This window comes from Paenarthrobacter sp. NPDC091711 (assembly GCF_044756605.1).
Lineage (GTDB): Bacteria > Actinomycetota > Actinomycetes > Actinomycetales > Micrococcaceae > Arthrobacter.
On record NZ_JBIVTF010000014.1, the window covers coordinates 1 to 56487 of the forward strand.

Here is a 56487-nt window from a genome sequence, read left to right on the forward strand (position 1 = left end):
TGACCGCGGGGAAAGCGAAACCGCCAGCCTTCGCACGGTCGATCATCTCGGAATAAATCTCTGGGGTTGCAATGGGCATGGTGACTCCTATGCTGGTGCTTCGTCGAAGCACATGATGTGTGGGCGGATGAATGACGGGAAGCGGCCGGGTTACCCTCCCCCGGCCGGATGCCCTACCAGTCCGAAGACCGGCCGCGATGCGCCCCGGAACTAGTCGGAGAGGACCCCGGTGGTTTCGTAGGTGGCGATCTTACCGATCCTGCGCTCATGACGTTCAGCATTGGTGAACGGCTCGGCAAGAAAGGCCTTAATGAGCTCGGTGGCCTCCTCCACAGTGTGCTGACGTCCGCCAACTGCCACCACGTTTGCGTCATTGTGTTGGCGAGCCAGTACCGCTGCGTCCAGGTTCCACGCCAATGCGGCACGGACACCGGGTACCTTGTTTGCGGCGATTTGCTCGCCGTTGCCCGAGCCACCCAGCACAATTCCCAAAGCGTCCACGCCTGCGGCTTGGTCCTTGACGACGGCGGTGGCGGCCTTGATGCAAAAGGCCGGATAGTCGTCTTCCGGGTCATAGGAGGAGGGCCCGTGATCCACCATCTCGTAGCCCCTTGCCGCCAGCTCGGTGATGAGATGTGAACTGAGTTCCATGCCTGCATGGTCTGTTGCGATGTGAACGCGCATGTGGGTGGTCCTTTAGGCTTTCTGGAGCTCGTCGTCGATGGTCCGCTGCGCGAAGGCAAGTTGCCCGTTGGTCCGCAAGGACTCAATCGCCTCGGCAGGTGATGGCTTGCCGTAGACGGCAGAGCCGGCCACGAAGACGTTGGCCCCGGCTTCCGCTGCGCGGACGATGGTTTCCTCGGTGATGCCGCCGTCAACCTGGATGGCAACGTTCACGCCGGAGCCCTCGACTGCTTCGCGGGCGCGCCGGATCTTGGGCAGGACGACGCCCAAAAAGGCCTGGCCTCCAAAGCCCGGCTCCACTGTCATGAGCAGCAGCATGTCCAACTCCGGCAGCATGTCCAAGTAAGGCTCCACCGGCGTAGCCGGGCGCAAGGCCATGCCGGCTTTCGAGCCCCGTGCACGGAGTTCACGGGCGAGCTTGATGGGTGCCATGGCCGCCTCCACATGGAAGGTCACCGAGTCCAGGCCGGCGTCAGCATACAGCGGAGCCCAACGATCGGCCTCCGCAATCATCAGGTGCGCGTCCAGCGGTACCGGGCTGACCTTTTGCAGCCGCTCCACCACCGGCAACCCGAGGGTCAGGTTCGGCACGAAGTGGTTATCCATGACGTCGACGTGCACGGCATCCGCATTGCTGATGCGCGCCAGCTCTTGTTCGAGGTTGACGAAGTCGGCGGAGAGAATGCTGGGGTTGATACAACATGTCAGAGGTGAAGTGGACATGATGCCTGCCTTTCAGTATCGGTCAAAGCTTGCAGTTGAGGGCGTGGAGAGGACGTCCGGGGCTGAGGCAGCCTAGCGGGCAGCGGCGAGGGCGCCTTCGACGTCGGCCAGTAGTTCCTTCCAGCTGGTCACGAACTTCTCCAATCCTTCGGACTCGAGGACCGAGACCACCAACGCGTAGGAGATGCCCTGTGCCTTGATGGCGTTCAGGACCTGGTGGGCTTCTTCGTAGGTGCCGGTGATGGTGTCGACGGTGACTACTCCGTGATCAAACGTGGCATCCAGTGTCTTTTCCGGCATGGTGTTCACCAGGCCGGGGGCTGCGAGTCCGGTGACGTAGAGGGTGTCCGGAAGAGCCGGGTCTTTCACGCCGGTTGATGCCCACAGGGGGCGCTGCGGGCGAGCTCCGGCGGCGGCCAGGACGGACCAACGCTCAGTGGAGAAGAGCTCTTCGTAGACCTGGTAGGCCAGGCGTGCGTTCGCTACGCCTGCCTTGCCCTTGAGTGCCTTGGCATCAGCGGTGCCGATGGCGTCAAGGCGCTTGTCGATCTCGGTATCCACGCGTGAGACGAAGAACGAAGCCACGGAGGGATCTTGGAGAGGTCGTGGCCGTTGTCCTTGGCCAGTTTCAGTCCGGTTTGGAACGCGTTGATAACAGCCCGGTAGCGCTCAAGAGAGAAGATCAGCGTCACGTTGACGCTGATGCCCTCAGCCAAGGTTGCCGTGATGGCGGCCAGGCCTTCCAAGGTTGCCGGAATCTTGATGTGGACATTGTCCTTGTCAACCTTTTTGTAGAGACGCTTGGCCTCAGCAATGGTGCCCTCGGTGTCCCATGCCAAGCGAGGGTCCACCTCAATGGAGACACGGCCGTCCACGCCGTTCGTGGCGGCGGCGATGGGTGCGAAGAGATCGCAGGCATCGGCCACGTCCGTGGTGGTGATTTCAAGGATCGTCTCTTCAACGCTGGCACCGGCTGCCGCGAGCTCCGCGATCTTTGCCTCGTAGTCCTTACCGGAAGTGATGGCGGCCTGGAAGATGGACGGGTTGGTGGTGACACCAACAACGTTCTTTTCATCAATGAGCTTCTGCAGGCTTCCGCTGGAAAGCCGTTCGCGGGAAAGGTCATCCAACCAAATGGAAACGCCTGCGGCGGAGAGCTGTGCGGTGGGTGTTGCGTTGGTCATGGCTTATGTTCTTCCTTCGAAAGTGGAGGGCTGCGGCGGCGGGTGTTGTGGGACGCCTCAAGGTGTCCCACAACACCCGCCGCACTGCAGTTTTGGAGGTGTTAGCTGCTTGCAGCGGCCAGGGATTCCATGGCAGCTGCGGTCACGGCTTCGGCGGTGATGCCGAATTCGTTGAACAGGCGCTTGTAGTCGGCCGAGGCGCCGAAGTGCTCCAGGGAGATGGAGCGGCCGGCATCGCCAACAAATTCACGCCAGCCCAGGGCCAGGCCTGCTTCAACTGAGACACGGGCCTTCACTGATGCCGGAAGTACGGACTCGCGGTAGGCCTCGTCCTGCTTGTTGAACCACTCAACACAGGGCATGGATACAACGCGGGCTGCGATGCCTTCAGCCTGGAGGGCTTCGCGGGCCTGCACTGCGAGCTGGACCTCGGAACCGGTGCCGATCAGGATGACCTGCGCGTCAACGGTTTCGCCGTCCTTGGAGGCTTCTGCCAGCACGTAACCACCCTTGGCCACACCGGCCGGTGAGGCAAAGACGTCTCCGGAGGCTGTGCCCTCGCCGCGGGCGAACGTGGGAACATTCTGGCGGGTCAGGACAATGCCGGCGGGATTCTGGTGGTTCTCCAGGATGGTCTTCCACGCGATACCAACCTCGTTCGCGTCACCGGGGCGGACCACGTCCAAGCCCGGAATGGCGCGGAGCGAGGCGAGCTGCTCCACCGGCTGGTGGGTGGGTCCGTCTTCGCCCAGGCCGATGGAGTCGTGAGACCACACATAGATGGACGGGACACCCATCAGGGCACCCAGACGAATGGCCGGTTTCTGGTAGTCACTGAAGATCAGGAACGTACCGGAGAACGCGCGGGTGCGGCCGTGCAGGGAAATACCGTTCACGATGGATGCCGCGGCGTGCTCACGGATACCGAAGTGCAGCACCCGGCCGTACGGGTTGCCCTTCCAGGCGTCCGTGGAACGCGAGGTCGGGATGAACGACGGCGAACCTTCAATGGTGGTGTTGTTGGACTCGGCGAGGTCGGCCGAACCGCCCCAGAGCTCGGGAAGAACCGGGCCGATCGCGTTCAGGACCTTACCGGAAGCTGCACGGGTGGAAACGTCCTTCCCGGCTTCGAAAACAGGAAGAAGGGACTCGAGGTCCGCAGGAAGCTGCTTGGCTTCAATGCGCTCCAGCAAGGCGGCGCCCTCCGGGTTGGCGGACTGCCAGGCGCCGAATGCTTCGTCCCACTGCCCGCGGGCCACCGCACCGCGGTCCAGGACCTTGCGGGCATGGGCCAGAACTTCCCCGTCAACATCGAAGGACTTGGCCGGATCGAAACCGAGCACAGTCTTCACCGCAGCAACTTCCTCGGCGCCCAGTGCAGAGCCATGGATCTTGCCGGTGTTCTGCTTCTTCGGTGCCGGGTAGCCGATGATGGTCCGCAACGAAATGATGGACGGCTTGTTCGTCTCTGCCTTGGCTGCAAGCAGCGCTGAGTAGAGCTCCTGCAGGTCCTCTACGTAGTTGCCGGTTTTGGTCCAGTCAACGCGCTGGGTGTGCCAGCCGTACGCTTGGTAGCGCTTGAGGACGTCTTCGGTAAAGGCGATGTCGGTGTCGTCCTCGATGGAGATGTGGTTCTCGTCGTAGATCACCACGAGGTTGCCCAGTTCCTGGTGGCCCGCCAGTGACGATGCCTCAGACGTGACGCCCTCCTGGATGTCGCCGTCGGAAGCGATCACCCAGATGGTGTGGTCGAACGGCGACTCGCCGGCGGGAGCATCGGCGTCGAACAGGCCGCGTTGGCGGCGCTGCGAGTAGGCGAACCCCACCGACGACGCGAGCCCCTGGCCCAGCGGGCCGGTGGTGATTTCCACACCGGCAGTGTGCTTGTACTCGGGGTGGCCCGGAGTCAAAGCACCCCAGGTACGCAGCGCCTCGAGGTCCTTCAGCTCCAGCCCGTACCCGGAGAGGAACAACTGGATATATAGGGTCAGCGAGGAGTGGCCCGGGGAGAGGATGAAGCGGTCGCGGCCGATCCACTCGGGATCACGGGGGTCGTGGCGCATCAGCTTCTGGAACAGCAGGTACGCTGCCGGGGCGAGGCTCATTGCAGTGCCGGGGTGACCGTTGCCCACCTTCTCCACGGCGTCAGCGGCCAACACGCGAGCGGTGTCCACGGCGCGCTGGTCCTCGAACGTCCAGTCGAGTGTTGCGGGTGCAGTATCTGCGTTGCTGAAGGTCAGCGCCGCACTTGCTGTCGGATTCACGAGTTATCCCCTTTGATATGGTGGCCGGCCGAAATGGCCGCATCCATGCTTTGTGGTTGATTCCCATGCTCCCGAAATAAACAGTTCGGCGAAACACTGTTTTCTGACAGTTTTTGACTACACTTTAGGACAGGGAATTCACCCGGTTGGTTTCGCATCGTCGCGCAGCCACACTCACGAGCCCAGCAAGGAAGCTGCTATGCCCCCTTCAGACCACCCTTGGCCGCTGTTGCGTTCTGTGGCAGCACTGGCCGACGCGCCCTTGTCCCACATCGCTGAAAGGCTGCGTGAGGCCACGCTCCCCTCACTCGGGAGCAGCGCACTGGTGATCTTCACCGAAGACTGCACGGGGCGGCCGCAGAAGAAAGCCGGTTCCGAGGACATCATTTCCAAGGTCTCCATCGCTGAGCTGGACGCGCTCCGTGCTGCCCTCCCGGACGACGGCCCTTGGTTCGGTGACGCTGAGCTTGCGGGACAGTCCCGGCAGGCGATGGCACTCAAGCATCCCGCCAGCAATGCACTCCTGGTGATTACCGACCCCTTTCCCGCCGATCCAGGAGACACCGGGCTGGACCTGGTGAGCTATCTCTGGGACATCACCGCCCGGCGGATCCAGGAGAAAGTGGCGGACGCGCCGCCGTCGTACTTGTTGGAATCCCGCGCGGCATCAGCCGAACGCATCCGCGTGACGGCCGAACTGACCGATCTGCACTCCACCACCCTGGAAACCCTCCTGGCCGCCCTGCGCTCATCCTCCATGGACGACGCCACGGCGCGCACCACCGTCACCGACCTCGCCGCCAGAGCACTGGTGGGCCTCCGTACCCACAGCGACCGCACCACGGATTTGGTGAAAGAACCGGTGGTCAAAGCCTTCGAACGCCTGCGCGAAGACCTGCGCCCACTTACGAGCTTCAGCGGCATCGAGGTCCAGTTCATCGAACCTCCCTTGAACGGCAGGGCCCTCCCCGGAGAAGTTGCCCACGCAGCACGGGCAATCGTCCGCGGGCTGGTCCTGGTCATGATGGAACAGCCGGATGTCACGCGGATCCGGACGCACTGGGACTGCGACGGCGAAAACCTGTTGATCAACGTCCGTGACGACGGCGGCGGCGCGCTCACCACCGAGGATCCGAGCATCAGCCGTTTGGACCGCAGGGTCCAAGCACTCACCGGACAGCTCCGCATGGACGTCATGTCCGGCTGGGGTGCGGATGTCTTCGTTTCGCTTCCCTTGGACCTTCCGGCACGTCCAGCCGGCGATGTCGCAGGATGGAACCTCGCTGCCCGCGAACTCGAAGTGCTGCAGCACCTGGCCACCGGGCACCGGAACCGCACCATAGCGTCGTCGATGGGTATCAGCGAGAACACGGTCAAGTTCCATGTCCGGAACCTTTTCAAAAAGCTCGACGTCGGCTCCCGGACCGAAGCGATCGCCTTGGCCCACAGCCACGGTCTGCGGCAGTCGTAGTTTGTTGAACAGCCCTCAACTACTCGAAAGAGTAGGTGCATGGGTGGGGATGAGGGCTTACCGCACCTCGGCAAGACTGTCATCCACCTGGCTGAGTGCGCATACCAAGGCATCTACGTCCACACCGCCACCACTGTGGAGGCGCTCGTGCCGGACGCGGGACATGTCGAAGCCGCGAACCGTTTCGCCGAAGACCTCGTCTGGGTCGAGCCGGCGGAGTTCTTCGGCGAGGCAGTCTTTGAGGCTTCTGCGGGCGAGGGTGATGCGTTGTGCGGGCTGCCCGGGTTGGGTCAGTTCTGCCACTGTATGACCAGGCCTGGACAGCCTGATGGCGCCGGAAGCAGTCATGAGCCTGACCCCGCGGATGCCACTACCGGGCAGGTCCGCCAGGATAGTGACCGGCGCTCGGAGGGCGCGGCCGAGCCAGGTTGCCAGCAGCAAGGTGCTGGGGGAATCCGAAGCGCCTTCCACAGTGATCCCGGTGATCGCGGCCGGATCCACGTGATCCATTGCAGCGGCGAGTTGCATGCGCCAGTTGGTTAGTCGGGTCCAGGCGAGGTCGGTGTCGCCTGCTTTGTAGGTGGCCCGGATGTTTTCCAGCGCGAGGCGGGGGTCCGATTCGTTGGCCGAATCGGTGATGCGGCGGTGCGCGATCCGTCCGATGGAGGTTTCACAGGCGCTTTCCGGGGCGCCGTGCGGCCACCACGCCACGATCGGCGCGTCGGGCAGGAGCAGGGCCGCGACCAGGGACTCGCTTTCGTGGGCCATGTGCCCGTGACCGCGCAGGACGATGACCTCCGAGGCGCCGGCGTCCCCGCCCACCCGGATCTGGGCGTCCAGACGGTCCGGGCCTTCCACCCCGGCGTCGGCCAGGACAATGATCCGGCAGGGGTGTTCCCGGCTGGCTTCATTGGCTGCTTCGATGGCTTCTTCTTCCTGCCCGGACTTCGTCACCACCACCAGAGTCAACACACGCCCCAGCGCGATCACACCGCCTTGCTCACGCAGGGACATGATCTTCTTGGAGATCTTGGAAGTAGTGGTATCGGGAAGATCTACGATCATGGCCTTCTCCAGGTTCGTCCGTCACGGGCCAGCAAGGCATCGGCCGAAGCCGGCCCCCGACTGCCCGGGGATGCGGGGGTTGCGAGTTAATCGGAGGGTCACGAGCGGAGCTGTTCGCGGGTCTCCCCAAACGGAACAGAGTCACTCAAGCTGAGCGTGTACCGGCCAGGCTCATGCCGGGTCATCAAAATGCCTGCAACCCGCTGCGACGTTTGCCGAAGCATTGCCTCAGCTTCATCCAGTAACTCATCTATACGGTGTGGTTCTGTCACCGTGACTTCCACGTTCTCACCTGCCAGACAAAGCACTGCGACCAGCCTTTCCCAGATTTTCACGGTTCGAAAAGATGGCGCCCCGCGGGCGTTGCCTGCGGGACGCCACGGTCTGTGGAAAGAACTAGACGATGGCGTTGCGGAGGGCCTTCGCTGCCAGCGCAGGATCCTCAGCACCATAAATAGCGCCACCAGCAACAGCCACATCAGCACCAGCGTTCTGAACATCACCAATCGTGGCAAGCTTCACACCACCGGCAACAGAGAACGGAACACGAGCCTCAGCACCGGCACGAAGCAAACCATTCAGATCAAAGCCCGGCTTCGCCTGCTCATCCAAACCAGCGTGCATCTCCACGAACTTCGCACCCAGGGCACGAACCTCCTTGGCCCGGGAAACCTTATCCGCAACACCAATCAGATCAACCACAACACCCTTGTTATGAGCCTTCGCAGCCTTCACCGCACCAGCAATGGTCGAATCATCAGCAGCACCAAGCACAGTCACCAAGTCAGCACCGGCCTTGAACGCAATATCAGCCTCAAGCTCCCCGGCATCCATGGTCTTCAAATCAGCAAAAACAATCTTGTCCGGGTGAGCATCCTTCACCGCAGTAATCACCGAAAGACCCTCAGCCTTGATCAACGGAGTACCCAACTCAATGATGTCAACATACTCAGCAACCTGACCCGCCAACTCAAGAGCAGCCTCGGTAGTGAGCAAATCAATAGCAACCTGAAGTTTCATGATTTTTTTCCTTCTGTTATTTACTTCAATGGGGTGTAAAAATCTGGGTTTGGTACTTAGAGGACGGCGTGTTTACTCAAGATTGGCGTGGCGCAGCCAAAGCTTTTCCGCCGGCTGCGCATCGCTTTCCCAAAGGGACTGGAAGATGGCCTCGGTGGCAAGGAACAGTGCTTGCTCAAAAAGCGATCCCGCGTACTGCTTGGAGACGGCCGAACCATGGTCGGTCTTCTGTGCAGCCGGAATGATGACCAGAGCGTCGGCGAGCCCGGCAAGTGGCGAATCAGCGTTGGTGGTGAATACCGCGATGCGGGCACCGGCCTTGGCTGCTGTCTCTGCTGACTTGACGACGCCAGATGTGGTTCCGGAGCCCGAAGCCACCAGGAGCAGATCGCCCGATGCGATCGCAGGCGTGGTGGTATCACCCGCGATGTGGACTGTGAGACCCAAGTGCATCAATCGCATGCCGGCCATGCGCAGGACCAAACCGCTTCGACCCGCACCCGCAACAAAAATGCGGCCCGGGTGGCTGATATGACTCGCGAGGCGGGCCATCTGCTGTTCATCAAGCTTCGCTGCGGTGCCCGTGATCTCGTCCCTAACGAGGGACAGATTGCGGACAATATCAGATGCTTTGGTGTACGCGGCAGTCGTCGCGCTTGCTGTCGTATTCACGATTTGTCCCCTTCGGTTTCAGTCCTCGTCCTGCAGTGGTCGAGGAGGTCTTTCGCTTGAGAACCATGTTTCCGAATCAAAAGGGGTGGGGTAACACTGTTTTCTGACGGTTCTTCCTACACTTAAGGAGTGGTCCGCACCTCCCGTCGGTAGTATTGAAGCCACTTCCAGTCCAACTTTCGGAGCGCAGACTCGTGGCATCGCCGTCCCCTTTTCAGTCGCAGATTTACCGCTCTTTGCCGGAAATTGAGCGCGCCGAGGCAATTGTCGACAGAATCTCCACCGCGATCTCCCTCGGCCTGCTGAAGGTGGGCGAACGCCTGCCTGCTGAAGCGGCACTCTCGGAAATGTTCGGAGTTGGTGGCGCTACTCTTCGCGAAGCCTTGACGGAGCTGCGGGACCGGGGCATCGTGGAGACGCGCAGGGGCCGGAGCGGCGGTTCTTTCGTCGTCAAGCAGCCGCAAACGCAAGCGGACGCCATGCGGGATTGGTTCCTTTCGACGTCGATCTCCGAGATCCGAGACATCGGAGACGAACACGCAGCCATAGCCGCCGCAACCATCCGGCTGGCTTGCGAGCGCGCAGATGCCCACGACTTCGAGCGCCTCCAGGATCTGGCACGTTCCTTGGTGCTCGCGCACTCCCCTGAGCACCGTGCATCAGCCGACAGCCGTTTCCACGTCGAGCTGGCTATGGCAGCACAATCTCCCAGACTCGCCAATGCCGAGATCAGGCTGCAGCAGGAGACGGTCCAGCAGTTGTGGACGCCCCTTGCTGTGGCATTTGACCCCGAAACAGCAACCGCTGAACACTTGGAGCTGGTTCAGGCGGTTGCTCAAGATCAACCCGAGAAGGCCCAGGCGTTGGTGCTTGGACACATCAGGCGGAACATTTTCCACCTGATTGATACGAAGCTGACGGTCGGGTACGCCTTATCAAAGCAGGATGCCTCATGAAGCACGACTACGAAGTGGTACACGCTGCAGAAAGTGGACGAGTCATCACAGCTGTGACTTAGCCGGCCGCAGTGAAGGATAGAGCCACGGTGAAGCTGACCTCGGGGGCGGCAGAAGGGGTGACCTCGGGGTGCATTGCCCACCAGGCGGCACACGCTGCCCGCCAGCTATCGAGGTGGTCCTCGCGTCCGCTGACCGTCACCGTGGTGACGGTGGCGGTGGCGACGGCCTCACCGCACGAGTAGGAGACGCCGTCGGGTCTTATGGTGGGGTACTCCTGGTACAGCTCCGCGAGCGAGCCAATCAGAAAGTCCGGCCTCTGGTCAACGTGCGCCGCCAGGGCAGAATGCACGGAGTCCACGCCTGTCAGGACGAGCGCGGTATCCATATTTGCCCGGTTTCCGCCGAGAATGTCCGTGTCCAGCCGGTCACCCACCACAAGGGGTCGGACAAGCCCTGAATGGCGGGCCGCAGTTCCAAAAAGGGCGGGCCCGGGCTTTCCTGCAACTGATGGCGTCTTCGAGGTGGCTGCTGCCACCGCGGCTACGAAAGTTCCGTTCCCTGGCGCGAAACCGCGCTCTTGGGGAAGTGACATGTCGGTGTTCGTGGCAACCCATACTGCGCCCGCAGCCACGGCGTAGGCGGCTTCTGCCAGGTCATACCACCCCAGTTCGGGCGAGAAACCTTGGATGACGGCGTCTATGACGGCATCCGGTTGGTGGTGGGCCGAGCGGTACACCACCAGCCCCTGTGCCCTCACGGCGTCCGCAAGGGAATCGCTCCCCACCACCAGCACTGCTGAGCCTTCAGCAACCTGACCGGCCAGGAGTTCCGCACCGGCCAGCGCTGAACTGAACACCTGTTCCGCAGTGGCTGGTGCGCCCAACTCACGTAGGTGGGCAGCAACTTGTTCGGATGAACGGGACGCATTGTTGGTCACGTATGCCAAACGCTTGCCTTCCTTGCCAAGCCTCTCCAACGCTTCTGTGGCCCCGTCGATGGCCCGTGGTCCGGTATAAACCACACCGTCAAGGTCCGCGAGGACGCCGTCGTATCCGTCAATCAGCTGCTTAGTCATGGTCGGCACCCTGTTTCGTTGTAGTCATGATGCTTCCTCCCGCAAAGTTCGTGTAGTGAGCGTCGGGGTCTGCCCCCGACAAAAAAGGCTGCGGGCCCTGAGATTCCAGGGCCCGCAGCCGTTGTTGTGACGTCCCGCAACCCCTGTAGATGGCGGGACGCCACGGTCTGTGGAAAGAACTAGACGATGGCGTTGCGGAGGGCCTTCGCTGCCAGCGCAGGATCCTCAGCACCATAAATAGCGCCACCAGCAACAGCCACATCAGCACCAGCGTTCTGAACATCACCAATCGTGGCAAGCTTCACACCACCGGCAACAGAGAACGGAACACGAGCCTCAGCACCGGCACGAAGCAAACCATTCAGATCAAAGCCCGGCTTCGCCTGCTCATCCAAACCAGCATGCATCTCCACGAACTTCGCACCCAGGGCACGAACCTCCTTGGCCCGGGAAACCTTATCCGCAACACCAATCAGATCAACCACAACACCCTTGTTATGAGCCTTCGCAGCCTTCACCGCACCAGCAATGGTCGAATCATCAGCAGCACCAAGCACAGTCACCAGATCAGCACCGGCCTTGAACGCAATATCAGCCTCAAGCTCCCCGGCATCCATGGTCTTCAAATCAGCAAAAACAATCTTGTCCGGGTGAGCATCCTTCACCGCAGTAATCACCGAAAGACCCTCAGCCTTGATCAACGGAGTACCCAACTCAATGATGTCAACATACTCAGCAACCTGACCCGCCAACTCAAGAGCAGCCTCGGTAGTGAGCAAATCAATAGCAACCTGAAGTTTCATGATGGTGTGGCCTTTCGGTAAGTAGTGGGGTTCCTCCTCAATCGTCCCTAAGCGGGCGGGCAGGGGTAACGCTGTTTTTGGATGGTTGGAACTATCCTTTCGGACTGCTAAGCGTGCGGGGTTGAAGGCCGGTTCCCGGGATGTCCACCAGCCCACCCGAAAGAGTGGTGATAACCATCCTGAATTAGCGTTTCGCATCCTTGGCCAAGGAACGACGATGGATGAGTGGCGTCTGGATCATCCCGGAAGGCCGCCGCTGAACAGACCCGCCCCTCCACTGGAAAGGTAGCTCCATGCAAACCTCAGATCCGTATCTTGCTGAGTGGATGGGCCGGGAGGCCCTGGCCGAAGCCATGATTCCGGTAATCGGCCGGCTCTATCGCGAAAACAACGTGGTGACCAGCATCCATGGGCGCAGCCTGGTCAACAAGTCCACCATGAGCATCCTTAAGGCCCACCGCTTCGCCCGCCGGATCAGCAAGGAAGAATTGCTGTTGGACGAGACGGCGCCCCTCCTGGAGACCTTGACCAAGCTCCAGCTCGGTTCAGCCGTGATAGACATCGCCCGGTTGAACCAGAAATTCAAGGAAGAGGGCAACGGAGCCGGCCTTGAGGAATTCCTTCGCTCTGAACTGGCCGGAGTGGTAGGCAAGAGCGTGAGCGGTGACGGAGGGAGCACCGACGTCGTGCTTTATGGCTTTGGCCGAATCGGCCGCCTGCTGACCCGTATTCTCGTGGAACAAGCAGGTGGCGGCCACGGGCTGCGGCTTCGCGCAATCGTGGTCCGCAAGGGTGCGGAGCACGATCTCACCAAACGCGCCAGCCTGCTGCGGCGCGACTCGGTCCATGGGTCCTTTGAAGGGTCCATCAAGGTGGACGCTGCGGCCAACACGATCACTGCCAACGGTGTACGGATCCAGGTGATCTACTCGGACAACCCCGCCACGATCGACTACACCGCTTACGGAATCAAGGACGCCCTGATTGTTGACAACACAGGCCGCTGGCGGGACTCCGAAGGGCTGTCCCAACATCTCCTGAGCAAGGGTGCGGCCCGTGTTTTGCTGACTGCGCCCGGCAAGGGCGACTTGAAGAACATCGTGCATGGCATCAACCACAGCAGCATCAACGACGCCGACAAGATAGTGACCGCTGCTTCCTGCACAACGAACGCGATCTCACCTGTCCTCCAAGCCATCAACGACAAGTACGGCATTATTCACGGCCACGTGGAGACGGTGCACTCGTTCACGAACGACCAGAACCTGATCGACAACTTCCATAAGGGTGACCGCCGGGGCAGGTCCGCTGCCCTGAACATGGTGATCACGGAGACCGGCGCCGCCAAGGCCGTAGCCAAAGCATTGCCTGAGTTGGAGGGAAAGCTCACCGGCAGCTCCATCCGTGTGCCCACCCCGGACGTTTCGATGGCCATCCTGAACCTGAACTTGAAGAACGACACCACCAAGGATGAGGTCAATACTTACCTGCGGGAGATGGCGCTGCACTCGGTCCTGCGGCAGCAGATCGATTACATGGATTCGCCCGAGGTGGTTTCCACCGATTTTGTGGGCTCCCGGCACACCGGAATCGTTGACGGCCTTGCCACTATTTCCAACGGCAAGAACCTGGTGCTGTACGTCTGGTACGACAACGAGTTCGGCTACAGCTGCCAGGTGGTCCGCGTGATGGAGGAGATGGCCGGCGTGAACCGTCCGTCGTTCCCGGCAGCAAATGTGGTTGAGGAAGCCATGTCGGTGCTTGCTGCCGTGGGTTCCTGACCTCCACTTCCAGGCCTAACAAAGCGAGCTGAAGCATGAAAATTGGGATCCTTACCAGTGGTGGAGATTGCCCCGGTCTGAACGCCGTAATCCGCGGCGCGGTTCTGAAGGGCATCGCCATCAAAGGCCATGAATTCGTCGGATTCCGCGACGGTTGGCGCGGGGTTGTCCAGGGTGACGTCATGGATATACCGCGGACCTTGGTGCGCGGTATTGCCAAGCAGGGCGGCACCATTTTGGGCACCTCTCGCACCAACCCTTTTGAGAATGGTGGCGGCCCGGACGTCATCAAGGACAACCTGGATCGTCTGGGGATTGATGCGATCATCGCAATCGGCGGCGAAGGCACCCTTGCGGCCGCTAAGCGCCTCACTGATGCCGGGCTCAAAATTGTGGGCGTGACCAAGACAGTGGATAACGACCTCGACGCTACGGACTACAGTTTCGGCTTCGACACTGCTGTCCACATCGCGACCGAGGCCATCGACCGCCTCAGGACCACCGGCGAATCCCATCACCGCTGCATGATTGCAGAGGTGATGGGACGGCACGTCGGATGGATCGCCTTGCATGCTGGCATGGCCGCCGGGGCCCACGCCATCCTGATTCCCGAGCAGAAGGTCAGCATTGAGCAGGTCGCCCAATGGGTGAAGGAGGCTCACGCCCGCGGGCGGGCACCGCTTGTTGTGGTGGCCGAGGGCTTCGTTCCGGAGCACATGGACTCCCCGCACTCGGAGCGTGGCCTTGACACCTTTGGCCGGCCGCGGATGGGTGGCATCGCAGACCAGCTGGCACCCGAATTGGAAGCCCGGACCGGCATCGAAACCCGGACCACGATCCTCGGCCATGTGCAGCGCGGGGGTGTGCCCACTGCCTACGACCGGGTTCTTGCAACCCGCCTGGGCATGGCCGCTGTCCACTCCGTGGCGGAGGGCCGCTGGGGCACCATGGTGGGGCTGAAGGGAACGGATATTGAGCAGGTGGACTTCCAGGAGGCCCTCGGGAAACTCAAAGTGGTCCCCCAGCGCCGGTATGACGAAGCCGCCGTCCTGTTCGGGTGAGCTGATCTGACGCGGATTCAGCGAGGCCACCCATGGCGCAGAGAGTCTCATAAGCGCACTATGGGGAGATGAACGCCCACTCAGCGGATGGCTCAGCGCGGGACGGTTCGGGTCGCTTCGGGGCTGGCCTGCACCCGTGGAGCCGTTATGTGGCCTTGGGCGATTCGTTCACGGAGGGTTTGGGTGATCCCGAACCGCGGAGCCCAGGCGGCCTCCGAGGCTGGGCGGACCGGGTAGCGGAAGAATTGAGCACCGGCCACGAAGATTTTGCCTACGCCAATCTGGCCATCAGTGGCAAGCTGCTCCACCAAATACTCGACGAGCAGGTGGGCCCGGCAATCGAGCTGCGCCCTGATCTGATCACCCTCAACGCCGGCGGAAACGACATCCTCTTCCACAGGAGCGATCCGGACAAGCTCGCCCTCGAGCTGGACGCGGGTGTGGAGAGGCTGGCCGCTACCGGTGCAACCATCCTGCTCTTTGCCGGGCCGGACTTTGGCGCTACCCCCGTGCTGGGGCTGGCCCGCGGCAAGGTGGCCATCTTCAACGAAAACATACGCGTCATTGCGGCCCGGCATGATGCCCTGATCGCCGATCTCTGGGCATTGCGCCAACTCACGGACCCCCGTATGTGGAATGCGGACCGGCTGCATTTTTCTCCGCTTGGCCAGCACACCATTGCCATCATGGTGCTCGATGCACTCAACGTCCCACATTCGCTGGAACCGTTGACCCCCAAAGCCCTGCCCGAGCGGAACTGGCGTGAGGCACGCGCGGGCGACATGATCTGGGCCCGGGAACATCTTTTTCCGTGGGTGGTGCGCCGCTTGACGCAGCGAAACGCCGACGACGGGCGGCACGCCAAGCGGCCGGAGCCCGGCCCCGTGTTCGGCGCTAGTATGCCCCCAGGGGCATATGTTGGCCGGGACCCTGGGGGCATCCCGAATCCGTCATGAACTCCGGGGAATATCGCGCGGCATAACGATGCATGGTTATGGAGTCCGTCACCCTTTGCCGCGCCTGTGGTGGTGTTGGCTGGATCGACGCTAAAATTTCACTTGCCGCAAGTACAAGCTCTTCGGCTTCAATCCGCGTTTCATTTCTTGGAAGCGCCATACCGTGAGTGGGGGAACCGACCAGTCATGACGGCAGGCAGTACCCCCAGTCCACTTCCAGAGACCTCAGCAGCAGCAAGCCCGTCTTCCTCCACTTCTACCAAGTCCCCGAAACCAACAACACCAGCAACAAAGCCCGTTGCTTATCCCGCTATTTTGCAGGGGTTCCTTGGCTCCTTGTTCATGTTTGCCGGATCTATTGGCATCGGCTGGATCGCCAACGGATCCCCCATGATCCGCCATCCCATAGTCATTGCCCTGCGCACTGAAGGCTGGGGCGTGACGGTCTCTGCTGTCCTCTTGACCGTGGGTGCCATGTTGCTGGTGCGTTCCTGGCTGCGTTTGGGCCAACGGATGGGCAGCTGGGAGGGGAACTCTCTCAAGCCGATCGTCGCTGCGATCGGAGCCTGGTCTCTGCCCCTGCTGTTCGCTGTGCCCGTCTATTCGCGTGACGTCTATGCCTATATAGGCCAGGGCCGGCTGATGATGGAAGGCCAAGACCCTTACGACGTCGGCATCTCGGCTTTGAACAATTGGTTCGCCTTGGGCGCGGACCCGGCATGGGCGGAAGCCCGCACTCCGTACGGCCCCTACTTCTTGTGGATGGCCCACGCCGTGGTTGCCATCACGGGCGCCCAGCCGGACGTATCAGTACTGCTGTTCCGGGTACTGGCCGCAGGCGGGGTGCTGTTGTGCGTTATTTACGTACCCAAGCTCGCGGAGCTGCACGGCATCAACGGTGCCCGGGCGCTCTGGATCGCGGTGGCCAATCCACTCTTCCTCATCAGCTTCGTAGCCAGCGCCCACAACGACGCCATCATGGTGGGCTTCGCCGTTGCGGGAACCTACTTCGCGGCCACCAAGCGGCCTCTCCTGGGCATCCTGCTGGTGACGCTGTCCATCGGGATCAAACCGGCCACCGTGTTGTTGCTGCCCTTCATAGGTCTGATGTGGGCAGGCGCAGGGGCCTCCTGGCCGCGTAAGTTCGGAATCTGGGCAGCAACGGCAAGCATCAGCTTCGCCATCCTGGTGGTCAGCGGTATCCCTTACGGCCTGGGACTGGGCTGGGCGTGGGCCATCACGGATCCCACTCCCGGTTTCACGGGCTACTCCCCGTCGGGCTTCATTGGCCAGCAGATTGAGTTCCTGGGCAACGCCTTGGGGCTGCCCGGCAATGCCATGGCTGACATCCTGCGGGCGGCCATGAAGTGGGGCGCCGTGGCCTTGGTCCTGGTGCTGATGTTCCGCGGAGACCATTCGCGGGTGGTGCGGCGAATGGCCCTTGCCTTCGCGGCGATCGTGCTGCTCTCCCCCATCATTCAGCCTTGGTACATCCTGTGGTTCGTGCCGTTCCTTGCCGTAACGGGGATCAGGGACGACTGGCAGATGCGGTGCCTCTACGTGGGCGTGACCTTCTTTGTGGTCTTCGGCGCGCAGGACCAACTATCGGTGTGGTCCTTCGTGGAGGTCTCTGTGGACCTGTCCTCGTTGGCTTTCGCCATTGCGCTGCTGTTCGCGTTCTACTTGGTGTTTTTGGACATTCATACACGCAGGCTGCTGGTCCAGGGGAAGTTATCGCGCTGGGTGGGGCAGACTGACCGCCGCCTGCTCCACCGCCCTCCGACTATCCGTTAGAGAAACCTGGTCCGCTAGAGCGGCCTGGTCCGTTAGAGCGCTTTCGGGACCACCGGGGCGTCGTCGAGGTCCGGGCCGTCGCGGTTCACGCGCCGCCCCAGTTCGACGGTCCGCTGCACCGACCACCACAGCAGTACCACCAGCAGGACGTTCCGGGTGGTCAGCACCGCTGCCATGGCCGGGTGGGCGTGAATGAGCGGGGTGTAGAACAGCGGATAAATCACGAACGTCGTCATGGCAATGGCCATCAGCAAGGCCGCCGGCACTTTCCAACGGTTCCAATCGTGAGTCAGTCCGGCAATGATCACGGGGGCCAGCCAGATGATGAACTGCGGCGAGCCCACCTTGTTGAACACGATGAACGCGGTAGTCATCATCAGGGCGCCCTCGAGGAACAGTTCCTCGCGCTCCGCTCCGCGCCGCAGTGCACGGATCAGGAGGAGGGCGGCCGCGATAGCGGCAACTATCAGCAATGGCTGCATCAGGAACGCAGCAACCTCGGCACCGGGCCCATAAACCTCGGTGGAGTTGATGGCCGTATTGTCCGCCATTTTGGATCCGGCAATGTTGAAGACACTGAGCCACACCCAGGGTGTGGAGAAAGTGGCTTCCAGTTGCATGCCTCGCTCACCCTGGTTGATCAGGAAGTCCAGGATGTGGCTGAAGCCACCGGCGAGGTACGTTCCAAGGCCTACGACGGCGGTGACGCCCACCCCGGCAGCGACCATCTGGAGCCGGTTCTTCGAAGCGATGATCATGGGTGCCAGCACTGCTGCCGGCCACACTTTGATCCACGTGGCGATGCTCAGCAGAACTGAGGCAACAACGGGCCTTTGGGCTGCGCAGATCAACGCAATCAACACGATGGGGGCTGTGATGCCCTCAACCCGGGCAAAGCTGAGATACCCCATGAACACGGTGAAGAACAGCCACCACCACGCGGGCGCGATCCCGATAACACGCCGTGGGCCGCGCGTCAGGTACCAGAGGCCCAGGGCGTTGAGGGCCGTGATCCCCAGGTACCACATCAACAAGTAAAGATCCGGACCGGCAATGCCTGCCAGGAAGATGGGAATCTGGGCCAGTACGGGGTAGACCCACGGACTGATTTTTCCGCTGAGGTTCTCCGGGTTGTAGCCATCCATCGCCCACTGACGGTATTGCTCAGTGTCGCTGAAGGTGTTGCCGTTGAGGAAGAAGGACGCCATCCAGCACAGGAAGTAAAAGTGGACCACGGCGAATCCCCACCACACGCTGGAGGGGCGGGCGAACCACGCCACGATGGCAGGGGGCAGGACCCGGCTGCGGATTTGGACCAGCCGGTCGAAGAACGTCGCTGAAATCTTAGTGCTCCTTGCCTGCAGGTGCCGTGACCACGGATGGCTTACGGCCCAGTGAATACAAGCGACGCGCTGACCAGAAGAAGAGGACCACCAGCAGGACGTTACGGATAGTAAGGACCAGGGCCATCCAAGGATTGTTGTGGCTCAACGCATCATAGAAGAGCGGGTAAATGAAGTAGGTGGCAACGGCGATCACTATGAGCATGGTGGCCGGCACGCGCCACTCTTTCCAGTTGTGCGCAAGCCCCACGGCCACGGCCGGAGCCAGCCACACCATGAACTGCGGTGAACCCACCTTGTTGAAAACGATGAAGGCGGTCACCAGGGTGAGGGCTCCCGAAAGGAGGAGTTCCGTGCGGTCCACGCCTCCGTTGAGCTTTCCTTTGTGCAATGCCCAGAAGGTCAAGCCGGCGACGGCGGCCGCGGCCAAGAGCAGCAGCGGCTGCATCAGCACAGACATGAATGCCGTACCGGGTCCGTCAACCTGCATGGAGTTGATGTCGGTGTTCATGTACATGCGGGAATCCCCGACGCCGAGGACTGACAACCACAACCATGGAGTGGTGAAGGTTGCTTCGAGTTGCATGCCACGGTCTCCCTGTTGTGTCAGGAAGTTCAGCAACTTGGGCACGGCGCCAACTGCCGCGGCCAGCCCAACCACCACCGCCGTCGTCGCAATTCCTGCCGCCACAACGTGCAGGCGTTTCCTGACCACCGCGAACAGGGCCAACATGACAGCTGCGGGCCAGACCTTCACCCAGGTGGCGACGCTCAGGAGGATGGACGCGACGAAGGGCCGTGTGGCGCCGTAAACAAGGGCCACCAGGACAATGGGGGCCGTCAACCCGTCAACGCGGGCGAAGCCCAGCCAGCCCATGAGGAAGACGAAGACCAGCCACCACCAGGCAGCGGGAATTGCTTCCTGCCGACGGCCGCGGTCAGTGAGCTTGAGGACCGCCCAACCGTTCAACAGCGTGGTGAGCAGGACCCACAGGAAAAAGAAAGGGCCAGGGCCGGCAACTGCTGCCAGGCCCATGGGAATCAGCGCCAGGATGGGGTACACCCAGGGGCTGGGCCCGCCGGTCAAGTTGGCATCGTTGAATCCTGCAAGCGCCCATTCACGGTAGATAAAGGTGTCGCTGAAGGCCTCCCCGCGCAACGACAGCACGGCGGCGAAGACCAGAAACACCAGGTGAATCACCACGAAGCCCCACAAAAGGCCCCGCGGAGAGTTCATGCGTGCCGCCAACCTCGATGGGATTGTTTTATCGCGAAGATCCGCGAGCATACTGAAAAAACTGTCCATCAACGAAGAACTTCCTGGCTAGGTGGGTCCCTGCCTGAGCAGTCCCCGATTTTCTTGGGACCGAAAAACCCCCGCATGCCACTTTACGCGAGTCACCCAAAAGCCGGGCAGTTGGTTAGCCTGCGGGCTGCGCTTCCGTCTGCGCACGGATGCTCCACGCGGACCAATCCAAGGGGTGAACGGAGGGGCGGCCCAAGAGGTACCCCTGCGCTGCCGTGACCTTCAGCGCAGTGACTTCATCAAGTTCAGCGGCTGTTTCTATGCCTTCCGCGATGATGTCCGCACCGATCTCCCGCGCGAGCTCCACGATGGCCCTGGCCCGGGTCTTTTGGCCGTCGTTGCTTTCAATACCTTCAATCAAGTGTCGATCCAGCTTGATGATGTCCGGGCGCAGCTGTTCAATCCGTTCCATGGAAACCAGGGCGGCTCCGGACGCGCTGATGGCCAGGCGCAAACCCAGGGCGCGCAGAGGGCCCAGGCCGTCGGTGCCGGTTTGCCCTCCCACCACGTCCAGACTGCCCGTCAGTTCAACAATGATCCTGTCCGGGGCGAGTGCCGCAGCGGCCAACAGGTTCCGCACGCGGGGGTCGCTGGACGTCGCAGGGGTGAGGTTCAGCGCAACGGACATGTTTTCCGGGACATCGTGTGCAGCCGTCAGGGCGCAATGCAAGGCAGCAATTTCGAGTTCCGTGCCCAACCCCGCTGCCGCGGCCTCGTTGAACCACACATCGGCTCCGGCCCCATCCTCGCCGACGAATCTGGTCAAGGCCTCCACGCCCACCACGTCTCCGCCGGGCAACGCATGGACAGGCTGGAAGGCGGTCAGCAAGAGCTTGTCCGCAAGGATCGATTGGATGCTTTCGCGGACTTCATGGCTGACGGGGACGGACACGGTCCGGGCTGTGTCCGATGACTCCAGGTGCAGGCTGGTTCCTTGACGTTGTACCGGGACCTTGGCTGGTGAACCCGGCGTCTTGCGGGTCTCCAGCAAGTGCTCCAGCAAAACGCGCTCGGGGTCGTCAGGGCGCGCGTCAAGCAACGCGCGAAGATTGTTCCTGACGCCTTCGCTCCGGGCATCGCTATCGGCAAGGATGGATTCGATGATGTCCAGCACTTGTTCGCGCATGGTCATTTCTTCGCTGGCCGGAGATGCCGCAGCATCGTCCTTCGGTGAGTTTCCGCTTTCCGGTATTGAAGAGCCCGCGTCTTGAGCCATAAATTATTCCTTTTGTGTGTCCCCCCACTGGCAAAGCCAGCCATGACCGGCCCCACGAGAACATGTGGGCCCTGTCACGAATCTTACAGACGAATCGCTGCACCTGAGACACCTGGATGACTCCTGACGAGGGAAAACGTGTTGCAGGACGGGAAGCCCTGACATGCTGGAGGGGTGACACGCATGTCAACGGAGTTACCCCGGACCGCAATGACGTGGAAGCTGCTGCCGGCGGCACTGCTTTCCATGTCCGGTGTGCCCCTCTTTGCGTGGGGAAACGGGATGCTCGGCTACGGCCTGCTGGTGGCGAGCGTGGTGACGGCAGCGTTCATCGACCACCAACTGATGCGGCACCTCACCTTGATCGCAGCAGGCATGACCATCTTCAGCCTGGTGCCCCTCAACGCTGACCTCAGCACCGAGCACATGGCCCTCATGGGCGGAGCCCTCGCGTTGGCTGTGCTGGTGCCATGGCTGGTGTCGCGGTTCCTCTACCGGGAAGACATCATCAGATTCCCGGTAAATACGGGCCGTAAGTGGCCGCTGGCCGCGAAGCTCTACCTCATAGGCGTGGTTGCCCTCGGCTACTTCATCCTGCCGGTGTACCTGATCAGGACGGGCGTCTACCAAAACTGGCCGGACGCTTCCGATCCCCAGATCTTCTGGCGGCTCTTCCTGGGCGTTAACGCCGTGGGAATCTGGGATGAACTGTTCTTCATCTGCACCACGTTCACCCTGCTGCGCCAACATTTTCCGGACTGGCTGGCCAACCTTCTGCAAGCCGTGGTGTTCTCGTCATTCCTGTGGGAGATCGGCTACCAGTCGTGGGGTCCGCTGCTGACGTTCCCGTTCGCGCTCTTGCAGGGCTACACGTTCAAGCTCACCAAATCCTTCACCTACGTGGTGTCCGTGCACCTGCTCTTCGACTTGGTGCTGTTCCTCGCGCTGGTTCATGCGCACAACAGGGACTGGCTGCCGATCTTCCTGTACTAGATTTCAGCGGTATTAGGAATTCAGCGGAACTAGGGTTCAGCGCTCGTCGCACAGCAAATGGAACCAGGCATCCGCCAGGACTTCCAAGGCATGTTCACGGTTCGGTTCGAGCTTCCGGCGCGTCCAAAGGGTGGCTACGTAGTCCAGCTGGGTAAAGGCAAGCGTCCCCCGGATATGCCGCGTTTCCTCAGCGAACCGGCCTGCCAGTTGCATGCCACGAACAAGGTCTGAAATGACTTCCTCGTGCCACCCCTCCACCAGTGTCCGCACTTCACGGTCAACCGCCGCGGCTTCGTCCAGGACGTCGAGGTAGGGGCGGAAGACGGGCCACAACGCAGCACGGGATTCCAACCAGGCCAGGATTCCGGGCAGCTCGCCCGAGCGGACCACGTCCACCAGGTCAGGAGCGGTGGACGCGCTGTCAGGGCCGTTGGCTCGGTCCAAAACATTGTTCACGCGCGCCATGAAGTCCTTCATCAAATCACTGCGCGAGGGATAGTACGCGTAGAAGGTCACGCGTGTTGTGCCGGCGGCGGCAGCAATCTCATCGATGGTGGTGGCGGCATAACCCTTGTGGGTGAAGAGCTCCAGCGCACGGTCGATAATGGTGTCGCGGGTCAGCTGCTTCTGGGCTTCGCGCAGTGAGGACATGGCCCAATCCTATCGGGGCAAGGCCGCCTCTCCCGGCCGGAGGACTCCCGGTCCTTTGTTCGCCAATGCGCGGAGTTTCGGGATGGGTATCCGGTAATTGATGGCCGCCGCGGTGCCCGGATTGCCCGCCCCGCCCTGACCGCCGTTGCCGTACCAGCTCATGAGCAACGACTCCGGGTCACCGCCTGGGTCGCAAAAGTCCGGGGCACCCTCCACCGGCGTGAAGCCCACCGCCTTGAGCGACAAACCGAAGCCCTCAGTCCAGAAATAGGGCTGAAGGTCACCCTCCGGCGCGGCATCACCTCGAAGAAGTCCGACGGCGGCGACCTTGGCTTGGTCAATGGCGCTCGTCCACAGCGGGACCCGCCGTAGCCCGAGCCGTGTTGGGAAGTACGCGACGTCGCCCGCTGCGACAATGTCCGGCCGGAGGCGGCCCCGGGAGTCCACGCGCAAAGCCCCTCCCTCCAGGAGACCCGAGCCGGTCAGCCAGCCGACATTGGGCTCATCACCGATGGCGGCCACCACAATGTCAGCCCCCAGTTCGGTGCCATCCGCCAGAGCAACCCGGGCACCGGCGTCGTGCGGTGAGTGTTCGTTTGTTCCCACCAGGCGTGCCGTGCCGCTGGTGACCAGCCTCAACCCGCGCCGCTGGGCTGCTGCGACGAAGATGCCGGACAGGTGCCCGCCGAGATGACGGGCCAGCGGCGTGCTGCTTGCGACCATCGTGACCTGGCAACCGGCGTCAAGGCAGCCGGAGGCGATTTCCATCCCGAGCGGCCCGCCTCCTACCACGATCACGGAAGGGCGGCCGGTGATGCGCTCTTTCAGGGTGATGGCGTCCTCGATGGTGCGGAGAGTAAAGATCCCTGTGCCGTGTCCTCCGGGATCTCCCACCAGGCGTTTCGCCCGGGCCCCGGACGCGATGACCAGGCCGTCGTACGGAAGCTGCCCGCCGTCGTCGAGTTTTAGCAGCTTGGCATCCCGGTCCATACCCGTGACGCCGACACCGAGCAGCTCGATGGCCTGGTGGCCGGGCGCGGGGAGATGATGCGCTGTGACACTGTCCTCGCCGCCGTGCAGCAGCGCTTTCGACAACGCCGGGCGGCTGTACGGCTGATGCTGTTCGGCGCCCACGACCGTGAGTTCGCCGTCGAAGCCTGCCGCCCGGAGTGAGTCGCAGGCAGTGAGCCCTGCGATGCCATTTCCCACCACCACGATCCTTCGCATGGGGGCTGCCTTGCCAGTGGTCACGCCGCCTCCAATCTGAGCGCTGCCACCGGGCAGACGCGGACGGCAGCTTGAGCGGCGTCGAGATCGGCCCCGTCAACATCCGTGGTGTCGATCAGGAGTTCGCCGTCATCGTCCAAGTGCATGAGGGTGGGCGCGGCTTCCTCGCAGAGCCCGTGGCCCTCGCAGCGCGGACGGTCCAGGTGGATCCTCATGCGGCCACCACCTTCAGCACCTGGAGCCGCTCGTGGCTCCGGGTGATGTTGCTGGGTTCCCGGACTTCGTGGCCCAGCTCCAGGATTGTTACGCGGCGGGCAAGGGCATCGATGATCGCGTGGGCCTCAAGCTTCGCCAAGCCCTGGCCGGCACAACCGTGTGGTCCGTAGCCGAAGGAGAGGTGATCCACGGGGTTGCGTGCGATGTCGAAGGTGTCGGGGTTCTCGTAATGCCTCGGATCACGGTTGCCGGCCCCCAGGAGGAGCCCCAATTGGGCTCCAGCAGGAATTGTCACTCCATCGATCTCGACCTCGCGGGTGGTGGTGCGGCCCCAGATATGGATGGGCGCCCAGAACCGAAGTACCTCCGCAAAGGCCGCCGGGACAAGTTCGGGCTTCGCTCGGAGCAGTTCGAGCTGCTCGGGATGGCGTCCGAACAGTGCCACGATGTTGCCGATGGAAGCTATGGTGGTGTCCACGCCTGCGCCGAGATACTGGTGGATGATGTGTCCCGCAGCGCCTTGTGGAATGTCTCCACGGGCTTCGGCGTCGAAGATCCCGCGGCCGATGGAGCCGGGAGTCAGGTCCTCTGCGGTGACAGAGGAACACCATCCGTAGAGTTCGCCCGCAATGGGGAAGTTCTCCTGAGTACGCTGGTTCATGGGTCCGATGACCTGCATGGCAGCTTGCCCCCAGCGCAGCATGTTGCCTTTAACATGCCCGTTGAAACCGATGAGGTCCGCCACGATCTCCAGGGGGAAGGCGCGCGCCAGCGAGTCAATGGCCTCGAAACTGCCGGTGGCAACAAGCTCCGCCACGAGCTTGTCCGCTTTCTGGTCGATTACCACCTTCAGCCCGCGGAGCGCACGTGGCGTCAGGTTCTCCGACAAAGTGGCCCTCAGCTGGGTGTGGGTGGGTGGATCGGAGGCCAGGGAGGTGCCTTGGAGAGCCTCGTTCACCATGGGATTGAATCCGGGGGTTGTGGACGAGAAAGTGGCGGGATCGCCGAGGACTTCGCGGATGGCGTCATAGCGGGTGATGACGTAGAGGTTGTTCTTGGGCAGGTGGACTACGCCGCCCTGTTCGCGCAGTTTCGCGTAAGCGGGGTAGGGATCAATCAGGAGCTGATCGTCCCAGATGTCCAGGTCTGATTCAGTGGGAGCAGTCATGGTGTTGGCCCTTTCAGATCGCGGGTTCGGAGGTGGTTGTCTCGGCCGGGGCGGCGGCAGAGGCCGGCGCTGCGGCAGAGGCTGGAGCAGCGGCTGGAGCGGGTGCCGGCGCTGCCGAGCGCGAGGATATGAAAAGCGTGAGGAGGGCCGAGATGGCGGCGGCGATCGCGGCCACCAAGTAGACCAGTTGGAAGCCTTCGCCGAGTGCGGTCCCGGCCACGCCTTGGATCTGCTGTTGGGCTGCCGTGAGCGCCTGCGTCATTCCCTCCACGGCCTGGCGGGAAGCGCCTGCAGCTGCCGCTTCACCGGATACCTGGCCCACCACGCCGTCCCACCCTGAGAGATACGCAAGTGGCGGCACATGGCCCAGACCGGCAACGGCGTTTGCGGGGAGTCCTGCACCGCCGAGGATGCCGGAGAGAGGAGCGGCGAAGGCTGAGGCTCCCACCCCGAAGGCAATGGCCGAACCGACCACCGGCCCCAAGGCGAAACCAAGATCGCGGAGGAGGTTGGTGGTGGCTGAGGCCATGCCGATGTGTTGCGGCGGCACGGTGTTAATTGCGACGGCGGTGACGGAACCGACCGTCAGGGCGAAGCCGATTCCGAGAATGAGGAGCGGCGGAATAAACGCCGTCCAGGCTGTGCCGCCGAAGGCTTCGGGCGTGCCGAGGGAGAAGGTGGACAGCCAGAAGCCGGAGACAGCCATGAGGGTAAACCCACCGGTGAGCGCCCACCGCGGAGCTACGTGGTGGATGAGCCATCCAACCACAGGAATGAGGACGAACGCCGGGCCTTGGATAAAGACGAACAGCACACCGACTTTCCACGCCTCGGCCAGGGCCAGCCCACCGACGGCAACGCTGGTGCTGTAGCAGATGGCGAGGAACGCAAACATGCCGGTGACTGCAACGATGCCCGTGATGGAGTAGGCGCTGTTCTTGAACAGCGAGAGATGGATGAGGGGTTGCTCTGTGCGCATCTCGATGATGACGAAGGCGATGAGGAGGATGCCGCCCGCAACGTAGCTGGCCACCACCTCTACTGCACCGAATCCGGCGTCAACTGCTTGGACGGTGGCGAACAGCACGGCAATAAGGCCCAGCGCCAAGGTGGCCTGGCCGGGCAGGTCCAGCTTGCGTCCCTTGGCGGCCGCGGAATCCTTGGCTCGGAGGGAAACGAGGAAGACGATGACGGCGATGGCTGCCGCTACCAGGTAGGCCACGCGCCACCCGCTGAAGGCATTGGGTTGGCTCGCGCTGGCGCCGGGCACGGTGAAGAACTGCGCCGTGAGCCCGGCCAGCAATGGCGAGATGACCGCGCCGAGGGAAAGGAACCCTGCCCACGTGGCAATGGCTTTGGCCCTGGCCTGGTGATCGGGAGTGATGGCGGCCAGCATGGACAGCGAGATGGGGAACAGGATGCCCGCCCCGATACCGCCGATGGCCTGTGCCGCAATCATCATCCCGGTACTGGTGGCCATGGCGGCGACGAGTGAACCCAGAACGCTGAGCCCGGCTCCGGCGTACAGCAATTTCTTCCGGCCGAACAGGTCGCCCAGGAGTCCCCAGCTGAGCTCGAAGACAACTATTCCCATCATGAACATGCCGGCGATCCAAGTGAGTCCTGCACCGGATGTTTGGAACTCGACGGCGAACGTTCCGTTCAGCGCGCCTGGTAGGGCGTTGGTGATTTGGGCGAGGGTGACTGCGCTATAGGCGGCCACAAAGGTGGCTGGCACGGAGCCGCGGCTCGACACCGCAATGGTCTGGCTCATCGATGAAACTCCCTTGTTTCGGGTCGATTGTGGAATGGAGTGCTTTCGCTCACAGTCTGGATGCAAACTTTACGCAATGTCAATAGAAATACGCACGGATTATTTCTTTGACACCGTGTAAAGCTTTGTGTGATGCTGACTGCACACCAGCACCCGGACTTCAAAGGAGAAGCCATGATTTATCCCTTGGACATCGCGACCCCGGCCGTGGGCCGCGACCCAGCTGCCGGCACCGAAGGCAGCGGCGGAAACGTCAACACGGTCCTCGGCCCCGTTCCATCCCAGGAACTCGGCATCACAGCCGTCCACGAAGCCCTGCTTTCCGTGGTCCCCGGAGCCCAGTTCGCGCCGGATATCTCCATTGACCGGGCGGAAATCTTCGAGGTCCTGGCTGCCAAGCTCCGGGATTTCCGCGAACACGGCGGCCGGACCATCGTGGACAGCACCGGCATGTTCCACGGCCGTGACGTGAAACTTTACGAGGCACTCTCCCGCGCAACCGGCGTGCACATCGTGGCATCCACCGGCATGGGCCCCGAGGAGATGCTGGGCGGTTACTTCCTGACACCACAGACCAACCCGCCCACGCCATGGCCCGCAGAAAGGTTCGCTGAGCTCTTCAGCAAGGAAATCACCGCGGGCATGGTGGTCCCTCGCGTGGAGCGCCGGGGACCCGCCGGGCTCGTGACCACAACGGCAGACCGCAGCGGCATGACGCCTACTGAGGAAAGCTTGTTCAGGGGCGCAGCGAGGGCTGCACTGAACACCGGGGCGCCGCTGTCCATTCGCTATGGGGCCGATGCCCTGCATGACCTGGGCATCGTCCTGGAAGAGGGGTTGCGTGCCGGGCGCGTGCTGGTGGGTGACTTGGACCGTGCGGATGCCGATGGTGCCGCGTTGGAAGCAGCCAAGCGGGGAGCGTTCGTCGGCGTGGACCACGTGGGCCTCAATGACCACCCCAACTACGTGAACGATGCCCAACGGGCGAGCTTGGTCATGGAACTCGTCAACGCAGGCCAAAGCCACCGGATCATCCTCTCCAGCAATGCCATCGGCGTGGCCAAGGGGCTGCCGGAGTACCACCTCCCGTTCAGCCACGTCCTGTCAACGTTCGTGCCCTTCCTCAAACAACAGGGCCTCAGCGACGAGGATGCCCACCGGATTCTGGTGGACAACCCCCGCGAACTCCTCACACATTCCTGAAGGGGAAATAAACGTGTCAAAGGTAAACACAGTGCTGGGAACCATCCCGGCTGAAGAACTGGGGCTCGTGGCCATCCATGAGCACATCGGATACGGCATGCCCGGCAGCGAGCTGGACACCACCTGGTGGAAGACCCCGGAGGAACGGTATGCAGAGACGGTACCCAAGCTCCGCGCCTTCCATGAGTACGGTGGCGGCACTTTCGTGGATGCCACCGGCATCTGCAACGGCCGCGACGTTGACTACTACAAGTCGCTGTCCGCGAAGACCGGAGTCCACATCGTTGCCTGCACTGGCTTCGTCGGCGGAGACACCGCCCTGCCTCATTTTGCCCGCGCTTCGGTTGACTACCTGGCCAAGGTATTCATTCACGAGATCAGTGTGGGCATCGGCACCACGGGCAGCCGCGCCGGCGTCATCAAGGTGGGCGTCAGCCGCGGTGGTCGCATGACGGACCTGGACAAGAGGATCTACCGGGCGGCCGCACGCGCAGCCATACAGACCGGAGCCCCTGTTCTGACGCATCTGGCCATAGATGCCGAGAATGCCATTGCCATTTTCCAGGAGGAAGGACTGCCGCTGGACCGCGTCCTCTTCGGACACGTCGACGACGGTGTGAACGCCGAAAACACGCGGGACACCTGGATCGCGGAGCAAGGAGGCCGGGTGGGGTTCGACACCTTCGGTTACGAGACCGAGCTGGAAGACCCTCCCTTCTGGGCCCGCCCCAGGCAGGAACGCCTGGACCACTTCCTCCGCTTCCTCAATGCAGGCCATCTGGACAAGGCGCTCGCAGGTGCCGACGCCAACTGCAGCCCGCTCGGGTGGGCCGGCGTGAAGGGCCACACCGTGAACTACATCTTCGAGGATCTCATCCCGGACCTCCGCAAAGCCGGCTTGGAAGAAGACGCCATCAGGACGATCTTCGTGAACAACCCGGCCACCTTCCTCACCCTCAGCGCCTGACCCAGAAAGCACAGAATCCCATGAAGACTTCAGAGATCAAGAACCTCAAGATCGCCATCATCGGCGGCGGCTACGGCGGAGCCTCGGTGGCCAAAGCCCTGCAGAATATCGGCGCGGACAACGTCCACGTTTACGAGCAAGCGCCAGCGTTGGCCCAGGTGGGTGCGGGCATCGGTCTTCGCCCGCCGTCGGTGGAACTGTTCCGCAGGTGGGGCATCTTTGACCGTATCGCCGCCGTGAGCTCGCCCAGCGACCATCTCGAAATCCTCACGGCTGACGGTAGCCACATCCTCGCGAAGGAGGAATGGCCGTTCCTGCGCGCCTACCAGCAGGTCAATCACAACCGAATGATCCACCGCGGAGACTTCATCGACGCCCTGCTCGGCGCCCTCCCCGAGGGCATGGTGCATCTGGGCTACAAGCTGGACACCATCCAGGACCACGGCAACCACGCTACTCTCACCTTCCAGAATGGCGAGGTTGTCACAGCTGACCTTGTGATCGGCGCCGATGGCATTCGTTCCACAGTTCGCCATCAGCTCTTCTCGCAGAAGGAACCTGTATTCTCCGGCGAGCATGCCTACCGTGCGGTCATTTCGATCGAGAACGCCCACGGCTTGGTGACGGACGACAATCCACGCTTCTACATGGGCAGCAACGGCACCATCGCCTACAACCTGCCCTTGCGGCACCGCGGCGAGCTCTCGTACGACATCACGGCCGCTTCCGACGACGCCTCTTGGGCACCGGAGATCACCAATGACTACCTGGTGAAGCTACTGGAAGGTTTCGACGAGCGGATCGTCCAGGTTGCCCGGGAACTGGACCTGAGCACGGTGACCAGCCGCTCAGTATTCGACATCGATCCCATCGATTCCTGGCACACCGGCTCCGTGGCGTTGCTGGGCGATGCCGCCCACGCGATGCTGCACCACCAGGGCCAAGGCGCCAATTCGGCCATCCTGGACGCCGGCGGTTTCGCTGACGCGATGATCCAGGGCGACTCCGTGCAGGATGCCCTGTCCATCTACCAGGCCACCCGAAAGCCGGTGACTGATGAACTGCAGCGCGTATCCCGTCAGGGTTGGCACGCCGATGCGGTGGACTCCGCCTTCCCGGCCAACGCCTAAGGACGGGCCCGGCATGCCAATCCATCCACAGATCGCCAAAATCCTCGCCACTCTCCCTGCTCCCGACGGTTCACCGTTGGACCCCGCCGCACTGCGCGCTGACGAAGCAGCCCGGCTCCTGCCGGCCGGTGAGCGGCTGCCGCTTCACGCCGTCGTCGATGCCACAGCGGCGACCTCCTCCGGTGAGGTTCCGGTTCGCATTTATACGCCCACCGACGCGGCGGAACACAGCATTATTGTGTATTTCCACGGCGGCGCCTTCTTCCTGGGCAGCCTGGACACCCACGATCACGTTGCCAGGGCACTGGCGTCGGAAACCGGGCATAAAGTCATCTCGGTCGGTTATCGACTGGCTCCCGAAGCAGCCTTCCCCGCGGGGCTGGAGGACTGCTACGCTGTGGTCCGCTGGGCTGCATCCACCGGAGGGAGCCTCGGCTGGGACGGCCGGAATCTTGCGATTGCCGGAGACAGTTCGGGCGGAAACTTCGTGGCAGCGGTCGCCGCGAAAGCGCACGATGACGGCTTCCACCACATCTCCCAGCAGATTCTGTATTACCCGTCGCTGGACCTGGATTTCGATGCCAACCGATATCCATCCCTGCGCGAGAACGCTGAGGGCTACGGCTTGGAGACGGCCGGTCTGAAGCCCTTCAATGATTTCTATATCGACGGCGGTGCGGAGCCGGGCGACCCGCTCGTCTCCCCTATCAAGCGGGCGGACCTCACCGGGCTGCCACCTGCGCTGATCGTCACCGCCGAGTTCGATCCCCTGCGGGATGAAGGCGAACTGTACGGACGGCGATTGGACGAGGCGGGCGTGGACACCACAGTCAGCCGGTACAGCGGCGCCAACCACGGCTTCGTCCAGAACTTCTCCTGGATCCCGGAGTTCCACCGCGTGTTCGCGGAGACCTCGGAATTCCTGAACCGGAGTCCCGGGAAATGACGCAGCCAGTCCGCGTTCATCCGATCGTCTCTCCGTGGGGCCGTTTTGGCCTGTACAGCTTCTACATCGACGCTCCGGAGCCCGCCATTGTGGACACCGGAATCGCGTCCTCACCCGCGGAGGGCATGATCCCCGCACTGGAAGCGATCGGCCGACGCATAGAGGATGTCCGCTGGATTTTGCTGACCCACGGGCACATCGACCACATCGGCGGAGCCCATGCCCTATGGGAGCTCACGGGACGGCGGGCCAAGGTGGTCATCCATCAAGCTGACGCATCGATGCTCCGCTCCCGCAGCGCCCATGCGGACGAATACCTGGCTGGCCGCGGGCAGTACTTAACGGACCCCGACGGCGCGTCCAAGGTTACTGCCGCGGCGGACGCCGTCATCTCCGGGGAAATGGAGCCTGACGTGCTCGTCCTGGGCGGGGAAACCATTTCGCTGGGCGGTGACGTGAAGGTTTCCGTTCACTCGATCCCGGGACACACGCCGGGCTCGGTGGCCTATGTCATCGACGGCCAGAACGACGTCTTCGTGGGCGATGCCGTGCAGGTTCATGGCGCGGCCAACGGATTCCCGGGATTTGTGGATCCGGCGGCGTACCGCACCAGCCTGGAGTACCTTCGCGACGAAATCCGTCCACAGCACCTGTATCTGGGTCATCCTTACCGGGGCGCTGATGGTGAGCCGCTCGGCGTCGAGCTTGATGAAACACAGGCGCGCCGCGCACTCCAGGAAAGCATCGACGTCGAAAGCCGCGTCAGCGACGCCGCCTGCCGCTGCCTTGAGGCAGGGCTGGAAGGCACGACGTCGGCCTACTCGCCTTTCGCCGCAGTGGCAGAGGACCTTGGCTACACGGGCGATCCCACCCTGGAGCCCTCGCCATTCTTCACAACGCTCCACGGCTACCGCACACACTTTTTGAACCACTTTGAGGAGAAGGCCAACCATGGATGACATCCAGCTATTAGACGCCGGCGGCGAAAAAATCGCGGTCCGGAAGGACCTGCGCGTCCCCATGCGGGACGGCATCGAACTCGCGGCGGACGCCTACCAGGGTGCCGAGGACAAGCCGCGACCCGCGTTGGTGGCATTAAGTCCTTACGGCAAGGAGCTGCAGGCACTCGCTCTCACTACGCCACCACAGCGGCGGCCGAGCCCGATGTGGGACGGCTGCATTGAGGCCGGAGACATCGCCCGGATCGTGCAGGAGGATTACGTCCATGTGATCGGCGACCTCCGCGGTTCCGGCCATTCCGGCGGTGAGCACATCGGCAATTACAACGCCGGCGGGGTCTCCCTGGGCCAGGATGCCTACGACTTCATCGAATGGGTAGCCGCGCAGCCTTGGTGCGATGGCAACGTGGGCATGGTGGGCATCTCCTACTTCGGCTCCATGCAGGTCCTTGCTGCGGCCGAACGCCCACCGAGCCTGAAGGCGATCTTCGTTTCCGGTGGCCACTACGACTTCTACGAGACCACTTACCACGGCGGCATCATGTGGTTCATGCCGCGCGCCGCCCGGGAAGGCCGCGGTGGGGACTCGGGCTGGGCGTTCACGGACAATGTGAAGTCGCGCATGATGGAGAAGTACTCCCCCGACGAACTGAAAGACCTCGTCCAGCAGCGCCTGCAGGACCCGGACGTGGCCGCCTGGCCCAATCTGGTCCATGTGCTGAACTACCCCAAGAACCATGAGGCCTGGTTCGACATCGTCATGAATGAGCTCGATGGCGAATGGTACGAGGAACGGAATCCCATCACCCTCGCGCCAAATATCGACATTCCGGTGTGGCTGCAGATCGACCAGGGCCGGGGCTGGACAATGGATGGCACCATCGAATTGTTCGACTCGCTGAAAGGCCCCCGAAAACTCGATATCGGACCCTATCCGCCCATGCAGTCCCGGCCGTTCATCGAAGAACACGAAAAGATGTTCGTGTGGTATGACTACTGGATCAAGGGCATCGATAACGGCATCATGGACGAGCCGGCTGTCAGTGTCTTCGTGGAGGGTTCACGCGAGGTGGTCACAGCTGATCAATGGCCACCGAAGGATGTCGAGTACACCTCGCTCTACCTGCGCCCGCGCGGCAAGCTTTCCGGTGAACCCGAGCTCATGGGGTCTGAGTACGCCGCTCCGGACGGCTTCTACCAAGCTCCCCTCACCGTGACGGACAAGGTGGAAATCCTCAGCTGGAGCACGCCGCCGTTTGAACAAGATACGGAGATGATCGGGGCCGGCGCCGCGCATATCTTCGCCGAAATCGACCAGCCGGACACCAACTTCATCCTCCGGCTGTGGGACTACGCCCCCAACGGCAAACGCCAACTCATCACCAGCGGATACCTCAAGGCATCACACCGCGAGCTGGACGAACGGACCACCGAGGGCAACCCGTATCACCCGCATACCCGGACATCGCCGGTGGAACCAGGACAGATCGAAGAGTACGTTCTTCGCCTTTACCCATTCGCCAATACCTTCAAACCGGGCCATCACCTGACAGTGGAGCTATCCAACAGCGAACCCTTGGCCGACGAGCACAATGCGCTGCTGCCCCCGGACGCTTTCCATCTGCCGGTAGGCCGGCCGGTGACCCACAAGATCTACCGGGACGCCGCGCACCCGTCGCGGATTCTTCTGCCCACTACGAGGACTTAGCAGCCCACGCCTCACCGGAAACTTCGATCTCCTGCGCCATGTCGTCCAAAAAGCGCTTGACCGTTTCCCGTTCAGCGGGAGAGAGGCGTGCTGCCGCCAGGAACCGTTTGGCCTGCTGCCGGCCAACGGTCTCCATGGCGGCTTCGTGCGTTTCGGGAGTGATGGCGATTGCAAGAGCGCGGCGGTCGGACGGGTGGGCATGTCGCGTGACGTGTCCCGCGCGTTCCAGCCGGTCGAGCAGCTTGGTGGTTGACGCCGTCGAGATGTGGAGCCGGGACGCTATGGCGCCGGGGGTGGCAATGACGCCGTGGTTGGCGCAGATAATCAGATAGTGCAGGGCGCGCATGTCCGATTGGTTGAGCTTCATATATCTCAGTGAGGCGTCCGAGAGGCGTTCCTCTGCCTCGCGCAGCCTTCCCAGCGCTGCCATGAGTTCGCTTATTTGCTCGATGTCCGCCCCGGAAAGGCCGGAGCGATCCACCAGTTCCTGATGGGGATCGTTGGCGTCCAGATGGTAGATGCCGGCGGAAACCGGGGTGCCGGCTTCTTCGGGTATCTCTTCGAATCTGGACATAATGGGTATGTTACACCTAACTTCCTACATGGTAGCCTTTCTTCTAGCTTGTCTAGCAATATGGTGGTTCGGCCAGAAACGGTTCAGCCGGAAGCGGCAAAGCCTGAAACAAGGTGTGGAGGAAGGCGCAACATGAACGCGACAGAGATGGTGGTCCTCCTTGACGACGCCGGAGCACCCATTGGGCAGGCTCCCAAAGCAGGGGTGCACACGCTGGACACTCCCCTCCACCTCGCATTTTCCTGCTACCTTCTCAACGACGCCGGGGAAGTTCTCCTCACCCGCCGTTCACCCGAGAAGAAGACGTGGCCCGGCGTGTGGACCAACAGCTTCTGCGGCCACCCTGGCCCCGGCGAAGAATTCGAGGATGCCGTTCAACGGCGGGCCCAGTTCGAACTCGGAGTCGACGCCACCAGGATCGAACTGGCCCTCCCCCACTTCCGCTACAGGGCGGTGGACCCCACCGGGATCGTCGAGAATGAAGTTTGCCCCGTCTACGTAGCCCGGATCACCGGCGTCCTGAACCCCAACCCCGCAGAGGTTGCGGACTGGGCCTGGATCTCGCCCGCGCTGCTCGCTGATGCTCTGGACCACACACCGTCCGCCTTCAGCCCCTGGCTCGGGCTGCAATTCCCACAGCTACTTGAGGCCGGCGCTTTGCCGCTCCAAGCGGGGGCCGAAGCATGACCATCACCTCAAGCACCGTCCGGAGCCGGACCGATCTCTGCACCGCGATTGAAAACGAACTCAGCGGGCTGATCGGCAAGAGGGCCAGCGCAGCGACGGCCTACGGCCCGGACTTCGCCAGGCTCTGGGCGCTCGCCGGCCAGAACGTCCTGGGCGGCAAGTTCGTTCGGCCGCTACTGCTCATGGAGACCTACGACGCCCTGCACCAAGGTCAGGAATCACGCCACCGCGAAACCGCCATCAGCATCGCCGCCGCCATCGAGCTCCTGCACTACGCCTTCCTCCTGCACGACGACGTGATCGACGGCGACCTCGTCCGCCGCGGGCATGCCAACCTGATCGGTTCCCTCCTGGCGGAAGCCGGCGAAACCATCCGTGATGAAACAGCCGGCGCAGACGGCACCCGCGCTGGGAGCGCCCTCCACTGGGCCCAGACCGGCGGAATCCTGATGGGCGACATGCTCCTCGCAGCCACACACCAGTCCTTCGCCCGGGCCGATCTCCCCCACGAGCTTCGCCTGCGGCTCTTGGACCTCCTGGAACACACCATTAACGAGACCGTGGCGGGCGAGCAACTGGACGTCGGGCTTGGCGACGGCGTCATCGCCCCGGACCTCCAGACCATCCTGGTGATGTGCGGCTACAAAACGGCGACGTACACCTTCGAACTCCCCCTGCGTGCCGCCGCCACGCTGGCAGGTGCCGACTTCGCCGTCGAAAATGCGCTCGCAACAGCCGGCAGGCACCTTGGCCTCGCCTTCCAACTCCAGGACGATCTCCTGTCCACCTTCGGGGATCCTCGCCGCCACGGCAAGGATCCCTTTTCCGATCTCCGCGAGGGGAAGGAGACGGCCATCATCGCCCATGCCCGAACCACCACGGCCTGGCCGGACATTGAGCCCTTCTTTGGCAGGTCCGAGCTCAGCGTCGGAGACGGCGAGCATGTCCGCCGGCATCTCACCCGTTGCGGGGCCGAGGCTTTTGTCCAGGGCCTCATCGAGGAACAAATGCAGGCATTCAACCATCAACTGACCAGCACCATCCCGGTAAGCGTGCGCAACGTGTTGCTCGACCTCGCAGGGCAGCTGGAGGGACGGCAATCATGAGCGTCGCAACGGACACCTCGTTCACACATTTCACGCGAACGGCCGAGCGTGCCGCCAACCAGGTCATCTCCGCGTACTCCACCTCGTTCGGCTTGGCCTGCAGATTGCTGGGATCCAGGCACCGCCAGCACGTCCGCAACATCTACGCCTTGGTACGGGTGGCCGACGAACTCGTTGACGGCGTGACGGCCGAGGCGGGCCTGAGCTACCAGGAGCAGTGCGACGCCCTGACCCACTTCATTGACGAGACACACAGGGCCGTCCAGCTCGGCTACAGCAGCGACCTCATCATCCACGCGTTCGCCCAGACAGCCCGCACCGCAAGGATTGATCATTCGCTCATCGATCCGTTCTTTGACTCCATGCGCATGGACCTTGGCGAGCACACTGACGTTGGCGGACGGGCGGCTCCCGCTGCCGGTCAACAGCCGGCGCCGCTGCGTTTCGACGCCGATGCCCACGACGGTTACGTCCACGGTTCCGCCGAGGTAGTGGGGCTGATGTGCCTGCGGGTCTTCATGCGGGACGAGAAAATCGACGACGGCGACGCCGCGGCTTTGGAGTACGGCGCCAGCCGGTTGGGCGCTGCTTTCCAGAACATCAACTTCCTCAGGGATCTCGCCGACGACACCACCCGCCTGGGCCGCAGCTACCTCGGCACCTCGGACCATCTCGAGGACCACCAGCGCATGGAGTGGGTCAGCACCATCCGGGCGCAGCTGGCCGATGCCAACGCCGTCATTCCCATGCTGCCCCGCGATGCCCGGGCCGCTGTTCGCAGTGCGTCTGCCCTATTCCAAGCGCTGACGGACAGAATTGAACAAACCACCGTGGACGAGCTCTACCGCTCCCGGGTCCGTGTACCGGATGCCGTGAAGGCCGGACTCGCCGCCCGCGCGGTCGCCTCGACCTGGATGGAGCTGCACCGATGACCCGGACAGTAGTGATCGGCGGTGGCATCGCTGGGCTTGCCACCGCCGCGCTTCTCGCCCACGAAGGACACGAGGTCCAGCTCCTTGAGCAACGCGACCGGGTGGGCGGCCGTGCAGGCAGCCTCGAACGGGACGGCTTCCGTTGGGACACCGGCCCCTCCTGGTACCTCATGCCTGGCGTCTTTGATCATTTCTTCAACTTGCTCGGCACCAGCACCGCCGAACAGCTGGATCTGCGCACCCTCAGTCCTGCGTACCGCATCTTCAGCGAACCAAACCACGACGGCGTGCGGCCGGACCCGCTGACAATCCCCCTTGGCAGCGAGCAGGTTTTGGACACCTTCGAAAGCGTTGAGCCCGGCAGCGCCAAAGAACTCCGAACCTACCTCGCTTCGGCGCAGCACACCACGGAGATGGCTGAACGGTTCTTCCTCTATAACCCGTTCACCAAACTGCAGGCGCTGCTTCATCCGGAGGTTGTGCGCAGCCTCCCCAAGCTCGCCCAGTTGCTCCTGACACCGCTGGACAAATACGTTTCCCAGCGGTTCCAGCATCCGGTGCTCCGGCAGGTGCTGGGATATCCGGCTGTTTTTCTGGGCACCAGTCCTTCCGCTGCCCCGGCCATGTATCACCTGATGAGTGCCTTGGACCTGGGCGATGGCGTGCAGTACCCGATGGGCGGTTTTTGGGCCTTGGTTGAACGTCTGGAGGCCTTGGCCCTGAACGCCGGGGTCAGGATCCACACGGGAGCTGAAGCACTCAAGATCACCACCCGCGAGGCGGCACACCCCAAGAAACTGGGGCGCTTTGACGGCTTGGACCTTCCGGCGTGGTTTACAGGAAAGGACAGCCGGGAAGTCACCGGCGTCAAGTGGCGCGACAACGCCGGGGTTGAGCATTACAGCGTTGCCGATCAGGTGGTCTCCGGGGCTGACCTGCATCACACCGAAACCCGGCTGCTCGGCGTCCGTGACAGGAGCTACAACAAGAAGTACTGGCAGAGCCGCACCAGCGGACCCGGCGCAGTGCTGGTGATGCTGGGGGTGAAGGGTTCCTTGCCGGACCTTCCCCACCACTCCTTGTTCTTCACCCGCGATTGGAAGGCCAACTTCGCCTCAATTTACGGTGACCATCCAAGCATTCCGGATCCCGCCTCCATCTACGTCTGCAAACCCAGCGCCACTGACCCCGACGTCGCACCGCCGGATCACGAGAATCTGTTTGTCCTGATTCCCATCCCCGCCGACCCCTCCCTAGGAGCAGGTGGACCCGACGGCAGCGGGGATGAGCTGATCGAACGCACAGCCGACGCCGCGCTGGACCAGATTGCCCAGTGGGCCAACATCCCGGACCTCCGCGCACGCGTGGTGGTCAGGCACACCATAGGGCCGGCCGACTTCGCACGCGACTACAACTCCTGGCGCGGCGGCATGCTGGGACCGGCACACACCCTGAGGCAAAGCGCCATGTTCCGGGCCCAGAACGCCTCCAAGCGTGTTCGCGGCCTGTACTACGCAGGCGCCACCACCGCCCCAGGCGTTGGCGTGCCCATGTGCCTCATCAGCGCCGAACTTGTTCTGAAACGGATCCGCGGCGATCACAGCACCGGACCTACCACTGTGAGGCCTGTAGCTAGCAGGATTGGCTAATGGGTGTTCTCTACTTGGCCTCGTTGCTGCTGGGCATCACCTGCATGCTCCTGCTCGATCACCGTTTTCGCCTGTTCTTCTGGCGGGACGCAAAAGCGGCGGCAATCGTGACCGCCGTCGGGGTCTTGTTCCTCCTCGGCTGGGACCTGGCCGGAATCGGGCTGGGGATCTTCCTGCGCGGCGAAGGAACCATCGCCACGGGATTGCTGCTCGCACCGGAACTGCCCATCGAGGAACCCGTGTTCCTGCTTTTCCTGGTGCTCTGCACCATGGTCCTGTACACGGGCGCGCGTCGGCTGCTTGACCTGATCCCTGCTAAGCGCCATGAGAAAGAGCGGGAGCACGTATGACCTACTTGTGGCTCGCGCTCGCTTTCATCGCAGCAGCTGTGGTCGCGGGCGTGATCTTTGCCCGCCAGGGTGTTCGGTCAGGAGAGGCGCGGTCCGGTGAGGCGCGGTCCGGTGAAGCCGGCAAACACTGGAAAGCAGTCGGCCTCGCGTTCGCTGCCCTTGCTGTCCTCACGGCAGTGTTCGACTCCGTCATGATCGGCATGGAACTCTTCCACTACGACGCCTCACACATTCTTGGCCTCAAGATAGGCTTGGCACCCATCGAGGACTTTGCCTACCCTCTGGCGGGCGTCGTGGCACTGCCAGGCCTGTGGATGTGGCTGACGCGCAAACGCAACGGTTCCAGTTCCAGTTCTAGTTCCCCCCGCGACGAATCGAACCTCAAGGGCCTCGTCCCCCAGGCCCTCCTCGCATCACGCCCGGTCAGCTGGATCAACACCGCCTACCCCTTCGCCGCGGCCATGCTCCTCACCACACGAGAAATCGACTGGGTGCTGATCGTGGGCACCTTCTACTTCCTGATCCCCTACAACCTGGCCATGTACGGCATCAACGACGTCTTCGACTACGAGTCGGACCTCAAAAATCCGCGCAAGGGCGGCATCGAAGGTGCGCTCCTCCACCCGCACCTTCACCGGCCCATGCTCTGGCTCGCGGCGATCACCAACATTCCGTTCCTGCTGGTGTTGGCATTCGCGGGCGGGCCTGCCGCATGGATCAGCCTGGCCGTCAGCGCATTCGCCGTGGTGGCCTACTCCGTCGTGGGACTTCGCTTCAAGGAACGACCCGTCTTGGACTCGCTGACGTCCAGTACGCACTTCGTGAGTCCCGCCGTCGTGGGTTTGGCGCTGGCCGGCGCCGACGTGACGCCCGGACTGCTAATCCTCCTGGCCGCGTTCTTCCTCTGGGGCATGGCCGCTCATGCTTTCGGCGCCGTCCAGGACATCGAACCCGACCGTCAGGCCGGCATCGGCTCCATAGCAACAGTCATCGGTGCCCGCCGGACGGTGCGGCTCGCCGTCGGACTCTGGCTTGTTGCGGGCCTGGCGATGCTGGCCACGCCGTGGCCCGGGCCGCTCGCGGCGATCATCGCCGTCCCCTACATCGTCAACTGCGCCCCGTATTGGAACGTGACGGATACGACGGCGGCGCGCACCAACGTGGCATGGCGGCGGTTCATCTGGCTCAACTACGGTTCAGGATTCCTGGTGACGCTCATTTTCATCCTGCAGTGGAGCCTGACGTCATGAGGCCGCGGGTTTCCCAGGGTTCTCGGGGTTCTCAGTGTTCTGGGGGTTCTCAGGGTCCACTGGCTCTTCGTCGATGGTGTCCAGGGCTTCGCTCATGTGCTGCAGGAAGTTCACCACGATCTGCGACTCATCCGGGTTCAAGGCACAGGCCGCGTCCAGCATCCGGCGGTGCATTCCACCCAAGGTGTGACGCACTTCCTGGTCCGAACCCGGTGTTGCCTTCAAGATCAGCGCGCGACGATCGGTGGGATGGGGTTCGCGGCGGATATGGCCGGACTCCACCAAACGGTCTATCAGTGTGGTCATGGACGCCGACGTTATCCCGAGCTTGTCGCCTAGGTCCTTCGGCTTCATCACTCTTCCGTCGGCCTCAGCCTCGAACAGGTAGCGCAGGGCCAACAGGTCCTTCTCACCCATCCCCATGGACGACCGGGTGCGGCGACGCATCGCTTGCTCGGAGGCACGGTAATCCCGCAAGGCGTTCAGCACGTCAATGGCGATGGCCTTCTGACCTGGGTCTTTCCCATACCAATAGCCCTTTGCATGGCCGTGCGTGTCCATCCGTTGTTCCTTCGATAAGCGTAAAGCTCGTTTCACTAGCAATTTGATAGTAAGTCACGTACCCCCTGAATGCATGACCCCGCACATCCCATCCGCACATCCCATCAGGAAAGAGGCTCAGCACATGAAAACTCAAAGTCCGGATCTTATGCGGCAGATCGCAGTCACCGTGAGCCTGGTGGTCTGCATTGTTGGTTCCATGATCGGCGTCGGAGTCTTCGGCGGGACACCCATTGCGCAGGCAGCCGGCGGTGCCCTGGCCGCCGACTCAACACTATTGGCCCCCGCCACGCCAGCCTTCTCCATATGGTCGGTGGTTTACGCCGGACTGTTGGCTTATACGGTGTGGCAGTGGTTGCCTTCGCAGCGGACCAACCCCAGGCAACGCTCGCTCGGATGGATCGTTGCTGTGTCCATGGTCCTCAACGCGGCGTGGATCCTGTCCGTTCAGGCAGGCTTGCTTCTTGTCAGCGTGCTGGTGATTCTGGCGTTGCTTGTAACCCTGGTTCTGGCCTTCCTCCGCTACAGCAAGAGCGGCGCCGGTTCCTGGGTTGAAGCCGTAGTTGTTGATGGGACATTGGGGTTGTACCTGGGCTGGACCAGCGTGGCCGTGTGCGCAAACATCGCGGCCGCGTTGAAAGCTGCCGGTTTTGGGGGCTTTGGGTTGCGGCCCGAAGTCTGGTCCGTGGCTGTACTGGTGGTGGTGGCCGTCGTCGGAATCGCCTTGGCAATCAAGGGTCACGGCCGGCTCGCCTTGGCGGCTGCTATCGCGTGGGGCCTCGCGTGGATCACCGTCGGCCGCAGCGCCGACGCACCTGAGTCATTCCCGACGGCGGTCGCCGCGGCTGTTGCTGCTGCCCTGGTTCTCGGTGCGGCCATCACCGTAAGGGCCCGGAGTGTGATGGCCGGGGCCGGTGCAGGGGTTTCCGCTGGGCGGTGACGCGCTGAGGTTGGCCGTCTTGACCACGGTTTCCGCCCCACCGGTGACGAGCCGGGTTGACCGGGTTAACCGCGGTTTCCGCCCCACCGGTGACGAGCCGGGTTGGCCGCGGTTTCCGCCCCACCGGTGACGAGCCCGGGTTGACCGGTTGGCCGTCACACACACCACGGAGGGCAGGCCCCCGCTTCGACGCGCTGTAGGCGCGAAGCTGGGCACTTTTCCACATAGGCCGGTTGGGGTCTTATAGCCTCAACTGCTTGCTGGAAGAGTTGAGGCATGGAGAAGATTCGGGCCACGCAGACGCCGTCAGGCGATGTGCCCGATCGAGCCGCGAAACCTCTGCCGAGCGACTCCACTCCCTCTTTCTCAGGGCCTCTGCCGGGCGACTCCACGCCCCCAGCCTCAGCGCCTCTGTCTGGCTCTTCAGCGCCCCGGGTTTCTGACCTGATCGCACTCCTTGGGTCGGTCCATCTTGGTAGCTCCAGCCGCGAGCTGATCGAACAGATCCGCGGGCTGGAGAACATGAAGTCGGCCATCACCGGGCTGCAGGCACGAATAGCTGTGGCCTTTGATCTTGCCCAACGCCAGGAACAGGCCGCTGCTGGTGTTCCGGCTTCGGAGCAGGGTCAGGGTGTGGGTGCTCAGGTGGCGTTGGCTCGGCGGGAGTCCCCAAACCGGGGATCCCGGTTGTTGGGCTTCGCGAAGGCTGTGGTGACCGAGATGCCCCGCACGCTGGCCGCCTTGGAATCCGGACAGCTCAATGAATGGCGGGCCACGCTGCTGGTGAAGGAAACAGCGTGCCTTTCGGTTGAGGACCGGTGTGCGGTGGATGAGGAACTCGCCCCCGATGCCGGGACCTTCGAAGGGAAAGGCGACCGGGCAATTATCGCTGCTGCGAAGGCTGCCGCGTACCGTCGTGATCCCCGCTCGGTGGCTCGTCGTGCCAGTCACGCAGCCACCGAACGAACAGTGAGCCTGCGACCCGCTCCGGACACCATGACTTACCTCACGGCATTGCTTCCGGTGGCTCAGGGTGTGGCTGCGTATGCCGCGTTGACCCGGGCCGCGGACTCAGCCCGTTCCAGCGGCGATTCCCGTCCCCGCGGCCAGGTCATGGCCGACACCTTGGTGGAGCGGGTCACCGGAACCCCGGGTGGGTTCTCCGGGATCAACCTGGACCTTGTGATGACGGACCGCACCCTGTTTCAAGGCGACAGCGAGCCAGCCCGGCTCAAGGGGTACGGAATCGTCCCGGCACAGTGGGCCAGAACCCTGCTCGAGGAACGTCAGGCACGCAAAGAGGGAGAGCTGGCGACCGCGCAGAAAGTCGCACCAGAGCCGGACCATGAGCTCACTGTGTGGCTGCGGCGGCTCTACACGGCACCCGGAACGGGCGAGCTCCTCAGCATGGACTCCAAAGCAAGGATTTTCCCGCCACGACTACGGCGCTTCATTGAAGCCCGGGACGATACCTGCCGCACCCCATACTGCGACGCGCCCATCCGGCACATCGACCATGTGGTTCCGTGGCGCTCCGGAGGCAGCACCACCCTGCGCAACGGCGCAGGACTCTGCGAAGCCTGCAACCACACCAAAGAAAATCCCGGCTGGACCACCAAACCGCTCTCAGGAGAGGCCCACACCATGGAGCTCAGCACACCAACCGGGCATACTTACCAATCCACTGCGCCACCATTACCGGGGTATGATCGTGCCTTAGGAGGCGAAAGCGACTCCACCTCATCGGGTGACGCATCATCATCGGATGGCGAAGCATCATCGGGTACCCAGAGGCCAACGCCTGCAAGACAGGAACCGCCTCATCGTGCCCGCCGACATCTCGTCCGCACCTAGATGCCAATCAAGGGGATACCGGCAGCTCCAGGCATCAACCAGCGGCCACCGCATCAGCCAGCAACTACTACGGTGCGCAGGCGTCCTTCAGTGCCTGGACTGACTCAGCCGGCACTTCGTCTCCTGCTTCCGCGATCTGGTTCAACGGCGTCGTAATCTCTGCGGGAACGCCGGCGGCGCCGGCGGCGGAGACCAAACCGGCGAGTACCTGCTTGTCCTGGACGCTGACCAAGCCGTCCTGGACTACGGCGCAGACCTGCTTGGTCACTTCATCGGCGGCAGCCGTAGCCACCTTGGAGGCCGCCTCGCTGGCTGCGTTGCCAGCTGCTTCCTCCACGGCTCCGCAGCCCACGAGCAGCAGCAAAAGGGGGACGGCGGACAGTGCTGCGAGTCGACGGGTCATGACTCCAGACTAGCAATCGCCTGCTGGCAGAATGGCACCCTGGCTGAGGGGTGGTTGCGTTGATACGCTCACCGCATGCGGATCCGCCCGATCGACATCGTGGATATCTTCGTCTACCTCGTTGTGCTGGGGGTGTTCATCCAGCTCTTCCCGGCCGTCATCTCCGAATCGTTCCTGCTGGCATTGCTCACTGCGATCCTGCTCAAGATCGTCCTTGAGGTAGTGCTGTGGTTTAAGAAGAAGATCGTGAGCCGTATTCGGGGTGGAAAGACGGCGGTGGTGCGTGTCATCAGCGTGATCGCGTTGCTCCTGGTCATGCCGGGAAGCAAGTTCGTGGTCCTGGAGCTGGTGGCTTTCGTCTTCGGTGACGCCGTCCAACTCGGCGGATTCTTCGCAGTAACAGGACTCATCATCGTGCTGATGCTGGCTCGCGGCGGCATGAGGCGCCTGTTCGTGAACACGGAGAGTCCGGCTGCCGGTTAGTCGAAAACCCCGGCTGCGAAGCACAGCTGTGCCGGCAGTGCATGGGCAACCACCGGCACAGCAAGGGAGGATCTAGCCGGCGATGAGCTCCTTGACCGGGCCTTCGTGCAGAGCCAGATACACATGGTCCCGGATCTGGTTGGCCTGCTGATCCGTCATGGTCCGCGTGAGGGGACGCATCACTACCCGGAGCAGGGCATTGGACTGCCCTTCGCGGATGCGGAGCCGTTCCTGCGCTGCCGGGGGAAGCGACCCACAGGGAGTCAGTGCCAGCAGTTCCACGCTTTCAAGATCCTCGGCCAGGTCTCCCTGGGCAGTCCGGACCCTGTCGCCGAGCACTTCAGCATCCAGGTCTTCCCCCACCACAATCGAAACATCCCGGCTGATCGAGGGCAGGTGGGAGACGGGCTTCCAGGGTTCCAGGTCCATCATCTGCTGTTGAATTCGTGGCTCCGCGGACCTCAGCAACCTGATGTCAGGGATGCCCTTGCGTAGCATCAACGCGCGGTCCAGCCCCATCCCGAGTGCCAGCCCTGACCAATTCCCGGGATCCAAACCAGCGTCCAGGAAAAGTTGTGGCGACATCAGCCCACACTCCGCGAGTTCCAACCATTCGCCATCCATACGGACATCGATCTGCAGGCCGTGGAGCGTGTAGGGATGGACGGCCGGAACTGCCCTCCATTCCGCGCCCGGAAGTACAGCCGCCACAAGGGATTCGACCATGCCCTGCAAGTGGCGCGGGCTCAGGGCCGTGCGGGAACTGACCCTCCACAGGTCCACTTGATGGGGCGTCCCTACGTGGGTGCGGTCAATGGAATCACGCCTGTAGACCAACCCCGGGATGGCCCAGAGCTCGTCGATGGAGTCGTCGGGATCCAGACCACGCAACAGGGACGGGATGGATGCAGAGGTGTGGCTGCGCAGCATGACGGTGGGGCTGATGTACCGGGAGTACCTTTGATCGCGTGTAACGTCTGCCGGGCTGAACCCCAGACGATCGTAGTTGTCCGCAACGCTGACCAAGGGACTGTGGCGGATGGTCCGTTGCGTTACATCCCACTTGTCGCGCAGGGCACGCAATACGTCCCGCAACAGTATCTGCATGGCGTGTGGGCGGTAGTCAGGATGGGAGAGGTCCCTGACATTCAGGGCGTTGTGAAGCTCGTCCGGGCTTAAATATGTAGGCATAGCTGGTCCTTACTGTGTGGAATGAGTGGGTTTCCTCCCCCGACTCACTCCGCGCCAGGACCTAGGCGCGCGCCAATAAGCCCTCGCGACCGGAGACCGGTCGGGGGCAAGTAAATCTGCGCATGGAGAGCATGGGCCGACTATACCCCTCTGCGGGGCTCCGGCACAGGGACCGGCACAGGCACGTGCGAACTTCGCGTTGCCTGCTAACCACGGGTTGCTTGGTCACTACGGATTGCCCGGAAGCCGGACAGTGTCCGCCCCGCATCGTAAAGCCAGGCCTGAAGAGTCGGAGGAGAGAGCACAGTCTCCCCCAATCGCCGCACCCAGGTCAGTGATCTCCGGTTGGCGTTGCCACTCGTAAAAGGGGCCCTGATAAGGCGTGAAGATGTCCGACCCATAGGTCTGGGTAGCCACCAGCACATGTTGTCCATCTGGAGCTGTGTATGCGGAATAGTTCCAGACCGAGGCCAAGAGAGACAACAAGAAAATGCCGACTAACCAGCACAGTGTCGCACCAGCCAGCAACAGGCCGAGCAGTATTTTCAGGCCCCGCCTCACCCAAATCACCGCAAGTTTGTTCACTGGTGTCGGCACCAAGCAAAAACCAGCAGCAAACACCAAGAGACCACCGAGCCCGAACAGGAAGAGCGACCACCAGTCCTCGTCAACAAGCACGTAGAACAGGAGCGGCTCTCCCTGCGGCCCCTTGAAAGGGTGGGCCGCCAGCACGGCGTACGCAGCCAAACAAAGAACCGCGAGGATCAAGGCCGCCAGACCCCACTTCTTCCTCAATCCGGGCTACCTGTTGATCGGCTTGTTCAGGGCGAGGCTGATGGTCTGGCCAGCCGCCAGCTCCCCGGTGGAAATGTCAGAGAATTCGTACCACGTCGCGCCAGTCCCCGTGAGCGGCCGGTTCGCCGAACGAATGTCAACAACGCTGAAACGGAAGGAGACCTGCCCCTCCGTGTCTCCCGCCGCCGTCGTGTAGGTCATGGGGATGCCATCAGCGTCGGAGGTGAAGGTGCCCCGGGCGCCGTCGATGGGGAGGTCCCCTGGAATCAGCCGCACTTTGGTGCCTGCAGGGATGGGCTTGTCCGCCAGCAGAGTGGGGTTGTACATCAGCAGCTGCTCAGTGGTGGACCTGAAGGTGTAGCCGAGGCTGTCGAAGGAATCACCGTCAACACTGGTGTAGAAGATGGTCTGGCCGAAGGAGTTATTGATCGTCTCACCGGTACCGGACCTGCTGTCCACCGGCCTTTTCTGCAACTGGATGAGGTGCCCTTCACGGATGAAGTACGTGTTGCCCTGCTCATGCACAAACGGGACCTTGTTCGCTTCGGCCAGCTGCTTGCTGCTGATTCCGAACCGGTAAACGATCCCATCCAGCGTGTCGCCGGCTTCGATCATGTAGGTCAGCGGGATGCCCTGTGCGTCCTCAGTTGCCGCTCCCTTGGCGCCCGTGATGGGACCCGGCGCAGGAATCAGCTGCAGTTTGGTGCCCGGCGCCAGAGTCGCCCCGGCCGGCATGCCGTTGAATTGCGCGAGCTTCGCTGCGGAGAGCTTGAAGGAGTCAGCCACGCTCGCAAGGGTGTCGCCGTCGACCGTTGTGTAGAAGTCCACGTTTCCGAACGAATCGGTGACCGTGGTCCCTTTGAGGGAGGCATCGTCGACGGCGGCAGTAGCGCCGGGCGCGCTGCTCGCCGAAGATGCGGAGTTGGTTGGTGCAGGGTCGGGTGATGATGCAGAGTCTGGTGATGCAGACCCGGGTGATGCGTCTGCGTAGGTACAGGCGGCCAGCCCTGAGGTCAGCGCTATCGCGAGCAGGACAGATCGAGCCGCAAACTTCATATTTCCCCCAAAGCACCCGGCGTTACCGCGGGCAAACACCCCAATAAACAGTCATTAAGACCCTAGCGTTCAATGAGCCTATAGACGGACACGTGGCTCCGGGACTCAGCCGTGAATTCGCTGCGATCCCAGTCCGCCCACCTGGACTCCAGCTCGAACCCGGCTATCCGCGCCATAAGATCGAGTTCGCTGGGCCAGATGTAACGGTGGGGTGTCCGCCCAATCCGCGCGTCGCGCCCGTCCGCAAGGTCCGGGCCGAACCGAACGTGATGTGAGATGACATGTTGGCGCAGCACATCGTAGGTGTCCACCAGCAGATAGCCGGGCTGACTCACCTCCACCGTTCCGCCGTGGCCAGGCGGCAGCGAGCGCATTTGTGGCACCCAGAGCTCAATGACGAACCGGCCGCCGGGCGCAAGGTGACGGGCAGCATTCTCGAAGCACCGGATTTGCTCGTCCTGCGTCAAGAGATTGGCGATGGTGTTGAACACCAGGAAAGCCAGTGAGAACGTTCCAGTGACCCGCGCTTGGGTCATGTCACCTTGAACCACGGGAAGGTGGTCCTCACCCACCTTTTCGCGAAGCCGGGCGATCATCGCGTGTGACAGTTCGATGCCGCTGAGAGGGACACCGGCCTCCGAGAGGGGAATGGCCACCCGACCAGTGCCGATGGCAAATTCGACGGCGGGACCGTTGCCGGCGAGTTCGGACAAGACTTCCACCGTGGGGCCGAGAACCTCGGGAGAGAACATCCCCTCACCGGGAGTGTCGTACTGACCGGCGGCTTCCTCGTCCCAGAGCTGTTGCTGGTTGATCATCCGTCCACTATTGCAGCTGGGCACCGGCGGCTTGGCGAGGCGCCCCCACCTATGCTTGACGGATGGGAGAAAAGCCAGTGGATCATGTGGCGTTGGCCGTCTGCATGATTGATATCTCGTCCGATATTCGGCGTAAGTCGCTCAACGAGACGGGCCTCCGCCCCATTTCGAACGGCGTCCTGGAGATTCTCCGTGTGGTTGAAAGCCATCCAGGGGTGACGGTCGCGGAGGTGGCAGCCCGACTGGGACGGCAGCTCAGCAACGTGAGCGTCCAGTTACGTGAGCTGGTGGCGGCGGGCCTGGTGACCAGGATCAAGGACGCCTCGGACAAGCGCTACGTCTCCCTCCACCCCACGGACGAGTCCAAGCGCATCAAGTCGCTCCTCGAAGGCGCATGGGCCGAGGCGCTCACGAAAGCCAGCGAACGGCTGCTCCCCGAGGAGCGGGAGCAGATAGCGGCGAGTCTTCCCGCGCTGGAGCGGCTGGCCTCGTTCCTTGCGGAGCCTGAAAAGGCCCCGGAACTGCATCACTAGGACGTAAGTCACTGCCTCTCGGCTTACACGAGTCACCAAAAGTACTTATACTTTCATAAGTATTACTACTTGCAAGATTGGGTGACGCGTGGCATCACAACTACTCGAATCGGCGGGCGTCCAGGCCCAACCGGGCAAGAACAACAAGAAGAGCATCGGCTGGCGGGCCCTGCCCTTCCTGGCGCTCGCCCAGTTCATGGTGGTCCTGGACGGCACCATCGTGAACCTGGCACTCCCGCGCCTCCAACTGGAGATGGGCATCAGCGATTCCACCCGCTCATGGGTAGTCACCGCCTACGCCCTTGTCTTTGGCGCCTTCCTGCTGCTGGGCGGCCGCATTGCGGACTTCTGGGGCAGGAAGCGAACCTTCCTCACCGCCTCGGCCGGCTTCGCCATCGCCTCCCTCATCGGCGGCCTCGCGCAACAGCCATGGGAACTGATTGGGGCACGTGCACTGCAGGGAGTGTTTGCAGCTCTTCTTGCCCCGGCCGCCTTGGCCCTGTTGACGGTCGCCTTCCCGGGCGGCAAGGATCGCGGCACCGCGTTCGCCATCTTCGGCTCCATCAGCGGCGTGGGCGCGGCGGTGGGCGTGCTGCTGGGCGGCTTCCTCACCCAGTACGTTTCATGGCGCTGGTGCTTCTTCGTCAACGTCCCCATCGCAATCATCGCGCTCATCGGCGTGTGGACGTTGGTGAGCGAAAGCAAAGCCGGAGGCTCCACCAAGTACGACTGGCCCGGCGTCGTGCTTGCCGCCCTGGGACTCGGATCCTTGGTTTACGGCTTCGCGAACGCTGAACACGGCTGGGGTGCCATCGAATCCTGGGGCTTCATAGCCGCAGGCATGGTGCTGCTGGTCCTGTTCGTCGCCGTCGAGCGCAAGGTCAAGAACCCGCTACTGCCGCTTCGAGTGGCAACGGAACGCAACAGGGGCGCGGCGTTCCTGGCATCATTCCTGGCCGGGGCCGTGTTGATAGGCGGCATCCTCTTCATCAACTTCTACCTCCAAATAGTCCTGGGCTTCGCGCCATTCGCGGCCGGCATCGCATCCTTGCCCATGACCGTGGTGCTGATCGCGACCGCGGCCCTGGTTGCGAAGAACCTGCCCAGGCTGGGAGCAAGAATTCCCAGCGCACTCGGCCCCCTTTTCATGGCGGCCGCCATGCTGTGGCTCACCCGGGTCACTCCCGAGGGCACGTACCCGGTCACCATGCTGCCGGCCCTCATCCTCATGGGCATCGGGCTCGGCATGGTTTTCGTCCCCATGCAAAACCTGGCCCTCTTCGGTGTGGATAAGGACGACGCCGGCGTGGCCAGCGCGCTGGTCAACGCATCACAGCAGATCGGCGGCTCACTGGGCATCGCACTCTTCAGCGCCTTGGCCGCGGCAGCCACCGCCGCCGCTGGCGGCTCGTCACTGGCCGCCCTGACGTCCGGCTATTCGCTGGTGTTCCTGTGGGCCGCAGGAGTGGCGTTGCTGATTGTCCCCGTGGCGCTGCTCCTCATCAGGATCGACCGCAGGACGTTCAGCGGAACGGACGACACCCCGCACATCCATCTGGGGTAGAAACTACAAAGGCGCCGCCACCCAACCGGGTGACGGCGCCTTTGCGCTGCGTTCCTCCTGCACCGAATTCCCTCTGGTGCCGTGCTGACCGAGCGATGTACGACGGCGATCGCCTCACGTAAACATTGGCGTGACATAACTCACATTCTGTAAGCTGGATTCAAAGTCACGCATTCGGCTTTCACCGCCCTACTCCCGGGAGGTCCCTTTGGCCCCCAACTCGCTCAAGGCCGAGATTCTCCTGGCCCATGGCGTCGGCCCTTCGGCTGCCAGTGTTGCTCGACGAAGAGCAGCCGAAAGCCACGGCCACCATCGCGTTGCCACCAACAAACCTGACGCCCTGCTGGGTGCCATCGCCGTCCGTCAGCTGTTCCATCGCTGGCCCCTGGTACCGTCCCGGGAACTGGAACGGATCCGTCACGTCCTGATCCACTGCGATCAACTCGGCTCTCCGGACACACACCACTTGTCCGAGCCGGCCCAAGCGCTACTGGACCTGATCAACGGTGAGTTGGACCGGCGTCGTGCCTTAGCCAAAACCCAGCAGGAAACCGCGAGCAGCAACTAACTGGCCTCGGGCGCGGGGATAGCAGCAACCACGTCGATCTCCACCAGGAAGTCGCCCAGGAACGAACCCACGGTGGTGCGCGCCGGATACGGGGCCACAACGTACTTTTCGTAGATGGTGTTGAAACCATCAAAGTCGCGCCCCGGGTGGTGCAGGTGAACGGTGGCCTTGACCACGTGGGAGAAGTCCAGGCCGTGGGCACCAAGGACCTCACCAAGGTTCTTCATGGCCTGGATGGTTTGTTCCTCAATGGTGATCCCTACCCGCTCGTCGCTGATGGGGTCGTGTGGCGTCTGGCCCGCGGTGAAGAGGAATCCGTTGGCCACAATGGCTTGGGAGTAGGGGCCGGCCGGGCTGGGAGCGAGGCTGGTGACGACTTGCTGGCGGGACATGAATTGCCTTTCGTTGCTATTGAAAAGAGTTGCTAAAGGACCTTCGAGAGGAACGCCCTGGTGCGTTCCTGCTGCGGGTTGTCCAGGACTTCCTCGGGTGGCCCGCTTTCCACCACCACGCCGCCGTCCATGAAGACCACCTGATCGGCCACCTGCCGGGCGAAGCCAAGCTCGTGGGTCACCACCACCATGGTCATTCCGGCCTCAGCCAAGGACTTCATCACGTCAAGGACTTCGCCCACCAGCTCGGGATCGAGCGCGGAGGTGGGCTCATCAAAGAGCATCAGTTTCGGCTTCATGGCCAGTGCCCTGGCGATCGCGATGCGTTGCTGCTGACCGCCGGAGAGTTCCTGGGGGTAGGAGTGTCCACGGTTGCCCAGGCCCACCCGGTCAAGCAGGGCCTGCGCTTCCACCACTACCTCGCGCCGCGGCCGGCCAAGCACATGCACCGGCGCTTCGATGATGTTTTCCATCACGGTCATGTGCGGGAACAGGTTGAAGCGCTGGAACACCATGCCGGCGTTGAGCCGCGAGCGGGCCGTCTGGCGTTCCTTCATCTCGTAGAGCTTCCCGTTGCGCTCCGCGTAGCCCACCAGGTGCTCATCAACGTAGAGGCGACCCGCGTCCACCTTCTCCAGGTGGTTGATGCAGCGAAGGAACGTGGTCTTGCCGGAACCGGATGGCCCGATCAGGCAGGTCACCGATCCCTTTTCAACCCTCAGGTCTATGCCTTTCAGGATTTCGATAACGCCGAAGTTCTTCCGGACTCCCCGGGCTTCCACCATGGCGGTAGTCATCATGCTGTCCTTGTCTTTGGCTTGCGGATCCGTCGCGGCGCTGAGTCGAAACCGCGGCCGTACCGGCGTTCAAGTTTGTTTTGGAAGAAGCTCAGGATGGTGGTCATAAGCAGGTACCAGAGACTGGCCACGATCAGCAGCGGAATGGTCTGGTAGTTGTTCGCGTAGATGATCTGGGCCGAGTAGAGCAGGTCTGAGATCGCCAGGACGCTCACCAGCGAGGTGCCTTTCAGCATGGAGATGACCTGGTTGCCCGTGGGCGGCAGCACCACTCGCATGGCTTGGGGCAGGATCACCCTGTTCATGAGCTTGCCTCCGCTCATCCCCAAGGCCCGGGCGGCGTCGTACTGTCCCTTGTCCACCGATCCGATGCCGCCGCGGATGATCTCGGCCATGTACGCGGCCTCGTTCAGGGACAAGCCCAGGAGCGCGGCACCCAGCGGAGAGATCAGGACGTTGGCGGAGCCCAGGACAACGGACGGGCCACCGAACGGAAGCCCGAACGCGATCACCGGGTAGAGCGCCGCGATGTTGTACCAAAAGATCAGCTGAACCAAGAGCGGTGTTCCGCGGAAGAACCAGATATAGCCGCGGCTGATGGTGCTCAGAATCGGATTGTCGGAGAGCCGCATGATCGCCAACAGCGTGCCCAGCGCGATGCCCACGGTCATGGACACTACGGTCAGCAGAAGCGTCAGCCCTGCACCGGCGAGGATCTGTGGGGCGAACAGGTAGGACACCACAACGTCCCAGCGGTACCGTTCGTTCACGGCCACATCCCAGGCAGCGCCGAGGGCGACCAGGATGAGGACGACGGCGAGGGCCAAGCGGACCGGGTGCTTCAACGGCACTACGGGGATGGAGTCACCTGCCACTGATGTGGCGGGCTCCTTGGCGTTGGGGGCCAGGGGTTGCTTTTGCATGGTGGTCACCTTCGTATCGGGTGCATTCATTACTGGGCGAAGTTGACGCGGGCGTCGGTGATGGCGCTGGTCTCGAGTCCGTACTTCCCAAGGACCTTGGTGTAGGACTCGCTCTTGATCACGGCGTCCAATGCTGCGGAGACGGACTTCACCAGCCCGGATTCCTTCGGCATGCCCACGCCCACCGGCGCGAACTCGTACGTCCGGGCAACCTCGATCTGCGGGTTCTGGGTGGCAGCGAAGTTCAGGATGGGCGAGTCAGCCAGCACGGTGTCGAGGCGTCCGCTGGTGAGGGCGGAAATGGCCTGCCGGGTGTCCTGGAACTCGCTCTTCTGGATGCCGTCCTTGCCGGCAGCAGCGCAGGCTTGGTCATAGGAAGGGACGTTCACGGTCAGCTGGTACGAGCCCGTGAGGAGCCCTACTTTCTTGCCGCAGAGTGCGTTCTCATCCTTGATGCCACCGGGATTGCCTTTAGGAACGGCAATGGCGTTACCGATCTGCATGTAGTCCACGAAGTCCAGGACTTCCATGCGCTTTTCCGTGGGGGTCATGGACGAGACGGTCATGTCGTAGCGATTAGCCGCAAGGCCGGGAATGATGGAGTCGAAGTTGGCCACTTGGATGTCCACTTTGACACCCAACGCCTCGCCGATGAGACGGGCCACGTCCGGGTTGGTTCCGGTCATCTCCTGGGTACCTTCGCGGTAAAACTGCGTTGGCGGTTCGTTGGTGGGGATGGCCACGCGCAGCACCTTGGAAGCCTTGACGGACTCGGGCAGAAGATCGACGGCGGCCTGGTTGACTTCCAGCGCGGGAACGCCGGTGCCCGCTCCGGCAGCGTCGCCGGACGGGTTCGACGCCGATGCGTTGCCGGCGGGGCTGCATGCCGTCACTGCCAGCAGGAGCGCTGCCGTAACGGCAGCAATGGGTAAGCCCGACTTGGTTCGTTGGGTAGATGACAGCGGTTTCATTGGGGAGTCCTCATTTTTGCAAGGCCAAGGTGGCCTCAGGGATACGGGTGGGTTGGGTGCGGGCGAAGGCTTCGTTGCGGTGCCGGATCAATTCCCGGCCTTCCGTCCGCAGTTCCTCGATGGTGGACACTCCGAGGAGCATCATGGTGCGGGTCATTTCGGCCCTGATCATTTTCAGGACGTGTTCCACGCCCGCCTGGCTGGCGGCGGCCAAGCCATACAAGTACGGGCGCCCGATGGAGCAGGCGTCCGCACCGAGAGCCAAGGCCTTGACCACGTCGGATCCCCGGCGGATGCCGCCGTCGACGATGATTTCCATCCGTCCGGCAGTTTTCTCCACAATGTCCGGGAGGACATCCAGCGGAGCCGCCATGTGGTCCAGCTGCCGTCCGCCGTGGTTGCTGACCTGGATGGCGTCGATTCCCATCGAAGCCGCCAGCGCGGCGTCGTTCGCGTTCACTACGCCCTTCAGGACGATGGGACCGTTCCAGCGTTCCCGCAGGTCCCGGATGTCGTCCCAATCGGTGGGCTCGTAGGAACCGGCAAGCAGCGTGCGCCACATGTCCGGCGAGCTGGCTAGTGGACCCTCGGGGACCTCGGCGTCCAGGTTGGGGAAAGCGATGGCGTCGTTAGCCAGGAATCCCAGCGCCCACGCGGGGTGCAACATTCCCTCCACAACGGTTTTCGGCTTGATGGACGGCGGGGCGGTAAAGCCGTTGCGGTAATCACGTTCGCGGTGCCCGATGGCCCTGCAATCGACGTTGACCAGCAGGGCCTCGTAACCGGCATTGGACACGCGATCCAGGACGGCCTGCAGGAGACCCTTGTCCGAGGTGGGTTCCAGGTTGAACCAGCGGCGAAGTCCCGGCGCCGCGGCACTGACGTCTTCCAAGGTGGTGGTGCTCAGGTGCGCCAAGCCGTACGGGATGCCGGCGGCGAGCGCTGCGCGGGCAACGGCGGACTCTCCCTCGGGGTGGAAGAGCCGGGTGCCGCCTGTGGGCGAGAGGGTCACCGGCATGGAGACGGGCCCGCCGAGGAGGGTCGAGCCAAGGTCCAGATTGTCCACCGATCCCCACTTGGGGAGGAAGGACCAATCGTCGAACGAGGACCGGTTGCGGCGGAGCGAGACCTCGTCCTCCCCGCCGCCCTCGATGTACTCGAAGATGCTCTTGGGCAGGCGCTTGGCCGCCATTTTCCGCATGTCCTCCACGCTATAGCACTTGCGTGACAGGCGCTCCGAGACGGATCGGGCCGGTCCCTGCACCGAGGCGAGCGCCTTGATGTCCTTGAGTTTCATGGTGTGTCCTCTGCGTTCCTGCTGGGGTTACCCGCCCAGCTCCTTTCCCAATAGTGACGCAGATCTCTCCCGCTCTATATGTGAATACCTCCACAAGATGGGGATGGTGCTTGTGATAACGTCCAGCTATGGACACAGCAATGGCGCTTCCAGAGCCCCAACCCGCCGAGCTCTCCCAGGCCGGGACGCAGCAGTCCGGCATGCAGCAAACCACTGTCCGGTTATCCGATTGCATCCAGCTCATGCAGGCAGATCTGGTGCACGCCAACCCCACGCCGGAGAACCTCGGGCACCCCGTTTCCGATGTGCTGATGTACGACCCCCTGGACCACTGGTCAAGCGTGGACGATCGCATCATCCTGGCCGTGGGGTGCACCTACGGTTCCCCTGATTTCGATCAACTCCTCCACCGGGCCGCGAACAGCAATGCGGCGGCAGTGGTGGTCAAGGCGCACGGTGCCCGGATGGAGGAGT

At 62.7% G+C, this 56487-nt stretch carries 54 protein-coding genes and 1 pseudogene (1 of these 55 only partly in view); 26 read left to right on the forward strand and 29 right to left on the reverse strand.

The genetic code is table 11. The annotated features are described in order from the left end of the window. Positions 1-210: 210 nt before the first annotated feature. From ACIQH5_RS17790 to tkt, 4 genes and pseudogenes are all read right to left on the reverse strand, one after another. A complete protein-coding gene (locus tag ACIQH5_RS17790; protein WP_400405918.1) occupies positions 211-684 on the reverse strand; it encodes a ribose-5-phosphate isomerase in 474 nt (157 codons plus the stop codon). Between the two features lie 12 nt (positions 685-696). Further along, on the reverse strand, positions 697-1407 hold the full coding sequence (gene rpe / locus ACIQH5_RS17795; RefSeq protein WP_400405920.1) for a ribulose-phosphate 3-epimerase: 711 nt from the start codon (positions 1405-1407) through the stop codon (positions 697-699). A gap of 72 nt (positions 1408-1479) precedes the next feature. Beyond that, positions 1480-2591: pseudogene (gene tal, locus ACIQH5_RS17800) on the reverse strand (transaldolase). A gap of 101 nt (positions 2592-2692) precedes the next feature. Then, the gene (gene tkt / locus ACIQH5_RS17805; protein ID WP_400405922.1) at positions 2693-4855 is read right to left on the reverse strand and encodes a transketolase; all 2163 of its coding nucleotides are present in this window, start codon (positions 4853-4855) and stop codon (positions 2693-2695) included. Between the two features lie 199 nt (positions 4856-5054). On the opposite strand from tkt, the gene ACIQH5_RS17810 reads away from it, so the two are divergent. After that, positions 5055-6326, forward strand: coding sequence for a LuxR C-terminal-related transcriptional regulator (locus ACIQH5_RS17810; protein ID WP_400405924.1), 1272 nt, complete (start codon positions 5055-5057; stop codon positions 6324-6326). A 57-nt stretch (positions 6327-6383) separates the two neighbouring features. Here the strand turns inward: ACIQH5_RS17810 and ACIQH5_RS17815 are convergent, their stop codons facing one another. From ACIQH5_RS17815 to hxlB, 3 genes are all read right to left on the reverse strand, one after another. After that, positions 6384-7391, reverse strand: coding sequence for a glucose-6-phosphate dehydrogenase assembly protein OpcA (locus tag ACIQH5_RS17815; RefSeq protein WP_400405926.1), 1008 nt, complete (start codon positions 7389-7391; stop codon positions 6384-6386). A 396-nt stretch (positions 7392-7787) separates the two neighbouring features. Next, entirely contained in the window at positions 7788-8411 is a 624-nt protein-coding gene (gene hxlA, locus ACIQH5_RS17820) for a 3-hexulose-6-phosphate synthase (RefSeq protein ID WP_400405928.1), read from the reverse strand. A 72-nt stretch (positions 8412-8483) separates the two neighbouring features. After that, a complete protein-coding gene (gene hxlB / locus ACIQH5_RS17825; protein WP_400405930.1) occupies positions 8484-9083 on the reverse strand; it encodes a 6-phospho-3-hexuloisomerase in 600 nt (199 codons plus the stop codon). Between the two features lie 194 nt (positions 9084-9277). Between hxlB and ACIQH5_RS17830 the strand changes: the two genes are divergently transcribed. Further along, entirely contained in the window at positions 9278-10039 is a 762-nt protein-coding gene (locus ACIQH5_RS17830) for a FadR/GntR family transcriptional regulator (protein ID WP_400405932.1), read from the forward strand. A 58-nt stretch (positions 10040-10097) separates the two neighbouring features. Here ACIQH5_RS17830 and ACIQH5_RS17835 read toward each other — a convergent pair whose 3' ends face one another. Then, the gene (locus ACIQH5_RS17835; protein WP_400405934.1) at positions 10098-11117 is read right to left on the reverse strand and encodes an HAD-IIA family hydrolase; all 1020 of its coding nucleotides are present in this window, start codon (positions 11115-11117) and stop codon (positions 10098-10100) included. Between the two features lie 179 nt (positions 11118-11296). Further along, the gene (gene hxlA / locus ACIQH5_RS17840; protein WP_400405928.1) at positions 11297-11920 is read right to left on the reverse strand and encodes a 3-hexulose-6-phosphate synthase; all 624 of its coding nucleotides are present in this window, start codon (positions 11918-11920) and stop codon (positions 11297-11299) included. A 293-nt stretch (positions 11921-12213) separates the two neighbouring features. Between hxlA (ACIQH5_RS17840) and ACIQH5_RS17845 the strand changes: the two genes are divergently transcribed. The 4 genes from ACIQH5_RS17845 (at position 12214) to mptB (ending at position 17512) form a co-directional block, all read left to right on the forward strand. Next, a complete protein-coding gene (locus tag ACIQH5_RS17845; protein WP_400405936.1) occupies positions 12214-13701 on the forward strand; it encodes a glyceraldehyde-3-phosphate dehydrogenase in 1488 nt (495 codons plus the stop codon). Positions 13702-13736: 35 nt separating this feature from the next. Further along, on the forward strand, positions 13737-14762 hold the full coding sequence (locus ACIQH5_RS17850; protein ID WP_400405938.1) for an ATP-dependent 6-phosphofructokinase: 1026 nt from the start codon (positions 13737-13739) through the stop codon (positions 14760-14762). Positions 14763-14830: 68 nt separating this feature from the next. Beyond that, the gene (locus ACIQH5_RS17855; protein WP_400405940.1) at positions 14831-15718 is read left to right on the forward strand and encodes an SGNH/GDSL hydrolase family protein; all 888 of its coding nucleotides are present in this window, start codon (positions 14831-14833) and stop codon (positions 15716-15718) included. Between the two features lie 186 nt (positions 15719-15904). Beyond that, positions 15905-17512 (forward strand): polyprenol phosphomannose-dependent alpha 1,6 mannosyltransferase MptB, encoded by a 1608-nt coding sequence (mptB, locus tag ACIQH5_RS17860; RefSeq protein WP_400405942.1) that lies wholly within the window; start codon positions 15905-15907, stop codon positions 17510-17512. 32 nt (positions 17513-17544) lie between these two features. Here the strand turns inward: mptB and ACIQH5_RS17865 are convergent, their stop codons facing one another. From ACIQH5_RS17865 to ACIQH5_RS17875, 3 genes are all read right to left on the reverse strand, one after another. After that, positions 17545-18795, reverse strand: coding sequence for a glycosyltransferase 87 family protein (locus ACIQH5_RS17865; RefSeq protein WP_400406120.1), 1251 nt, complete (start codon positions 18793-18795; stop codon positions 17545-17547). Between the two features lie 61 nt (positions 18796-18856). Continuing rightward, positions 18857-20161, reverse strand: coding sequence for a glycosyltransferase 87 family protein (locus tag ACIQH5_RS17870; RefSeq protein ID WP_400405944.1), 1305 nt, complete (start codon positions 20159-20161; stop codon positions 18857-18859). Between the two features lie 115 nt (positions 20162-20276). Then, positions 20277-21377, reverse strand: a complete 1101-nt coding sequence (locus ACIQH5_RS17875; protein WP_400405946.1) for an EAL domain-containing protein — start codon at positions 21375-21377, stop codon at positions 20277-20279. 174 nt (positions 21378-21551) lie between these two features. Here ACIQH5_RS17875 and ACIQH5_RS17880 point away from each other — a divergent pair, with 174 nt between their 5' ends. Then, positions 21552-22370, forward strand: a complete 819-nt coding sequence (locus ACIQH5_RS17880) for a CPBP family intramembrane glutamic endopeptidase (RefSeq protein ID WP_400405948.1) — start codon at positions 21552-21554, stop codon at positions 22368-22370. 36 nt (positions 22371-22406) lie between these two features. Here the strand turns inward: ACIQH5_RS17880 and ACIQH5_RS17885 are convergent, their stop codons facing one another. Genes ACIQH5_RS17885 through ACIQH5_RS17905 form a run of 5 tightly spaced genes read right to left on the reverse strand, consistent with a single transcriptional unit; the run spans position 22407 to position 27406 of the window. After that, positions 22407-23021, reverse strand: coding sequence for a TetR/AcrR family transcriptional regulator (locus ACIQH5_RS17885; protein WP_400405950.1), 615 nt, complete (start codon positions 23019-23021; stop codon positions 22407-22409). A gap of 9 nt (positions 23022-23030) precedes the next feature. Further along, positions 23031-24272, reverse strand: a complete 1242-nt coding sequence (locus ACIQH5_RS17890; RefSeq protein ID WP_400405952.1) for an NAD(P)/FAD-dependent oxidoreductase — start codon at positions 24270-24272, stop codon at positions 23031-23033. Beyond that, positions 24269-24463 (reverse strand): ferredoxin, encoded by a 195-nt coding sequence (locus ACIQH5_RS17895; RefSeq protein ID WP_400405954.1) that lies wholly within the window; start codon positions 24461-24463, stop codon positions 24269-24271. The genes ACIQH5_RS17890 and ACIQH5_RS17895 overlap by 4 nt, the downstream gene beginning before the upstream one ends. Next, positions 24460-25632 carry a cytochrome P450 gene (locus tag ACIQH5_RS17900; protein WP_400405956.1) on the reverse strand — a complete coding sequence of 391 codons (1173 nt, stop codon included), beginning with the start codon at positions 25630-25632 and terminating at the stop codon, positions 24460-24462. Before ACIQH5_RS17900 ends, ACIQH5_RS17895 begins: the two co-directional genes overlap by 4 nt. 13 nt (positions 25633-25645) lie before the next feature. Continuing rightward, positions 25646-27406 carry an MFS transporter gene (locus tag ACIQH5_RS17905; protein WP_400405958.1) on the reverse strand — a complete coding sequence of 587 codons (1761 nt, stop codon included), beginning with the start codon at positions 27404-27406 and terminating at the stop codon, positions 25646-25648. Positions 27407-27538: 132 nt separating this feature from the next. Between ACIQH5_RS17905 and ACIQH5_RS17910 the strand changes: the two genes are divergently transcribed. Genes ACIQH5_RS17910 through ACIQH5_RS17935 form a run of 6 tightly spaced genes read left to right on the forward strand, consistent with a single transcriptional unit; the run spans position 27539 to position 34319 of the window. Continuing rightward, a complete protein-coding gene (locus tag ACIQH5_RS17910) occupies positions 27539-28609 on the forward strand; it encodes a phosphotriesterase (protein ID WP_400405960.1) in 1071 nt (356 codons plus the stop codon). 13 nt (positions 28610-28622) lie between these two features. Next, the gene (locus ACIQH5_RS17915) at positions 28623-29576 is read left to right on the forward strand and encodes a phosphotriesterase (protein ID WP_400405962.1); all 954 of its coding nucleotides are present in this window, start codon (positions 28623-28625) and stop codon (positions 29574-29576) included. Positions 29577-29596: 20 nt separating this feature from the next. Continuing rightward, a complete protein-coding gene (locus tag ACIQH5_RS17920) occupies positions 29597-30706 on the forward strand; it encodes an FAD-dependent oxidoreductase (RefSeq protein WP_400405964.1) in 1110 nt (369 codons plus the stop codon). A 13-nt stretch (positions 30707-30719) separates the two neighbouring features. Beyond that, complete coding sequence (locus tag ACIQH5_RS17925; protein ID WP_400405966.1) at positions 30720-31652, forward strand: alpha/beta hydrolase; 933 nt, start codon at positions 30720-30722, stop codon at positions 31650-31652. Then, on the forward strand, positions 31649-32611 hold the full coding sequence (locus ACIQH5_RS17930) for an MBL fold metallo-hydrolase (RefSeq protein ID WP_400405968.1): 963 nt from the start codon (positions 31649-31651) through the stop codon (positions 32609-32611). Before ACIQH5_RS17925 ends, ACIQH5_RS17930 begins: the two co-directional genes overlap by 4 nt. Further along, positions 32604-34319, forward strand: a complete 1716-nt coding sequence (locus tag ACIQH5_RS17935; RefSeq protein WP_400405970.1) for a CocE/NonD family hydrolase — start codon at positions 32604-32606, stop codon at positions 34317-34319. Before ACIQH5_RS17930 ends, ACIQH5_RS17935 begins: the two co-directional genes overlap by 8 nt. Here the strand turns inward: ACIQH5_RS17935 and ACIQH5_RS17940 are convergent. After that, the gene (locus ACIQH5_RS17940) at positions 34306-34893 is read right to left on the reverse strand and encodes a MarR family winged helix-turn-helix transcriptional regulator (RefSeq protein ID WP_400405972.1); all 588 of its coding nucleotides are present in this window, start codon (positions 34891-34893) and stop codon (positions 34306-34308) included. The genes ACIQH5_RS17935 and ACIQH5_RS17940 overlap by 14 nt on opposite strands. A 132-nt stretch (positions 34894-35025) precedes the next feature. Here ACIQH5_RS17940 and idi point away from each other — a divergent pair, with 132 nt between their 5' ends. From idi to ACIQH5_RS17970, 6 genes are read left to right on the forward strand one after another with little or no spacing between them, the layout of a single operon-like run. Next, the gene (idi, locus tag ACIQH5_RS17945) at positions 35026-35580 is read left to right on the forward strand and encodes an isopentenyl-diphosphate Delta-isomerase (RefSeq protein ID WP_400405974.1); all 555 of its coding nucleotides are present in this window, start codon (positions 35026-35028) and stop codon (positions 35578-35580) included. Beyond that, positions 35577-36686, forward strand: coding sequence for a polyprenyl synthetase family protein (locus ACIQH5_RS17950; RefSeq protein WP_400405976.1), 1110 nt, complete (start codon positions 35577-35579; stop codon positions 36684-36686). The genes idi and ACIQH5_RS17950 overlap by 4 nt, the downstream gene beginning before the upstream one ends. Then, entirely contained in the window at positions 36683-37618 is a 936-nt protein-coding gene (locus tag ACIQH5_RS17955) for a phytoene/squalene synthase family protein (protein WP_400405978.1), read from the forward strand. The genes ACIQH5_RS17950 and ACIQH5_RS17955 overlap by 4 nt, the downstream gene beginning before the upstream one ends. After that, complete coding sequence (gene crtI / locus ACIQH5_RS17960) at positions 37615-39267, forward strand: phytoene desaturase family protein (RefSeq protein WP_400405980.1); 1653 nt, start codon at positions 37615-37617, stop codon at positions 39265-39267. Before ACIQH5_RS17955 ends, crtI begins: the two co-directional genes overlap by 4 nt. Continuing rightward, positions 39267-39617, forward strand: coding sequence for a lycopene cyclase domain-containing protein (locus ACIQH5_RS17965; protein WP_400405982.1), 351 nt, complete (start codon positions 39267-39269; stop codon positions 39615-39617). Before crtI ends, ACIQH5_RS17965 begins: the two co-directional genes overlap by 1 nt. Next, positions 39614-40867, forward strand: a complete 1254-nt coding sequence (locus tag ACIQH5_RS17970; RefSeq protein WP_400405984.1) for a prenyltransferase — start codon at positions 39614-39616, stop codon at positions 40865-40867. The genes ACIQH5_RS17965 and ACIQH5_RS17970 overlap by 4 nt, the downstream gene beginning before the upstream one ends. Here ACIQH5_RS17970 and ACIQH5_RS17975 read toward each other — a convergent pair. Beyond that, on the reverse strand, positions 40862-41428 hold the full coding sequence (locus ACIQH5_RS17975; RefSeq protein WP_400405986.1) for a MarR family winged helix-turn-helix transcriptional regulator: 567 nt from the start codon (positions 41426-41428) through the stop codon (positions 40862-40864). The two genes, ACIQH5_RS17970 and ACIQH5_RS17975, sit on opposite strands and share 6 nt — an antisense overlap. Positions 41429-41552: 124 nt before the next feature. Between ACIQH5_RS17975 and ACIQH5_RS17980 the strand changes: the two genes are divergently transcribed. Further along, positions 41553-42368 (forward strand): tryptophan-rich sensory protein, encoded by an 816-nt coding sequence (locus ACIQH5_RS17980; RefSeq protein ID WP_400405988.1) that lies wholly within the window; start codon positions 41553-41555, stop codon positions 42366-42368. A gap of 276 nt (positions 42369-42644) precedes the next feature. After that, complete coding sequence (locus ACIQH5_RS17985) at positions 42645-44222, forward strand: HNH endonuclease (protein WP_400405990.1); 1578 nt, start codon at positions 42645-42647, stop codon at positions 44220-44222. Positions 44223-44289: 67 nt separating this feature from the next. Here the strand turns inward: ACIQH5_RS17985 and ACIQH5_RS17990 are convergent, their stop codons facing one another. Next, positions 44290-44625: a hypothetical protein gene (locus tag ACIQH5_RS17990; protein WP_062071136.1), complete on the reverse strand. Its 336-nt coding sequence runs from the start codon at positions 44623-44625 to the stop codon at positions 44290-44292. 75 nt (positions 44626-44700) lie between these two features. On the opposite strand from ACIQH5_RS17990, the gene ACIQH5_RS17995 reads away from it, so the two are divergent. Further along, on the forward strand, positions 44701-45108 hold the full coding sequence (locus ACIQH5_RS17995; RefSeq protein WP_400405992.1) for a hypothetical protein: 408 nt from the start codon (positions 44701-44703) through the stop codon (positions 45106-45108). Between the two features lie 72 nt (positions 45109-45180). Here ACIQH5_RS17995 and ACIQH5_RS18000 read toward each other — a convergent pair whose 3' ends face one another. The 4 genes from ACIQH5_RS18000 to ACIQH5_RS18015 all read right to left on the reverse strand — a co-directional run bounded on the left by ACIQH5_RS18000 (position 45181) and on the right by ACIQH5_RS18015 (position 48968). After that, the gene (locus ACIQH5_RS18000; RefSeq protein ID WP_400405994.1) at positions 45181-46299 is read right to left on the reverse strand and encodes a hypothetical protein; all 1119 of its coding nucleotides are present in this window, start codon (positions 46297-46299) and stop codon (positions 45181-45183) included. Positions 46300-46527: 228 nt separating this feature from the next. Next, positions 46528-47094: a hypothetical protein gene (locus ACIQH5_RS18005; RefSeq protein WP_400405996.1), complete on the reverse strand. Its 567-nt coding sequence runs from the start codon at positions 47092-47094 to the stop codon at positions 46528-46530. 6 nt (positions 47095-47100) lie between these two features. Then, positions 47101-48150, reverse strand: a complete 1050-nt coding sequence (locus ACIQH5_RS18010) for a LysM peptidoglycan-binding domain-containing protein (RefSeq protein ID WP_400405998.1) — start codon at positions 48148-48150, stop codon at positions 47101-47103. A gap of 62 nt (positions 48151-48212) precedes the next feature. Beyond that, positions 48213-48968: a methyltransferase domain-containing protein gene (locus ACIQH5_RS18015; RefSeq protein WP_400406000.1), complete on the reverse strand. Its 756-nt coding sequence runs from the start codon at positions 48966-48968 to the stop codon at positions 48213-48215. A gap of 62 nt (positions 48969-49030) precedes the next feature. Here ACIQH5_RS18015 and ACIQH5_RS18020 point away from each other — a divergent pair, with 62 nt between their 5' ends. From ACIQH5_RS18020 to ACIQH5_RS18030, 3 genes are all read left to right on the forward strand, one after another. Continuing rightward, positions 49031-49501: a MarR family winged helix-turn-helix transcriptional regulator gene (locus tag ACIQH5_RS18020; RefSeq protein ID WP_400406002.1), complete on the forward strand. Its 471-nt coding sequence runs from the start codon at positions 49031-49033 to the stop codon at positions 49499-49501. Between the two features lie 88 nt (positions 49502-49589). Beyond that, positions 49590-51065 carry an MFS transporter gene (locus tag ACIQH5_RS18025; RefSeq protein WP_400406004.1) on the forward strand — a complete coding sequence of 492 codons (1476 nt, stop codon included), beginning with the start codon at positions 49590-49592 and terminating at the stop codon, positions 51063-51065. A 208-nt stretch (positions 51066-51273) separates the two neighbouring features. Next, positions 51274-51633: a hypothetical protein gene (locus tag ACIQH5_RS18030; RefSeq protein ID WP_400406006.1), complete on the forward strand. Its 360-nt coding sequence runs from the start codon at positions 51274-51276 to the stop codon at positions 51631-51633. On the opposite strand, the gene ACIQH5_RS18035 is transcribed toward ACIQH5_RS18030, so the two are convergent. From ACIQH5_RS18035 to ACIQH5_RS18055, 5 genes are read right to left on the reverse strand one after another with little or no spacing between them, the layout of a single operon-like run. Beyond that, entirely contained in the window at positions 51630-52025 is a 396-nt protein-coding gene (locus ACIQH5_RS18035; protein WP_400406008.1) for a RidA family protein, read from the reverse strand. The two genes, ACIQH5_RS18030 and ACIQH5_RS18035, sit on opposite strands and share 4 nt — an antisense overlap. Before the next feature lie 32 nt (positions 52026-52057). Further along, a complete protein-coding gene (locus ACIQH5_RS18040; protein ID WP_400406123.1) occupies positions 52058-52822 on the reverse strand; it encodes an amino acid ABC transporter ATP-binding protein in 765 nt (254 codons plus the stop codon). After that, positions 52822-53745, reverse strand: coding sequence for an amino acid ABC transporter permease (locus ACIQH5_RS18045; protein ID WP_400406010.1), 924 nt, complete (start codon positions 53743-53745; stop codon positions 52822-52824). The genes ACIQH5_RS18040 and ACIQH5_RS18045 overlap by 1 nt, the downstream gene beginning before the upstream one ends. Positions 53746-53774: 29 nt before the next feature. Beyond that, a complete protein-coding gene (locus ACIQH5_RS18050; RefSeq protein WP_400406012.1) occupies positions 53775-54716 on the reverse strand; it encodes an ABC transporter substrate-binding protein in 942 nt (313 codons plus the stop codon). Positions 54717-54726: 10 nt separating this feature from the next. Next, positions 54727-56013 carry an alpha-hydroxy-acid oxidizing protein gene (locus tag ACIQH5_RS18055; RefSeq protein ID WP_400406014.1) on the reverse strand — a complete coding sequence of 429 codons (1287 nt, stop codon included), beginning with the start codon at positions 56011-56013 and terminating at the stop codon, positions 54727-54729. A gap of 128 nt (positions 56014-56141) precedes the next feature. Here ACIQH5_RS18055 and ACIQH5_RS18060 point away from each other — a divergent pair, with 128 nt between their 5' ends. Further along, on the forward strand, positions 56142-56487 hold the start of the coding sequence (locus ACIQH5_RS18060) for a PucR family transcriptional regulator (protein ID WP_400406016.1). It continues 1334 nt past the right edge of the window; only the first 346 of its 1680 coding nucleotides appear in the window; its start codon is at positions 56142-56144; the stop codon falls past the right edge of the window.

Bases quoted from the DNA above. Each gene is read 5' to 3' on its own strand.
- ACIQH5_RS17925 (WP_400405966.1), top strand. From the start codon at position 30,720: ATGCCAATCCATCCACAGATCGCCAAAATCCTCGCCACTCTCCCTGCT.
- ACIQH5_RS17995 (WP_400405992.1), top strand. From the start codon at position 44,701: ATGCGGATCCGCCCGATCGACATCGTGGATATCTTCGTCTACCTCGTT.
- ACIQH5_RS17900 (WP_400405956.1), bottom strand. From the start codon at position 25,632: ATGACTGCTCCCACTGAATCAGACCTGGACATCTGGGACGATCAGCTC.
- ACIQH5_RS17790 (WP_400405918.1), bottom strand. From the start codon at position 684: ATGCGCGTTCACATCGCAACAGACCATGCAGGCATGGAACTCAGTTCA.
- idi (WP_400405974.1), top strand. From the start codon at position 35,026: ATGAACGCGACAGAGATGGTGGTCCTCCTTGACGACGCCGGAGCACCC.
- ACIQH5_RS17965 (WP_400405982.1), top strand. From the start codon at position 39,267: ATGGGTGTTCTCTACTTGGCCTCGTTGCTGCTGGGCATCACCTGCATG.
- ACIQH5_RS17935 (WP_400405970.1), top strand. From the start codon at position 32,604: ATGGATGACATCCAGCTATTAGACGCCGGCGGCGAAAAAATCGCGGTC.
- ACIQH5_RS18000 (WP_400405994.1), bottom strand. From the start codon at position 46,299: ATGCCTACATATTTAAGCCCGGACGAGCTTCACAACGCCCTGAATGTC.
- hxlA (WP_400405928.1), bottom strand. From the start codon at position 11,920: ATGAAACTTCAGGTTGCTATTGATTTGCTCACTACCGAGGCTGCTCTT.
- ACIQH5_RS17885 (WP_400405950.1), bottom strand. From the start codon at position 23,021: ATGTCCTCACTGCGCGAAGCCCAGAAGCAGCTGACCCGCGACACCATT.
- ACIQH5_RS18015 (WP_400406000.1), bottom strand. From the start codon at position 48,968: ATGATCAACCAGCAACAGCTCTGGGACGAGGAAGCCGCCGGTCAGTAC.
- ACIQH5_RS17815 (WP_400405926.1), bottom strand. From the start codon at position 7,391: ATGATCGTAGATCTTCCCGATACCACTACTTCCAAGATCTCCAAGAAG.
- ACIQH5_RS17855 (WP_400405940.1), top strand. From the start codon at position 14,831: ATGAACGCCCACTCAGCGGATGGCTCAGCGCGGGACGGTTCGGGTCGC.
- mptB (WP_400405942.1), top strand. From the start codon at position 15,905: ATGACGGCAGGCAGTACCCCCAGTCCACTTCCAGAGACCTCAGCAGCA.
- ACIQH5_RS17975 (WP_400405986.1), bottom strand. From the start codon at position 41,428: ATGGACACGCACGGCCATGCAAAGGGCTATTGGTATGGGAAAGACCCA.
- ACIQH5_RS17955 (WP_400405978.1), top strand. From the start codon at position 36,683: ATGAGCGTCGCAACGGACACCTCGTTCACACATTTCACGCGAACGGCC.
- ACIQH5_RS17950 (WP_400405976.1), top strand. From the start codon at position 35,577: ATGACCATCACCTCAAGCACCGTCCGGAGCCGGACCGATCTCTGCACC.
- ACIQH5_RS17835 (WP_400405934.1), bottom strand. From the start codon at position 11,117: ATGACTAAGCAGCTGATTGACGGATACGACGGCGTCCTCGCGGACCTT.
- ACIQH5_RS17905 (WP_400405958.1), bottom strand. From the start codon at position 27,406: ATGAGCCAGACCATTGCGGTGTCGAGCCGCGGCTCCGTGCCAGCCACC.
- ACIQH5_RS17920 (WP_400405964.1), top strand. From the start codon at position 29,597: ATGAAGACTTCAGAGATCAAGAACCTCAAGATCGCCATCATCGGCGGC.
- ACIQH5_RS18055 (WP_400406014.1), bottom strand. From the start codon at position 56,013: ATGAAACTCAAGGACATCAAGGCGCTCGCCTCGGTGCAGGGACCGGCC.
- ACIQH5_RS17930 (WP_400405968.1), top strand. From the start codon at position 31,649: ATGACGCAGCCAGTCCGCGTTCATCCGATCGTCTCTCCGTGGGGCCGT.
- ACIQH5_RS17870 (WP_400405944.1), bottom strand. From the start codon at position 20,161: ATGGACAGTTTTTTCAGTATGCTCGCGGATCTTCGCGATAAAACAATC.
- hxlA (WP_400405928.1), bottom strand. From the start codon at position 8,411: ATGAAACTTCAGGTTGCTATTGATTTGCTCACTACCGAGGCTGCTCTT.
- ACIQH5_RS17910 (WP_400405960.1), top strand. From the start codon at position 27,539: ATGCTGACTGCACACCAGCACCCGGACTTCAAAGGAGAAGCCATGATT.
- ACIQH5_RS18010 (WP_400405998.1), bottom strand. From the start codon at position 48,150: ATGAAGTTTGCGGCTCGATCTGTCCTGCTCGCGATAGCGCTGACCTCA.
- rpe (WP_400405920.1), bottom strand. From the start codon at position 1,407: ATGTCCACTTCACCTCTGACATGTTGTATCAACCCCAGCATTCTCTCC.
- ACIQH5_RS17980 (WP_400405988.1), top strand. From the start codon at position 41,553: ATGAAAACTCAAAGTCCGGATCTTATGCGGCAGATCGCAGTCACCGTG.
- ACIQH5_RS17990 (WP_062071136.1), bottom strand. From the start codon at position 44,625: ATGACCCGTCGACTCGCAGCACTGTCCGCCGTCCCCCTTTTGCTGCTG.
- crtI (WP_400405980.1), top strand. From the start codon at position 37,615: ATGACCCGGACAGTAGTGATCGGCGGTGGCATCGCTGGGCTTGCCACC.
- ACIQH5_RS18020 (WP_400406002.1), top strand. From the start codon at position 49,031: ATGGGAGAAAAGCCAGTGGATCATGTGGCGTTGGCCGTCTGCATGATT.
- ACIQH5_RS18040 (WP_400406123.1), bottom strand. From the start codon at position 52,822: ATGACTACCGCCATGGTGGAAGCCCGGGGAGTCCGGAAGAACTTCGGC.
- ACIQH5_RS17940 (WP_400405972.1), bottom strand. From the start codon at position 34,893: ATGTCCAGATTCGAAGAGATACCCGAAGAAGCCGGCACCCCGGTTTCC.
- ACIQH5_RS17970 (WP_400405984.1), top strand. From the start codon at position 39,614: ATGACCTACTTGTGGCTCGCGCTCGCTTTCATCGCAGCAGCTGTGGTC.
- ACIQH5_RS18045 (WP_400406010.1), bottom strand. From the start codon at position 53,745: ATGCAAAAGCAACCCCTGGCCCCCAACGCCAAGGAGCCCGCCACATCA.
- ACIQH5_RS17845 (WP_400405936.1), top strand. From the start codon at position 12,214: ATGCAAACCTCAGATCCGTATCTTGCTGAGTGGATGGGCCGGGAGGCC.
- ACIQH5_RS17875 (WP_400405946.1), bottom strand. From the start codon at position 21,377: ATGGCTCAAGACGCGGGCTCTTCAATACCGGAAAGCGGAAACTCACCG.
- ACIQH5_RS17895 (WP_400405954.1), bottom strand. From the start codon at position 24,463: ATGAGGATCCACCTGGACCGTCCGCGCTGCGAGGGCCACGGGCTCTGC.
- ACIQH5_RS17985 (WP_400405990.1), top strand. From the start codon at position 42,645: ATGGAGAAGATTCGGGCCACGCAGACGCCGTCAGGCGATGTGCCCGAT.
- ACIQH5_RS18050 (WP_400406012.1), bottom strand. From the start codon at position 54,716: ATGAAACCGCTGTCATCTACCCAACGAACCAAGTCGGGCTTACCCATT.
- ACIQH5_RS18035 (WP_400406008.1), bottom strand. From the start codon at position 52,025: ATGTCCCGCCAGCAAGTCGTCACCAGCCTCGCTCCCAGCCCGGCCGGC.
- ACIQH5_RS17850 (WP_400405938.1), top strand. From the start codon at position 13,737: ATGAAAATTGGGATCCTTACCAGTGGTGGAGATTGCCCCGGTCTGAAC.
- ACIQH5_RS17810 (WP_400405924.1), top strand. From the start codon at position 5,055: ATGCCCCCTTCAGACCACCCTTGGCCGCTGTTGCGTTCTGTGGCAGCA.